Genomic DNA, 41,257 nt, shown 5'->3' with positions numbered 1-41,257 from the left:
CGAAGCTGAGGATACGTCGCAAGACGTGTGGTAGCGGAGCGTTCCGTAAGCCTGTGAAGGGATACCTGTGAGGGGTCCTGGAGGTATCGGAAGTGCGAATGTTGACATGAGTAACGATAAAGAGGGTGAGAGACCCTCTCGCCGAAAGACCAAGGGTTCCTGCTTAAAGTTAATCTGAGCAGGGTTAGCCGGCCCCTAAGACGAGGCGGACACGCGTAGTCGATGGGAACCACGTTAATATTCGTGGGCCTGGTGGTAGTGACGGATTGCTTAACTTGTACATTCTTATTGGATTGGGTGTGCAGGGACGCGGTTCCAGGAAATAGCTCCACCGTATAGACCGTACCCGAAACCGACACAGGTGGTCAGGTAGAGTATACCAAGGCGCTTGAGAGAACTATGCTGAAGGAACTCGGCAAATTGCACGCGTAACTTCGGAAGAAGCGTGACCCTTTTTGACGCAAGTCAGAAAGGGTGGCACAGACCAGGGGGTAGCGACTGTTTATCAAAAACACAGGGCTCTGCGAAGTCGCAAGACGACGTATAGGGTCTGACGCCTGCCCGGTGCTGGAAGGTTAAGAGGAGGGGTGCAAGCTCTGAATCGAAGCCCCAGTAAACGGCGGCCGTAACTATAACGGTCCTAAGGTAGCGAAATTCCTTGTCGGGTAAGTTCCGACCTGCACGAATGGCGTAACGACTTCCCCGCTGTCTCCAGCATAGACTCAGTGAAATTGAATTCCCCGTGAAGATGCGGGGTTCCTGCGGTCAGACGGAAAGACCCCGTGCACCTTTACTATAGCTTTACACTGGCATTCGTGTCGGCATGTGTAGGATAGGTGGTAGGCTTTGAAGCAGGGACGCCAGTTCTTGTGGAGCCATCCTTGAAATACCACCCTTATCGTCATGGATGTCTAACCGCGGTCCGTTATCCGGATCCGGGACAGTGTATGGTGGGTAGTTTGACTGGGGCGGTCGCCTCCGAAAGAGTAACGGAGGCGCGCGATGGTGGGCTCAGACCGGTCGGAAATCGGTCGTCGAGTGCAATGGCATAAGCCCGCCTGACTGCGAGACTGACAAGTCGAGCAGAGACGAAAGTCGGTCATAGTGATCCGGTGGTCCCGCGTGGAAGGGCCATCGCTCAACGGATAAAAGGTACGCCGGGGATAACAGGCTGATGACCCCCAAGAGTCCATATCGACGGGGTTGTTTGGCACCTCGATGTCGGCTCATCGCATCCTGGGGCTGGAGCAGGTCCCAAGGGTTTGGCTGTTCGCCAATTAAAGCGGTACGTGAGCTGGGTTCAGAACGTCGTGAGACAGTTCGGTCCCTATCTGCCGTGGGTGTAGGAATATTGACAGGATCTGTCCCTAGTACGAGAGGACCGGGATGGACATATCTCTGGTGGACCTGTTGTCCTGCCAAGGGCATAGCAGGGTAGCTATATATGGAATGGATAACCGCTGAAGGCATCTAAGCGGGAAACCAACCTGAAAACGAGTATTCCCTTGAGAACCGTGGAAGACTACCACGTTGATAGGCTGGGTGTGGAAGTGCGGCAACGCATGAAGCTTACCAGTACTAATCGTTCGATTGGCTTGATCGTTCCCATTGCTCATGCTCATCATTGATGAGCAGTCCTCACGCGCCAAAGGCGCTGCGGACGGCGCGCCGGACAACCGGCGGCTCGGCTCTGCCGGCTGCTGGAATTATCCGGATAAGCGCAAAAGACGTGTTCAAAACAAGTGAAGTGAAAACTTCAGCCAGCTTCTCATTCGGTTTGCCCCAGCTAAGGGCAAATCTTGCGCTTTGCCGACCTGGTGGTTCTGGCGGGGTGGCTGCACCCGTTCCCATTCCGAACACGGCCGTGAAACGCCCCAGCGCCGATGGTACTTCGTCTTAAGACGCGGGAGAGTAGGTCGCTGCCAGGTCTGCAAAACGCAAGATAAAAAAACCGCCGCTCCCCTTCGAGGCATAGCCGAGAAGGACAAGGCAGCGGCGAAAACAAACCGAAAATCTTCTCTGAACAAACGCTCGGCCAAGCCGAAACGCAAGGGCCGCCTACAAGCGGCCTTTTTGCTTGGTTAAACTCGCAGTAACAAACGGGATTTTGCTTCGCAAAACCCGAACCGGATTAAAGCATAACCGCTAAAGCGGTTACGCAACCGCGATAAACCGCACAGCGGTTTACGCACCGGATAAACCGCATAGCGGTTTACCGAGATGGCGCGGGGTGGAGCAGCCCGGTAGCTCGTCAGGCTCATAACCTGAAGGCCGCAGGTTCAAATCCTGCCCCCGCAACCAAATCAAACAAAAAGCCCGCGAGACTTAAACGTCCGCGGGCTTTTTGGTGTTCGGAGATAACTCAAACGCAACTAACCGCCAAACTCGCCCAAAACAAAGTCCAGGAAAACACGGACCTTCAAGGGCAAATGAAGGCGAGATGCGTAAACGATCGTGTCCCGTGAGGTGGTGTAACAGGAAGGCGGCCATCAGTGTTTTTCCGGTAGGGTCGGGTTGTTCAAGCTCAACCTGATGGAAAGATCACCGATGACCGACGAGATGATGAACCTGCGCTCGCTTGTTGAGAAGAGCGCGGATGTGGATTTGCTGCGGGAGATGATCGGCTTTGCTGCCGAGAAGCTGATGGAGCTGGAGGTCGGGGCGAAGACGGGCGCGGCCTATGGCGAGAAGAACGCCTTTCGGCTTGCCCAACGTAACGGCTACCGCGAGCGCGACTGGGAAACACGGGCCGGGACCGTGGAACTGCGCATCCCGAAGCTTCGTACCGGCACCTATTTCCCAAGCTTTCTCGAGCCGCGTCGCATGGCCGAGAAGGCTCTGACGGCCGTAATTCAGGAAGCCTATATCCAGGGCGTTTCGACCCGCTCCGTCGACGACCTGGTCAAGGCGATGGGTATGAGCGGCATCTCCAAGAGCCAGGTCTCGAGGCTGTGCGAGGAGATCGACGACAAGGTGAAGGCGTTCCTCAGCCGCCCCATTGAAGGCGACTGGCCGTATCTGTGGATCGACGCCACCTATCTGAAGGTTCGTCGCGGTGGCCGCATCGTCTCGGTTGCCGTCATCATCGCCGTCGGCGTCAACACCGACGGACGGCGCGAGGTCTTGGGCATGGAGATTGGCACGTCCGAGGCCGAGCCGATCTGGACGGATTTTCTGCGCAAACTGACGCGACGGGGTCTCAGAGGCGTCAAGCTCGTCGTCTCCGATGCCCATGAAGGGATCAAGGCCGCCGTCTCCAAGGTTCTATCGGCCACCTGGCAGAGGTGCAGGGTTCACTTCATGAGAAACGCGCTGGCCCATGCCGGAAAGAGCGGCCGACGAGTGGTCTCCGCCTTCATCGCCACGGCCTTCGCCCAGGATACGCCGGAGACCGCAAGCACTCAGTGGCGCAACGTCGCCGACCAGATCAGGCCGAAAGTGCCGAAGCTCGCCCAACTCATGGACACCGCTGAAGAAGACGTGCTCGCCTATATGACCTTTCCCAAGCAGCACTGGACCAAGCTTCACAGCACCAACCCAATCGAGCGCCTCAATGGCGAGATCAAGCGGCGCACCGAGGTCGTCGGCATCTTCCCCAACGATGACGCCATCGTCCGCCTCGTCGGCGCATTGCTGCTCGAACAGAACGACGAGTGGGCTGTCCAGCGCTCCAGATACCTGACCCTTGAGACCATCGCCGCAATGAGCGATGATCCGCTCATCAGCCTGCCCGCTGCGGCAAGCTGACCCATTCCCGGCTCCGTCCGGAAAGCACGGCGATCGCCGAAGCTACACCACTCCTTGGGACATGATCCATTTTCATTGCGAATTCGCTGGGTGTGATATTTCCGAGCGATGAGTGTGGTCTGTTTCGGTTGTAGTCCTCCTTCCACGCTGTGATGTCCGTCCGCGCCTGTGTCAGCGATGAGAAGAGGGTTTCGTTGAGGCATTCGTCGCGGAAGCTGCCATTGAAGCTTTCAACGAAACCGTTCTGCATCGGCTTGCCAGGTGCGATGTAATGCCATTCGACGTGTGTGCCCTGGCACCACTTGAGAACGGCCATGCTGGTCATTTCCGTGCCATTGTCAGAGACAATGGTCCTTGGCTTTCCGCGCCGTGCGATGATCGTATCCAACTCCCGAGCAAGCCGCAGCCCTGAGAGTGACGTGTCGGCGACTAGCGCCAAGCACTCACGGGTGAAGTCGTCGACAACGGCCAGGACGCGGAAGCGGCGACCATCGGTGAAGGCGTCGCTAACGAAGTCCAGGCTCCAGCGCTCATTGGGACGCGATGGCAATGCCAACGACCGCCTGGTTCCCAGGGCACGCTTGCGCCCGCCGCGTTTGCGGACGGTCAGCTTCTCTTCCCGATAGAGCCGCCTGAGCTTCTTCAGGTTCATGACGATACCCTGCCGATCCAACATCACGTGGATGCGCCGATAGCCGAAACGGCGGCGCTCTGACGCTACCTTCTTCATGGCATCCCGGATATGGGCGTCATCAGGCCGAATACTGCGATATCGCATGCTCGACCGGTCAATGGACAAAACCTCGCACGCCCGACGCTGGCTCACACCATGCTCCTTGCAGACATGAGCCACCGCATCTCGCTTCACATCGGGCGTCACCATTTTTTTGATGCGACGTCCTTCAGGATCGCGTTGTCCAGCATTGCTTCGGCGAGCAGTTTCTTCAGCTTGGCATTCTCATCTTCCAAAGCCTTTAGCTTCCTGGCGTCGGAAACATCCATGCCGCCATACTTCGCCTTGTATTTGTAAAAGGTTGCCTCCGATATCCCATGCCTGCGGCAGACATCGGCCGTCTTCTGGCCACTCTCCTGCTCGTTCAGTATCCCGATGATCTGCTGTTCCGTGAACCGTGCACGCTTCATTCCGTCCGTCTCCTCAATGTGACGGACTCTACCAAAATTTGGAGGAAGTTCAGGGTCTCAGGTCAGCAGCCCTAGCGTCAAAACCTAATCAAACCATTGAATATTCTTCAGCGCATCGATCGGCAGCCGGAGGAAAAGGGGGCAGATGCGCAGGCAATCGGTCGCTCGCGAGGGGGCAGATCGACAAAAATCCATGCTGTTGTCGATGGTTGCCGCCGTCCATCGCGCTTGAAGTAACTCCGGGTCGGCGGGGCGACGCCCCCGTCGCCGCTAGCCTGCTGGCAACATTGAAGCCCATGCCCTCGGTCGCTCCCGAGGCGGCTTTGGCGGCAAGATCCACGCTGTAGCCGATGCGCTCGGGCTACCCGTTCGCTTCCGCCTTGGCCCCGGACAACAGAACGACATGGCTGCGCCTGCGACCTGATGGGTGGATTGCCGGCCAAACAGGTGCTTGCCGCTTGCGCTTATGATGCAGACAGCCTGCATGACCTCATCCTCGATCAAGGCCGCGAACCGGTCATTCCGCCGCGCCGGCATCGCAAGCACAACATGCCTACGATCGCATCGCCTACGAGGGCGTCGACTTCAGGATCGGGCTCGGTGTCGCATGGTCCAAGGATGATCCGACAGCAGCGAGAGACCACATAATTGATATCGCAAGGTCGCTGGTCAGGGCGGGGAGGTGAGGGGAATGATCCGATCGATCTCGTCCCTAGGATGCTGGCGCAGATTGCCCTGTCGTTGGTGGCGAGACAAGCGAAGAGAGGCAAGAGGATCGCACGACCGACAGGGTCCACGATCGCAAAGTGCCCCGAAGCAAGCGAATCGGGCGCAATTATGCATCGGTTCGCGGCGACTTGCTGCGTCTGATGCCGCGCGTACTGTGCTGTTCGTGCGCTGGTGGGGACAGTGTGCTCGCGCGGCACTGTGGTTCGCTAGGAAGCGTGTTCACCAATTGACCATGTCCACTGACCATCGACACCGTACTCGAGGACGGCTTGATATGATGCACGATCACCTTCGGCTCTTCCGAAGTGGATGCAGGTGATCGAACGCTCGGACAGCAGATGCATTATCTTTTCGAGCAAAGCAGGCCCCAATGTCATCTCAGCTTGATCCAGGACGACGAAGCGCGGCGCTGAGAGAAGAATATTCGCAAGGCCTAAAAGCTGCTGTTCTCTCAGGGACAGTTCCTTTTCCCAATCGCGCTCGGCATCTAGCCCGCCCACTTGGTTCGCGACCCGTTCGAGCCCAAGGTGATGCAACGTGCTGAGCAAGAGGTGATCCGAGATTTCGCCTTCTTTTTCAGGGGTGATCAATACGTCACGAAGGGGACCGGATGGCAGGTATGGCCGTTGCGATAGAAAGAGGGTGCCAGCGGGGCGAACGATGCGCCCGGTACCCGGGGTCGGAATCTGAGCCATCGCCCTGAACAACGCCGCACCTGGTTCGTGGCTGGAGCCAGTTATCAATACCCGGATCCCGACCGGAATCGATACCGTCAAGTCCCTCAGAAGAGGGGACTCTGCGTCCGTCGTTGAGGCTAAAGTCAGCCCTTCGCACATCAGAGGCCCGTCCCGTTCAAAGAACTCGATTCCCGATTCTATTTCATGGGACCTTGAGATCTCCTCATGCAGAGAGCTCAGACGAGAGACCACGGCCGCAAAATTCGAGATCGAATTAAACTGTCGGACAATCAACGAGAACGCGCCAACAAGCATAGCGAACGCTGCCCCGGACTGGGTGACGACACCGAACTCAATGTCTCCTCTTATGAATGCCGGCGCGATGATTAAGTCCGGCACGATTTGAATCATCCAGTTGTAGCCGCCGGTAAAGAATCCCAGGTTGCGGTTGACGGCAGTAATGCGGCGTATGTTTGCGATCAGATCGTCAAGCCTATGCAGCACCCTTACTTTCTGTCGCTTCTCACCACGCGTTAGCATGATGGACTCAGCGTTTTCGCGAACGTGAATGAGTCCAGACCGGAAGGTGGCCTCCTTATCGAGCCGATCGTAGTTCAGAGAAATTAGGGGCCGCCCCAGGGCGATCGTCATGTACGAGCCGCACGCCGCATAAAGGACAGCCACGCCAAAAAGCAGCGGGCTGATCGTCCACAGCACGCCGGAAAAGGTCACCACGGTGAGCGTGCTGCTGAACAGCATAATGACGAAAGAGAGTGTGGTGACGGTGAACGCGCGCACGTCATCGGCTATTCGCTGGTCCGGATGAGTAAGTCTCCCGGAGACGTCCAGACGATAGTAAGTCTCGTCATCCAGATAGAGATTGACAATGCGGCGGGTAAGGAAATCGCGCCAGAGCAACGCCAGTCGTTCTTCGGCAAATCGGGCAAGGACACCGACGACGGTGAGAACGGCGAAAACAGCGATGTAAAAAATCGCCTGCCGTATGAACTCGGCCATCTGGCGTTCGGCGATGGCAGTCATGAAGTTTCGTCCGACGTAGTTGTTCACAACGTTAAGAGCGCTTAGCCCGCATAGCAGCATTATCAGGCCGCCGAACATGAGCTTTGCTTTGAGCCCGACCTCGGAGCCCACAAAAATCCTTATGGTGCGTATGAAGCTAGCTACGGTTACCTTGAACGGAATTTGCTGCTGTTCCATATCCGTCCCCTTGCCCGCTCAAACGGGCCGATACCGTCAAGAAGCTCCCGGTTGGCGACCGCAACAGCCAGGTAGCGAAAACGTCCGGCGCCAACCCGGATGATCGATGGTCATGCATTCTCTGCCTTCACGCACTCGACCTCGATGTCGTTGCACAAGCCTTGCGGACCCATTTTTCCCGTGGATCTTCAACCCACCTTCGATGACCGCCTGACACGGCATCGCTTGAGCAACGTGGCGCCGTCGTCTTGCGATGTGCCGTCAGCCCGCTTTTTTTCACCGAGGCAATAGGGCCGTCGTCATGGGTTTGGGCGCTGTCTTCGCCGAGCAGATCCAGCGGCAGCACCATCCGGATCAGCCAGCGTGTTTCGCGGTGTACAGTAGTCGCAGCGGCGCATAGCGGACGCGATATGCTGCACTCGGCGGCGAATGCCAGCCACGTCGAGGCGAGCTGCAAGTTTCAACGCGCCGACAGCGGGGCGAAGGGCGGGCCACACTTGCGCTCGGCTGTCAGAAATGCCTCGCCGAAAGCAACGGGGCGCCAACATTCTACAACCATCCTCCCGAGAAACCTGCTTTACGCAGACCCCTGACAATGGGTTGACACTGTCGCATGATATTCCAGATCAGGCCGGTCCTGAAATTTTCGATCATGAGCACGACAGGACCCTGATCGATGCCGAAGTGAAATGGACTGACCCACGGCTCGGTCGGCTTTCCCTCGATAAACGACGAATTGAAGGACGGTTTAAATCCATAGAGACGGGTCATCCCTAGTTCCATTTGCGCGAAATGTCTCACGGTAGGAACGACGATCTCGGGTGCAAATGGTAGCGAAGCCACCACTACCCAAGGACATACCGTCCCGTCGTCCGGCCCAAAGGGGGCGCCGCGCGCTATGTAGTCGTAAAATTCACGCTCAATCCCATTCACACTTTTTGTCACCCAACCTGGACCGTCGCTCGCCGTAAAACCCCAACAATGCTCTCCGTAGCCTGCATAGTTCTTCGGGTTGCGCATCGCGTATTCCTGATGGACAAAGGTGGCGCTGCGGCTGTTTAGAAAGTAGTCGCTGTTATGATCCCGCATGAAATCGTCGCGAATGCCCCGAAAATCGATCCACATGTGTGACAGCTGATGAGTGAAAAGTGGGCCTGAATAGAGTAGCTCTCGGCCGTAGATGTTTCGCCATTCATAACTCTCGGTGTAGGCGGCATAAGATTCCGAAGGTAACGGGTATGTGGGCGAGCCAAGTCCGAGGATGTAGAGCAGGAGGCCCTCGTCGTATCCGCGCCAACGATAAGGGATAAAACCGCTCTCTGGCCTCCAACCGTGCGTGAGCGTGAGCCCGTGATCGCAAGCCCAACCCCAGTCGGCTCGCTCGTAAAGCGCTTTAGCCAGGCGGCGAACTTCAACCTCGTCTGCGTCGGCGCCGTCAAAGTAGGCTCCCACAGTGAGTGCCCCGGCGAAAAGAAACGCCGAGTCGATCGTGGAGAGTTCACATTGCCACACCCGACGGCCGCTCTCGATGTCGAGAAAGTGGTAGAAGAAGCCCTTGTAACCCGAGGCGTCCGGCTCCTGGCCCTGCGGGCACGACAACAGGAATTCTAACCGACGTCGGGCGATCTTTGCAGCGAACTGGCGGATGATGATCCCGCGTTCCACCACGACTGGAATTGTCGCGAGCGCCATGCCAACCGCAGCTATGCTTGCTGGGGCGTCGGGCGCTGTCTTGTCTCGCACCAACCCGTTGTCCGGGTTAGTGCAATGCAGGTAGTAAAGGAGCGTCGTAAACTGCAGCCGACCGAGATCCTGCTCGCTCGGCATTCGGTGAAGTTCCGGATCGGTCGACAGCGGCTCGGACATATCGTTATCCAAGGGCGACTTGGACGTCGTGGACACGACCGTCGTCGACAAACGGCACCTTTCCGCCAGTGAACTGCCTGCCGTCCATCACCAGCGCGCGTACACCTCGGCCTGTGCCCGCTGCGTTATCCACCTTGAGGCGATACGTGGCCGATCCGAGCCTGAAATCAAGTTCGTAACCGGGCCAGCTCTTGGGGATGCACGGATCGATCGACAGATGCTGCCCCTCGCGTCGAATGCCCAAAAGAGCTTCGAGCCCGACACGATAGAGCCAAGCGGCGGATCCTGTGTACCAGGTCCAGCCACCGCGTCCGGTATGCGGGGCTGCGCCGTAGACATCTGCGCTGACGACATAGGGTTCGACCATGTAGCGTTGGACGTCTTCTTCCGACAGGCCATGAGTAATCGGGTTGATCAAGTTCCAAAGCCAAAAGGCGCGGTCGCCGTCGCCGCGCAATGCGGTCGCGAGCACCACCCATGCTGCGGCATGCGTATACTGGCCTCCATTTTCCCGTATTCCGGGGACGTAACCTTTTATATAACCTGGCTGCAGCTTTCCCTTGTCGAATGGCGGATCAAACAATTGGATGAGCTTGTCGTCTGCGCGAACGAGCCGATCCCAGACCGCCGACATTGCCTTTGAAGCGCGCTCTTCGTTGGCAACGCCTGAGATGACCGCCCATGCCTGCGGAATGGCATCGATCTGACACTCGTCGTTCCGGGAGGAGCCAAGTGGAGTACCGTCATCGAAATAGGCGCGTCGATACCATCCTCCGTCCCATGCATTGGCCTCCAGGGCCATTCGCAACTGTTCGGCGCTTTCCCTGCACCATGACGCGTTTACGTCGTCATCGCGTTCATCTGCAATTTCGGAGAAGGCGTTCAGCACCGTCAGGAAGAACCATCCGTTCCAGACACTCTCACCCTTGCCGTCAGAGCCGACCCGATTCATTCCGTCGTTCCAGTCGCCTGTCCCCATGAGCGGTAACCCGTGGCGACCGAGACGGAACCCATGGTGTAATGCGCGAAGACAATGATCATAGACGGTGCCCACCTTCTCGCTGACGCCGGGCTCGCCGTATGCTTCGTGTTCATCATCGTTGAGCACCGGCGATGTGATGTACGGTACCACCTCGTCCAGCACACTGGCATCGCCCGTCGTCGAAACGTAGTGATGAGCCACGAGTGGGAGGAAGTAGAGATCGTCGGTCATCCGGGTGCGCACGCCCACACCCGATGGAGGATGCCACCAATGCTGGACGTCTCCCTCCCAGAACTGACGAGAGGACGCACGCAAAATCTGCAAACGTGTTTCGCTCGGAGCAGCGTATACCAGAGCCATCACGTCTTGGAGTTGATCACGAAAGCCGTAGGCGCCTCCGGACTGATAGAATGCCGAGCGTGCCCAAACACGACAGGAAAGGACCTGATACAGCAGCCAGTGGTTCATCATTAGATCGAAACGGTTATCAGGCGTCCTGACTGCTATCGTTTCAAGAATGTCGGCCCACTTACGCGATGCGATATCCAGATCATCTTGCGCCCGTCTCGGTCGACAATAATCCCCCATGAGAGCTCGAACCTGATCGAGACTGTCGCCCTGTCCAAGAACAAAGACGACCTGCGAACTTTCATTCGGCGCGATCAAGACTTCCACCGTCAATGCGGCGCACGGATCACAGGGCGAATGGAGATCGTCTTCCTGAGTTTGGTCCGCCAGCCATGCTGGTCGGGTTATCGAGCCGAGCGCGCCAAGGAACTGCGAGCGACTGCAGGTAGCCGAACGCATTGGTCTGTTCGCACCTGCAAATGCAAGTTTGTCGGAAAACCACCCCTCCCACGCATTTCTCGCGATAATTGCCCCGGAACGAGGATCGTGTTCGCACAGGACGTGCGTGATTGCGTCTTCACGCAGCGAGCCAAGCACCCATTCCACGTAGTATGTCGCCGTCAGTCGGCGTGGTCGATCGCCGCCGTTTCGAAGTTCAAGCCGAATGATCTTGACGGGATCCTTGGAGGAGACATGCACCGTCAATTCCTGATGCAGGGACCCAATGTCGCTCTCATAGCAGCTGTACCCTGGTCCATGCCGGACCGTAGCGGTTTCCCCGGCACCCAATGGCAATGGCGTCGGCGTCCAATACTCAGCGCTGTCCTCGTCACGCAAATAGATGACTTCGCCCGGCGGGTCTGAAATCGGATCGTTTGACCACGGCGTCAGGCGATTTAGCTGGCTGTTTCCTGCCCAGGTGTAGCCAAGGCCGCTCTCGCTGGTCAGGCAGCCGAATTCCGGGTTGGCGATCACATTGCACCACGGCATCGGCGTCTGTTTTTTCGCGCCATTCACGTGGATGACGTATTCGCGTCCGTCAGCGCTGAAGCCACCGAAACCATTCCAATGCTGCAGGTTCGTGTCCGCCTCGGTGAACCGCTGGATCGATGCGCGGCGGATTATGGGTGATGCTTCGTGCGATATCGCTATTCGCCGACCGCTCTTGAGTTGGTCGCCCAGAGAGCCATTGCCGCTCGAAAGACTGACACGTGCCGCGGCGGCGAGGGTGGTTGTTTCCATTTCTGAAAGTGTGGCCGCAGGCACGAGATGTATTCCACCTGGCTTTCCAAGGAACTCTGCCTGTGGTCCGGCGAGAGCCGCCGCCAGTTCTAGACACGCTTGCGCATCACGACCATCGACAAGAACAAGATTGAACCGGAGCCCTCGACGCGAAATGAATCTGTGCGCGCGCAGCACTTCGTCCAACAACGCGCCATCGCTGTTTTCCTCAAGCGTTACGACGACGATCGGCGGATCGCTATGAATTCCCCTGGACGTCAGCGCGGTTCTGCTCATCGGCTTCGCCAGAACGGCGCCCGACGGACGGGCAGACGGGTTGGCAAACACGATGTTGTTTATCAGACTGTAAGCGACATCTATCTCACCTTCGGTCACGTCCGGATCAACAGACGTTTGATCGAGGGCCACCCCGACTTGCAAAAATGCGTTTTCGGCTTCGCTGATACTCGAGTATCGCTCGGCGATTGCCATCGCCGTAGCGGCGCTATCGGCAGCACCGGTTGTGAATGCGACGCGTACGGTGCTGCCCGGTGGGACACGGACACGCCGTCTCAAACAGAAGATCGGATCCAGCACGGGTCCCGTCGTTCCTGAGAGTTGCGCTGCCTCGTCAGACAAAGCCAACGGGTTTGCCGTCGTGCGGCCTCTCCCCAAAAATCTTCGCCGATCTGTCTCGAATTTAAGAGGGCCGAGTGCTGTCGTACTCAGGGCGGAAACGTGGACTGCCCAGAGCGGCGCGTCTTCGGGACTACGCGGGCGACGGCGCGCAAATAATGCGCCGGTTTTGGCATCGAACCGGGTCTCAATGAAGAGCTTGGCAAATGCGGGGTGGGCCGAATCCGCGCGACGATTGTTCAGGCAGATTTCCGCGTAGCTGGTCAGTTCCAGGTCTCTGGGCTTGGTACCCTGATTAGTAACATCGAACAGTCTCACCTCCGCGTTGCTGTCGGGCGCCACGCAGACTGACCATGCAACGACGATGTCTCCGGCGCAGCATCGGAACTCAGCGCGATCGCCTCGAAAAGAGTGTTCGTAGGTATTCTCCAGGCGAAAAGCCGGTTGTTTGCCTGCGGAGAAGTAGCTCTTGTCCGTGAGATCGCGAACATAACAGAACTGTCCCCAACAATCGCGCGTCCCGTCCTCTCTCCAACGAGTGACGTCAATGTCCCGCCAGGATCCATAACCCGCACCCGCGGATGTCAGCAGGACGCTGTACGCGCCGTTGGAAAGCAACGCCACGGCACGGCCATCGATCGGAGTGCCGATAGCTGCCGATGAACTCTTTCCAGTGATCGAACCCATGCCGCTATTCTCGTTTCAAGATGCGTCGGGTATTGCAGTGTTCTATCGTGGTGCGGCAAAACTCTGCCGGAACTTCCGGTCATTTCGCCGGCCCATCATAGATTGTCTCCCTCAGTCGAGGTTTTCCGGGTCACGTCAGGTTGTGGCTGCGTGCCCCATTTCCATCCGACGATCGAGGGCATGTCGTCGCCATGCTCCTGAATGTACTCACGGTGCTCAATGAGCTTCGCCTGAATGGCCTGTTTAAAGTACGCGGCGCGTGCACCCAACTGAGGAAGTCTGTCGATGACATCGCCGACGAGGTGAAAGCGATCGAGCTCGTTGAGGACAACCATATCGAACGGGGTTGTCGTCGTTCCTTCCTCCTTGTATCCGCGCACATGCAGGTTTCCATGGTTGGCCCTCCTGTAGGTGAGCCGGTGGATCAGCCATGGATAGCCGTGGAAGGCGAAGATGATCGGCTTGTCTCTGGTAAAGAGCGCGTCGAAGTCCCCGTCTGACAAGCCGTGCGGGTGTTCTTCGGGAGGCTGAAGCTTCATCAAGTTCACGACGTTGACGACACGTATCTTCAACTCGGGCAGGTGCTCGCGCATCAATTGGACTGCCGCCAGCGTCTCGAGGGTAGGAACGTCACCGCAGCAGGCCATTACGACATCGGGCTCGCTTCCCCTGTCATTGCTGGCCCAGTCCCAGATGCTCACGCCCATGCTGCAATGCCTGACCGCCTCGGGCATCGTAAGCCATTGCGGTGAAGGCTGCTTTCCAGCAATCACGACGTTGACGTAGTTGCGGCTTCGCAGGCAGTGATCTGTCACCGACAGAAGCGTGTTGGCGTCCGGCGGAAGGTAGACCCGGATCACGTCGGCCTTCTTGTTCACGACGTGGTCGATGAAACCCGGATCCTGATGGCTGAAGCCGTTGTGGTCCTGTCGCCAGACATGAGAACTCAAAAAGTAGTTCAATGAAGCGATTGGCCTGCGCCAAGGGATCTCGTTGCAGATTTTAAGCCACTTGGCATGCTGGTTGAACATCGAGTCTATTATATGGATGAAGGCTTCATAGCAGGAGAAGAAGCCATGGCGGCCGGTGAGAAGGTAGCCTTCCAGCCACCCTTGGCACTGATGTTCGCTCAGGACCTCCATGACGCGACCGTCTGGCGACAAATGATCGTCGTCCTCATAAATCTCGGCCATGTAGCAGCGATCGGTCACCTCAAGCACGTCCTGCCATCGGTTCGAATTGTTTTCGTCCGGGCTGAACAGGCGGAAGTTCTGGCTGTCCATGTTGGCCTTCATGACGTCGCGGAGGAATTTGCCCATCACCCGCGCTGATTCAACGGTCGTCGCACCGGGGCTTGGAACATCCACGGCATAATCCCTGAAGGCAGGCAGCTTCAGGCTGCGAAGCCGCAGGCCGCCATTGGCATGCGGATTGTCACTCATTCGACGGTTGCCCGCCGGAGCCAACGCAGCGATTTCGGGCAGTAACCTGCCCGTTTCATCGAACAGATCCTCAGGATGGTAGTTCTTCATCCACTGTTCGAGAATGCGGATATGTTCTGGCTTATCCATCTCGCCCATCGGCACTTGGTGTGCCCGCCAGTAATCCTCGCATTTCTTGCCATCGATTTCTTTCGGACACGTCCATCCCTTCGGCGTGCGAAAGACGATCATTGGCCAGGCCGGGCGCTTTAGATTGCCGTTGGTGCGCGCATCAGCCCAGATGTGCTTGATCCTGGCCACGATGGTGTCGAGCGTGCCGGCCAGTTGTTGGTGGACGTTCTCCGGGCTATGGCCCTCAACGAAATAGGGTTCATAGCCCATTCCTTCGAAGAATTTTCGCAGTTCATCCTCGGGAATGCGAGCTAGAAAGCATGGGTTGGCGATCTTGTACCCGTTGAGGTGAAGGATCGGCAGGACGCAGCCATCGCGCGCCGGGTTGAGAAATTTGTTGCTCTGCCACCCCGTCGCCAACGGGCCGGTCTCCGCCTCGCCGTCGCCCACGACACAGGCAACGATCAGCTCCGGATTGTCGAATGCCGCCCCGTAAGCATGGCTAAGAGCGTACCCCAGTTCGCCGCCCTCGTGGATACTGCCCGGAGTTTCAGGTGCGACGTGACTTGGAATGCCACCGGGAAAGCTGAACTGCTTGAAGAGCCGTTGCATACCCTCCCTGTCCTGGCTGATATTCGGATAGAATTCGCTGTAGGTCCCTTCCAGATAGGCGTGCGCGACCAGGGACGGCCCCCCGTGGCCAGGGCCGATCACGTAGATCATGTCGAGATTATCGCGTTTGATCACCCGGTTCAGGTGGACGTAGAGCATGTTCAGGCCGGGAGAAGTTCCCCAGTGCCCGAGCAGGCGTGGTTTGATGTGCTCGCGTTTTAGCGGTTCTCGCAGGAGCGGATTGTCGAGCAAGTATATCTGGCCTACCGACAGGTAATTGGATGCCCGCCAGTAAGCGTCGATTAGTCGAAGATCTTCCGTTGAAAGAGGTGGGTTCGTTGGTTGATTTTTTCCGGTCATTTCCGTCTCATGCGAAGCCATCGAAGTCTCCCTATGAAGTCGGATTTATTGTCGCGAAGTCGTTTTTATGCAGACAGAGCCTGCTTCAAGCCCGATTGGAAACAGGCAGTGCCTCGGTCCGGCGAAAACGCCAAATGCATTTCGCCTGACGCATACGCAACGACGACGGCGCTGTCGTCAAAAGTCGGTGCGGATCGACGATCTCAGAAACCTCACCTTGTCGGTTTAGGTGAAATGATCGACGACCCCCTGGACGCCCTGAACGCTCTCGGCAACGATACGGGCAGCGCGCCTGCATTCGGGTATCGCAACGGCGCCAGACAGATGCACGATCCCGTTGGTTACTGCGATCTTGATGTCGAACGCTTCGAGGCCAGTGTTTTCCCGGAGCCGAACCATGACACTGCGCTGAATGGCTTCATCGCCTGAAGGTGTCCCATCCAGTTTGGCTGTGACGATCGCCTGCAGCAAATCGGCTCGGCTGACAATTCCGACAAGTTCGCCATGTCTGATGACGGGTATGCGCTTGACGCCGTGCTTTTGCATCAGCCTTGCGGCCTGCAGAAGTGACGCATCTTCGTCGATTGTCACTGGAGCAGGCGTCATTGCCTCCGCAACTCTCCAGGAGCTGCGCCTCACATACGCATTGGCTCTGTCTTCGGCGGGCGCTGCCAAATCCTCAGCGGAGGCAAACATTGCTCCACCCAGTTCCGTTCTGCGTATCAGGTCACCTTCGCTGATGATGCCGAGGAGATGCCCTTCCCCGTCAATGACCGGAATGCCGCTTATATGATGGCTCAACATGGTCATGGCAGCCTGTCTGACACTGTTGTCAGGCGACACGCTTACGATCGTCGATGTCATGACATCTTTGACGAGCATTTCGGTCCCAACTCTAAGTGACTGGCGCGCATCCGCGTCTATTGCGGCGACAAAGTAAACCCATTGCAGAAACGAGACAAGCCGCTCGACACGGCTTCCCGTTGGACGTGCGTTTGCGTTTGAAACGTCTGAGGCCTCTTCCGGCTGCGGGGCCGGCGTCTGCCTCTGCAACCATCCGAGCATGCCTATCATCGCCCAGATGCGTTTCAAACCTACGCACGTTGCGACGACGATCCCAAACCCTGTCAGACAGTGCCATTTTCAAGGATGTTCGTTGCCTTGTGGGAAAGTTCGAGCCGGGGGTGTCGTTATGGTTGCTCGCGCAAGCAACCATTGCAATCACTGCAAGTAGAATCTTCACGCTGCGACTGCAGGCGGATTCCACGATGCGGGAGAGCTTGTTGCTTGGCTGAACACGAGCACGCCAACGAGGTAAGTAAGTGCAAGGCTATGGAAGAAGACGAAGCGGAGGGTCGTCCCCTTCCTGTCCGTACATCTTGGTGGCGGTGGGCGCGACCACGGTGCTCTGGGCGTCGATCATTTTGCCCATCCGAGCTATTGGCGGACGCCGTTGGGCGAGGCGTCGGAGCCCGTCAGCGCGACACCGAGCGAGCTGACGAGCGCCCCCGAAGAACGAATAAAGGACCCCGGTCTTGGCAAAGGCCAGCCCGAGTGACGCGTCGGTTCCAGAGTATCGTGTGACAAACCCAAGCGCCAGCAGGTTCTGTTGTAAACTTCTTGGCTACGGATGAGAACCCAATCAAAGCAGCGCGCTGAAGCGAAGGTCAGCGGTTCGAAACCCTTCAAGAGCAGAGTTTCTATGGTCGGGCCCTTGCGGACGTGGTCAAGGGATGCTCCGCAACATGCGTTGAAAGTCTGGCATCCGCATTTCGACGCTGCCATGAATGAGCTTTATCAAGGGAGGTATCATAATGCAGAAGAACGCGCCGGATTTCAGCCTTGACGGCAAAGTGACGTTCGTGACGGGAGCGAGCCGTGGCATCGGTCGTGCTTGCGCAATTGCCTGTGCCGCAGCAGGGTCCGATATCGTGCTGGGCGTCCGCGACATCGCGGCGTCGGCTGGCCTGGTTGGCGAACTCGAGAGCGCCGGAGGCAAAGTCCTCCCGGTTGAGCTAGACATTCCCAATAAGGCGCATATCGCACAAGCAGTGGATGCGGCCCTTACAACGTTCGGTCGGATCGACGTCCTCATCAACAATGTCGGAGTGGCTCCGGGCAATCTCGCGGAACTCGTTGAGGAAAAGGACCTTGACCAGATACTCGATGTCAACATCAAGGGCACCTTTCTGATGACGCAGGCAATAGGTCGGCACATGATCGAGCGTAAAGAGGGCCGGATCATCAACATCAGCTCGCAGGCCGGTACAGTGGCACTGCGCGGCGAGGCGATCTATTGCATGAGCAAGGCGGCGATTAATCACCTGACGCGCTGCCTTGCAGCCGAGTGGGCGCGCTACAACGTAACGGTAAATACCGTATCGCCGACCTTCATCCACACCGATGGCACCGCACCTTTTCTATCCGATCCCGACAATCGCCAAGCGACGCTCGGTCACATTCCACTCGGCCGGATCGGTGAAACCGACGATGTAGTGGGTGCCGTGGTCTTCCTTGCGTCACCAGCTGCGAGCCTAATCACCGGCGCGAACCTGCTGGTGGACGGTGGATGGTCCGTCGCCTGAGGTGGGGAGTGGGGCTGTCCTCGACGACGGCCCTCACATTGCAAGCGACTTGCGGGAGGCACACGAACAATCGGGCTCACATGGGACATCGCACCGAAGGACTGCCTGGCGCGTTCAGTAGAAGTGTTGGATGAAACGCGGGTTCCCCAGAAGCGCTGTTGAGGGCGGTCGTTTCGAGCGCCTTCGTGCGGGACGCAAGGAACTGTTTGAGCCGGAGATTGCCCGCCATCACGGCCAGATTTTCAAGCTTATGGGCGACGGGATGCGCGCCAAATTTGGCAGCGTGGTGGACGCCGTGGAATGCGCCGTCTCGCTGCAGCGTGGGCTGGCGGAACGGAATGCCGCCGTCACCGAGGACCAGCGGATCCGGGTCAAGATCGGGAGTGATGTGGAGCTGGCGGCGGCGGACCGGCTGGCGCCAGGATCAGCGGGTGAGGCCCTGGCCTCGGTCGGATCGCTCTCTATGGCGCGCAGTTCATGCGCCGGCTGGTTCTCGTTTTCGACAGGCGCTGCCATGCCCGCGGCTGCTTGATGCGATACAGCATTTCTTCGAGTGTTGGTTCGAGGCTCGTGGGGTTCATGATGCGTTCCGGGCTCGAACCGACAAGAAAGGCGCGGCGGCTCGGACCGCCACGCCACAAAGACGCCGTGTCAGTGGCGCACGTTGAGCCGTTAAGCGGGATGAGTAGCCCTGAACCCTACCTGAAGCCGATTCCAAAGATTGATCGCACCGATGGCAAGAGACAACCAGGACCGCTCTTCTGCCGTAAATGCAGCCTCAATCAGCGCCCAATCATCGTCGGGAGCGCCAGTCTGCGCGAGGTTGGTCAGCGCTTCCGTCCAGGCGAGAGCAGCACGCTCGCGCGGGGAGTAAAGCGTTGCCTCACGCCACCCCGTCAGCAAATAGAGGCGCATGGGCTCTTCCCCGTCTTTGAGGGCTTCTGTGGTGTGCAGATGAATGCAGAACACACACGAATTGATTTGTGATGCGCGCAACTTGACAAGGTGTAGCAGTTTCGGCTCCAGCGGACCGTTTTTGAGAGCGCCCTCAAGCGCGAAGAGGTGTTTGACGCCTGGTTCCGCAAGTTTGAAGTAGTCGTTTTGACGAGGTTGCATGGTCTCTTTCCTTCTCGTTGATCAGTATCGACTGTGAGATGCATCGAATGTGCAGTTGCGAGCTCGCACGTGACGAACTTGGGAAGCAGGCCGTCGTCCCATGGGGGTGATCCGCTTCGCGATATTCGCCGCGATCACTCCACTGGAATAACAGCGGGCGTGTCCTTCTTCTTGAGCAGGACTACGATGAACTTGGCCGGGCTCGTCTTGCTCGCGTTCCGGCTGACCAGGTGAATATCGGAGGGGCCCTCGTAGTAGGTTTCTCCAGGAGCAACGGTGACTTCTTCGCCGCCCTTAACCTGCATGACGATCGAGCCCTCCAGCACGTACACGAATGCGTGGGCTTCGTGTCGGTGGACGGGTGAGGAGCCGCCTGGCTGATACTCTACGGACAGCATCAGTCCCTCTTTTCCCGGATAGTCTTGCAAATCCTTGGACATCAATGGCGTGACCTTTGCGCCGTCTTCAGCCGCGACTGGCAAGATCCCGAAGCCGATAATGGCCGAAACGAGCATGGTGCGTAGGATGGACTTCATTTTGGTCTCCTTGGTGGTTCTGGCGACCGCGGCACAAAAAAAGAGATCGCCTGGGAAAGGCCGCAAGAGATCGGGACGGTATTGCGCTGCAATGCGTAATCAGATCACGCGCAACGGGCGATCGCCCCAGGGCGCTGTTCTCACGATGTTTGCTCTCGACGAAGGGGTAGGTGGTCCTAGACCTTCCGCCAGTTTGCCCTACGACGTCGACTCATAAACTTTGGCACCATATTCTTGTTGCGACGAGCTTTACGGCGGCGAGGTAGTTTTCCGGGCGCTTGTCATATCGGGTTGCGATGCCTCGGAACTGCTTGATCCTGTTGAAGAACCGTTCCACGAGATTGCGTTGCCGATAGACCCAGCGCGAAAACACGAAAGAGCCCTTGCGATTACTCTTCGGCGGGATGTTGGCCCAGGCCTTTCGCTCGGCGGCCTTGGCCCGAATCGCATTCGTGTCATAACCCTTGTCGGCCAGCAGGATGTCCCCCTCGCCAAGCTCATCCGTCAGCGCGTCGGCTTCGGCACAATCGGCGATCTGTCCACCAGTCAGACGCAGATTGACGGGGCGACCTTCGGCATCGACGAGCGCGTGGATTTTGCTCGTAAGCCCGCCGCGGGAACGTCCCATGCCACCATCGTCTCCATCCCCTTTTTTCCCGTGGCCGCGTGCTGGTGAACGCGGACACAGGTCGAGTCGATCATGACGATGTCGCCATCGTAGGCCTTGGACACCGCTTCAAGAAGCCGATCCCATACCCCGGCTTTGCGCCAGCGGACGAAGCGGTTGTAACAGGTCGTCGGCGGGCCATAGCGTTCCGGAACTTCCGCCCAAGGCGAGCCCGTTCGAAACCGCCAGAGGATGCCATTCAATACCCGCCGATCATCAACGCGGGCAACACCGCGTGGCTTGTTGGGCAACAACGGCGATATGATCGACCATTCGTGGTCAGTCAGTTCGTAGCGACGACGCGTCATCAAATGCTTCCCTATTTCGAAGCCTTGAATCACGGCGGCCGATAAATGCCAAGAAATTTTATGAGTTTACGCTGTAGCAATCCAACTAGCCGATACGAACCGTACGCAGTTCGGTAGCGAAGGCCACCAATGCTGCCTATGCATATGAACTTGAAGATCAATTTCTTCCGCATTCCTGGGATCTTGTGGCAAATGTCTTGAGACGTTGACCGCGTTTAATTGCGGCCCTGCGCATCGGCCGTCGACGGGCGAGGGAATGCGCTAAAAGCGGACGATTTCGATCGAAGCTGCGATGCCTTCGGCCAACAGATCATGTCGGCTGGCCAGATCCTGATCGTGGCGTTGGCCAGCCGGAGGCAATCTATCAGAGTCCTACCATCGGAGTTTGAGGAATTATGTAGCTAATGCCACCAACGATTGCTTCTTGCCATAAGCTGCCGTTCGCGGCCTCCGCCGCCTCAGATGGGGGAACCGCCGACGGCTGATGCTGACCCGGAGGAGTTCATGTTAAAAAGGGCATGATATCTACGCCGTCACCTGGAAACACGGTGATGTGCGGGTGGTCTTTGAACAGCCGTGCCGCAGCGTCGATGGTTTCCGCTTCGACGACAAGGTAACCGCAGAAGGGGTTCACGGCGTTGGCGACACCGTCCTTCGTTATACGCGTCGTCTTGCCGACCATGCCACCACGATCAAGGATGGATGCGGCGTTTCTGTTCTCCCACGCGGCCCACTGTTCTATGCCGACGGCGTCGATCGCGTCCTGCTCGGCTTTGGGCAGCCTCCGAAAGGAGGCGAGGTCTTCGGGCTTCATGGTGTAAACGGCAAGAAAACGGGGCATTGGCGCTCTCTCCACGTGCTCGACGGTTTGCCAGATTACACTCTACGCGTCGGAAATCACCCGTGCCGGCCCCATAAATCTTGCGAGGCATAGGACGACCGCTTGTGTGATGGGTTTCGGATGCTGGCGCTCCACGCGTTGGCCTGGCTCGGGCCGGCGTCCGAAAGCCTCCAGTGAAAGAACCCGCGGGATGGAAAGCGCGGTTGCCGGTCTATGGGGATTTGTCGTTTTCGTTGGGTGGTGTTCGGCCGAAGTGCGGCTGAGGGGTGGTAATGATCATGGTGAGGTCGGAGCGAACTTCGCCGGTGCCGCGCATGCTGCGGCCTGGTGGTTCCAGCGAGGTCGATTTGGTGTGTTTAGTTGCGACGTTCGACGCGGGCGGACGAAGTTATCCTTCCGGGGACGACGAGGTTCCTGGGCAGGAATGGTGCGTGACGGGCGGGTCGCGGTCATGGCGTTTGGGGCCTTGTTGTTGAGGCGGCGGATGGCGGTGCTTGGGCGTGGTTGTCGCGCTCGAAGGTCTCGATGATGATCATGCGCCCGCCGCAGCACGGACAGGGCGGCCGCCAGTCTGGTGGGGCAGCAGTATCGGCATCATCGGATCGGCCGATTTCAGGCTGGGGCGCGGCGAGAAGCACGCGGGCGCGGGCGACATTTGCCGCGCGGCCGGCGCTGGCAAGCAGTCCATAGTGTCGGATGCGATGGAAGCCCATGGGCAGCACGTGAAGCAGGAAGCGGCGAATGAATTCATCTGGATCGAGCGTCATGGCCCGATAACGCTCGTCACCGCTGCGACGGTAGTCCTTGTAGCGGAACGTCACACCAGAGCCATCGAGCGCGATCAGCCGGCTGTTGGAGATGGCGACGCGATGGGTGTAGCGCGACAGATACGCCAGAACGGCCTCGGGTCCGGCGAAGGGTGGCTTGGCGTAGACGAACCAGTTCTTTTTTCTGAGCGGCACCAGGAATTTAACAAAGGAGCTGCGCTCGCTTAAGCTCGCATGATCGCCGAAGAACTTCAGCTGGCCGGCGGCATGGGCCTCAGTGAGCTTCGCCAGGAAGAGGCGGCGGAACAGCCTTGAGAGCACGCGCACGGGCAGGAGGAAGCCGGGCCGGCAGGACACCCATCGCTCACCATCGAGCGCGATGCCGCCGCCGGGCACGATCATGTGGACATGCGGATGATGGGTCATCGCCGAGCCCCACGTATGCAGCACGGCGGTGATGCCGATGTGGGCGCCCAGGTGCTTGGGATCGGCCGCGATGGTGAGCATGGCCTGCGCGGCGGCATGGAACAGGAGACCATAAATGACCGCCTTGTTGTGAAAGGCGATGTCGGCGATCTCGACCGGCAGTGTGAAGACGACATGGAAGTAGCCGACGGGCAGCAGATCGGCCTGGCGCGCGGCGAGCCATTCCCTTGCCGCCGCATCCTGGCACTTGGGGCAGTGCCGATTGCGGCAACTGTTGTAGGCGATGCGGCTATGGCCGCAGTCCTCGCATGCCTCGACGTGACCGCCGAGGGCTGCGGTGCGGCAGTTCTCGATCGCCGCCATCACCTTCAACTGGCCGAGGCTCAAGTGACCGGCATGGGCCGTGCGCCAGGCGGCGCCATGGCGGTGGAAGATATCGGCGACCTCTAGTAACGGGCGGCTCACCGCCACGCGTCACGCGTCCGGTCTGGTCTCGTTCTCTGTCAGAAGTCTGATCCGGTCGAGCGGGCTCATCACGGCGCGGATGGTCTTGGTGGCGACGCGGGCATAGAGCGCGGTCGTATCAAGTTTGGCATGGCCGAGCAGGACCTGGATGACGCGGATGTCGACGTCCTGCTCCAGCAGATGCGTGGCGAAGCTGTGGCGCAGCGTGTGCGGCGTCACCCGCTTCTTGATCTTGGCGGCTTGCGCGGCGGTATGGACGACGCGGTTCATCTGCCGCGTGGAGAGTGGCGTGATCGGGTTGCGGCCCGGAAACAGCCAGCCCTGCGGCAGCATTACGCCGCGGCGCTTGCCTTCGCGCCACCAAGCCCGCAGCAACTCGAGCAGTTGCGGCGACAGCATGGCGTGGCGATCCTTGCGCCCCTTGCCCTGTTCGACGCGGATCAGCATGCGTGTCGAGTCGATATCGGTCACCTTGAGCGCCACGATCTCCGACACCCGCAATCCGGCGCCATAGGCCGTGCCGAGGGCAGCCTTGTACTTCGGCCCCGGTGCGGCGTCGAGCAGCCGTACTACCTCCGCGACGCTCAGCACCAGCGGCAGCTTGCGCGGCTGATGGATCAGGGTCAGGCGGCGAGACAGATCGGGCCGGTCGATCGTCACGGTGAAGAAGAAGCGCAGCGCCGAGACCGAACTGTTGATGCTCGGCGGATGCATGCCCATCTGGGTTTGGTGCAACTGGAACCGGCGCAGATCTTCAGCCGTCGCCGTGTCCGGGGAACGGCCGATGAAGGTGGCAAGTGCCTTCACGCAACGGATATAGTCACGGCGCGTGTCCTCGGTGAAGCCGCGCATGGACATGTCTTCGATCATGCGCTCACGAAGCGCGCTGCCGGACGGATGTGAATGGGGGACGGTCATCGGATGCTCCTCTCAAGCTGAAGGTTGACCCCTTCATGCTCGGAGGTCTTCGTCCGCCCGTCACCTCTGATCGATCAAAGCCTCACCGATGCCTTCAACGAGGCACACGCCTCAGCCCGCGCCCCTCCCGCGCGAGCGGGTTCGTTCTATGGCGCAAAGCGGCCAACGGATGCGAGCCGCAGCCATAGGGGCTGCGCACAAACCCGTCACCAGCCAGAAGCCGACGCCGTCGCGCAAGAAGGTACCAATGAGCGTCGCTACCCGCAGGACGGCGAGGGCATTCTGACACAGCAGCGCGCAGGCGCGCGGGGTGGCCTCATCCGAGGCCATGGCCATCAGCTCCAGTCGTTTTTCGGCGTCGCCTTCGAGCGGTGCAGGTCATACCAGGCGACCAGCTCTGCCTGCGACATGATGCGCTCCTGTTTTGCGTGATTGAGACGTGTCACGTGGCGGAGTCTATGTTGACGGATGTTGGCGGTCGATCGGATCAAGGGAGAGGGAAGGCTACACCCGAGGATAGGACAGCCTGTACTTGAGTGGACCGAAGCGAGGATTTGTTGGTCACGAGGCCCTTCCTCGTCGAGCACGAACTGAAACGTCTGGGCGGCCATTATGAAAAAGCTGGCGAATGGGCCGATTTTACCGTCATGGACGATCGGCTGGTTATCGGCCAGAACCCGGCTTCGTCCGGCTGTGCTACCATGACGCTGCTGACGTTTCTGCAGGCCTAGTTGCGGTCCGGCGCGCGCCACCGGGGCCGCGCCGGCGCCCACGTGCCAAGCCTGTCCGCCGGCCAATCGGATCATAACGCTGGTCGAGATCGTCGAAGACGGCCCCGTGAAGCAGTCAGACGACAGGATGTCGTCTGCTGTGTCGCGCTTGCGCTGAAAGAGTTCAAGCGAGCCGACCGCCATCCTTCGTGCCGGCGCGCTGAACGCTCCTCGTATTCGAGCCGGGCGCTGGGCGCGCGTCCTAAATTGACGGATATACGACATTTGAGACGGGCAGGCTTCGTCTTAACATCAGGGCTGGAAATTCAACCTGATGGAGATTGTCATGACTGGGAATTCGAAGGATACCGCACTGATTACCGGCGCTTCTTCTGGTATCGGCGCGATTTACGCCGATCGGCTGGCGCGCCGGGGCTATGACCTGATCCTCGTGGCCCGCAACAAGGCGCGTCTCAATGCGCTCGCCAAGCGGCTCACCGACGAGACAGGTCGCGCTGTCGAAGTGATCGGAGCGGACCTCGGCAACAAGGACGATCTCGGTCGCGTAGAGCAAGTGCTACATACCGATGCCAGCATAACCACGCTGGTCAACAATGCCGGCGTCGGTGCGACCGCCCCGCTGTTGGCGTCCGATATCGACAAGATGGAAGAGCTAATCACGCTGAACGTCAATGCGCTGACGCGGTTGACCTATGCTGCGGTGCCCGGCTTCGTGAAGCGTGGCACCGGCGCGATCATCAACATCGCCTCGATCGTCGGTATCGCACCGGAGCTGCTGAATGGTGTGTATGGCGGGAGCAAAGCCTTCGTGCTGGCCTTCACCCTGTCGCTCCAGAAGGAGCTTGCCGACAACAATATCCGCGTCCAGGCCGTTCTTCCGGGTGCCACGGCGACCGATTTCTGGGGCATCGCCGGGACGCCCCTGGAACATGTGCCGACCGAGATCGTCATGTCCGCCGAGGATATGGTGGATGCCTCGCTTGCAGGCTTTGACCTCGGCGAGTTGGTCACCATTCCGGCGCTTCCGGACGCACGCGACTGGGAGGCTTACGAAGCGGCGCGGCAAAAGCTCATGCCGAACCTTTCGCTCAGCGCGCCTGCTGTTCGATATCGAGCCGCAGGGTAATTCCGGTCTTCAGCGACCCACTGAAATGCACGCCTATGTCGGCGGCGTCTCGCCGATCCTCGAAACAAGAGAATGATCATGTCGAGATCCTATTCGATAATTGGCAAGCGCAATCGCCTTGCCGCCTATGCACTCGCTGGAACGATCGCAATTTTTCTTCCCGCGGTCGTGGCTCACGCCGAAACGAGTTCTTCTGCGCGCAGCGGCATCCAGGTTGCGCAGGCTTCCGTAAACGGTGCGTCCGATGCCCAGCCGGCTGTCGACGAAACCATTCGTCCATTCCAGTTCCGTGCAGCCGACGAGGCCCTTGCCGATCTCAAGCGGCGCATCGTCGCAACCAAGTGGCCCGATCAGGAGCTGGTCACGGACGATACTCAGGGCGTGCGACTGGCCACGATGCGGAAGCTTGCCGACTATTGGGCCAACCAGCACGACTGGCGAAAGGTGGAGGCGAGGTTGAACGCCTTGCCTCAGTTCGTGACGAGCATCGACGGCGTCGATATCCACTTCATTCAGGTGAAGTCGAAGCACCCGAACGCGCTGCCGGTTATCATTACACATGGTTGGCCCGGCTCGATCATCGAGCAGCTGAAGATCATCGATCCGTTGACCAATCCGACAGCGCACGGCGGTACCGCAGCCGATGCGTTTGATGTCATAATTCCATCAATCCCCGGGTACGGCTTTTCCGGCAAGCCCACCGAGCTCGGCTGGGATCCGCAGCGTATCGCACGGGCCTGGGCCGTTCTGATGGACCGCCTGGGTTACAAGAAATATGTCGCGCAGGGCGGCGACTGGGGTGACGCAGTTAACGAGCAGATGGCGCTACAGAAGCCTGAAGGGCTGCTTGGCATCCACACCAACATGCCCGGCACGCTTCCCGATAACATTTCCGCGGCGCTGGCCGGCGGTCCGCAGCCGACGGGCCTGACGGCCGACGAGGAGTACGCGTGGAAGCAGCTCGATTTCTTCTACAAGCATCGTGTCGGCTACGCGTTGGAAATGGGAGCCCGGCCACAGACACTCTACGGCCTGGACGATTCACCCATCGCCCTTACCGCATGGATGATTGATCATGATCCGGAGAGCCAGAAGCTGATCGGCCGCGTCTTTGACGGGGCTAGTGAAGGGCTGACGCGCGATGACATCCTCGACAACATCACGCTCTACTGGCTGACGAACACGGGGCTGTCTTCGGGCCGTCTCTTCTGGGAAAGCAAGCTCGCTTTCTTCGCGCCCAAGGGCGTGACCATCCCGGTCGCGGTGAGTGCTTTTCCTGACGAAATCTACACCGCCCCCCGCAGTTGGACTGAGAAAGCCTTTCCGAAGCTGATCCACTACAATCGTCTGCCTAAGGGCGGGCACTTTGCGGCCTGGGAACAGCCGGAAGTCTTCACTGAAGAGTTGCGAGTCTCCTTCAGGTCGCTGCGTTAGTCGATTTGAGAAAGAAGGGGCGCCATTGGCGCGCCGCCTTCCCAGCCACAAGGAAAAAGCCATGACCATTGCAACCAAAACCCTCAAACTGCAAACGGTCGACCTGAAACTTGAGGTCGTTGTTATCCCTGTTTCGGACGTTGACCGCGCAAAACGCTTTTATGACGGCCTGGGTTGGAGGCTCGACGCCGACTTCGCGGTCGGTGACACATTCCGGGTCGTACAGTTCACACCGCCGGGATCACCGAGCTCGATCCACTTCGGCACAGGGCTGACGTCGGCGGCACCCGGATCGGCACGCGGGCTGTATCTCGTCGTCTCGGATATCGAAGCTGCCCGCGCCGAACTCATCGGTCGCGGCGCCGACGTGAGCGAGATCATCCACCGCGCCGGTCCTGGGCAGCCGCCAATCAGCGGCAGGGATCCGGAACGGCGCAGCTACCGCTCCTCCGCCTCGTTCGCCGATCCGGACGGCAACGGCTGGCTGCTCCAGGAGGTCACCGAACGATTGCCTGGACGCGTCGACACGGACATCACGACATTCACCTCGTCGAGCGAACTCGCAGGCGCGCTACGGCGCGCGGCAGCCGCCCACGGCGAGCACGAAAAGCGAACCGGCGGCAAGCATGATGAGAACTGGCCGGACTGGTACGCCGACTACATCGTACAGGAGCAGGCCGGCAAGCCGCTACCGTTGTAACCCTCCGCGAGGCCGTATTCGGGTACGCAATCCACCGAAAACCGGATTGCGTACCCGTCTGCATCTTGTCGCAGGGCGTCTACGACTACGATGAGGCGGACGGCATCCGGTTCCCGACGAGGCGCCGTGCCTTCTTGCGGGGCACGGATGATAGCGTCGTCGAAGATCCGCTGCTGGCGTCCGTCAATGTATGCAACATCCACTTCGCGTGCGGACGAGGGCGCTTCTTGCGATGGCGCAAATGTGATATAAGCGGCGGTTTCAGACAAAAGGTGGTGTGCCATGCACAAGATCGGTTACGTCGTGTTTCCAGGATTCCAGCTCCTCGGTTTTGCAGCGGTCACTGCCTTCGAGATGGCCAACATTCAGCTTGGAGAGCCGGCTTACGAGATAACGTTGCTTTCCGAAGCCGGCGGAGAGATCAAGTCGTCGGCTGGGTTTGGTGTCATCACGAAAGCCTTCGACGATACGACCTACGACACCGTGATGTTTGGAGCCGGCACGACGATCGAGCCGATGACACCGGGCCTTATCGAGTTCGCGCGCCATTCCCTGCAAACTGCGCGTCGGCTGGCTGGCCCCTGTACCGCCGCCTTCATTCTTGCAGAATCCGGGCTGCTGAATGGGCGCCGTGCGACGACGCATTGGCTTTTTGCGCGCCAGCTCCGGGAGCGGTTCCCGGCCGTCAAGGTCGAGGAGGATCGCATCTTCATCGTCGATGGCTCCGTATGGACGTCGGCGGGAATGACGGCAAGCATCGACCTGGCTCTCGCCATGGTCGAGAAGGACCATGGTCAGGACGTTGCTCGCTCGGTCGCACGCAAGCTCGTGGTCTACCACCGCAGGGCCGGCGGCCAATCGCAGTTCTCGGCGTTGCTCGAACTGGACCCGAAGTCGGACCGGATCCAGAAATCGGTCAACTATGCCAAGGCCAATCTGCGCAGCGTTCTGTCGGTGGACGAACTGGCGGATGCGGCGGGCTTGAGCGCGCGCCAGTTCAGCCGCGCCTTCCGGTCAGAGACGGGGCAGTCGCCGGCCAAGGCGGTGGAGAACCTGCGCGTCGAGGCGGCGCGGCTGCTGATGGAACAAGGCCGCCACTCCATGGATGTGATCGCGGAGGAAACCGGCTTCGCCGATAGCGATCGCATGCGCCGGGCTTTTCTGCGGGCACTCGGACAGCCGCCCCAGACTATCCGGCGCAACGCCCGCGACAGTGAACTGGCACCCTGAATCGGGAGAACGAGGGTGTCGCGGCACAGAAGAACTGTGCACTGCTGGAGATGGTGATCGAGTTGTCGTGTGATTCCCTAATCTTGGGGTTCATGGACTCTGCTGGCAGGCATAGCGAGGTCGGCGGTTCGAAACCCTTCAAGGCAAGGGTTCACAGCTGGCTTTCCGAAGGGCGGCCGGCCCATCGGCCCGCCCCTTTTCGTCTGGAATGGGTGGGTGCGCCAAGAGCGGACAGGTGCTGAATCTGAGCTAGCATCCCTGTATTGCGAGCTCGCTGAACGGGCGTAGTATGATCGTGCACTGGGCTTCCGATCGCGATGAAACCGCAATGCGCGCTTCTTGTCTGCTTTGGCCTTCTGGGGGGCAGCACGCCCGCTCAGCTTTCTCAATTTGACGTTGATCTTGAGTTGGTTCTTGCCGTCGATGTCTCCTACTCAATGGAGATCGACGAACAGCGTGCGCAACGTCAAGGCTATGTGAATGCATTTCTCCAGCCCGAACTCGTCAATGCAATAGAGGACGGGCCTATCGGCAAAATCGCCGTGACATACGTTGAGTGGGGTGGCTCTGCTGTCCAGATCATGCCTTGGACGCTGATCGATGGCCCCAGCACTGCGGGCCAATTCGCCGATGCTCTGCGCCAGCAACCGATGAGGAGGATATCGTTCACCTCGATTTCCAACACGCTGGCGTTTTCACGAAACCTCTTCTTAGCTAGCCCGTTCCAGGGAATGCGACGCGTGGTCGACATATCGGGAGATGGGCCGAACAACTCCGGTGTGCCGGTACCCGTTGCCCGTAATTCGACTGTCGCCCAAGGCATCGTGATCGATGGACTGCCCATCATGTTGACGCGTCAGGATTCCGCATCGATTCCGGACCTCGACGCTTATTATGAGAATTGTGTCATCGGTGGAGATGGGGCCTTTCTGTTGAAAGTCTCAGATCCTGGCGATTTTGCGGAGGCTATTCTGAGCAAGCTCATTGTCGAGATACTTGGACCGAACGTGAGCGACCTGAAGCGGTTCGAGCCACTGTTGCAACGCGTCGACGACCGAGCAGACTACAATTGCTTTGTGGGCGAAGAAATGCAGGAGCGTCGCATTGGGCAATAGTTCAATGCGCTTTGCGTTCACGCTGAACCGCGACCTGCGGGCTTTGAGAGGCTGACCGGTGCGCCTGATCTGCGCGCGCGTTTCTGGCGGAAGACTTCGGCGGGTGGTTTGTAGCCGAGGCATTTGCGCGGTGTTGCGTTCAGATGATTGCAGATTTCGGTTAGATCGCAGTCGCTGAGCGACAGGGGATCGACCTCTCTCGAAAGCCATTTCCTGGCCCGTCTGTTGGTGTTTTCGACGGTTCCTTTCTGCCACGGGGATTGTGGATCGCAGAACCATGTTTGCGCTCCGATGGTGGCTTGCAGGCAGGGCCGCGGGCGGCAACAATGTCGTGATCGGCGAACCATGGCATCCCGGCTCCTCGCGGTCATCCACGACCTCGACACGGCGTATGGACCGGCGGCGTCATCCCATCGATGGACGCCTGACCACGGTGGCCAACGAAGCCGCGGCTGCAGGCGAATGCGGGCCTCCGGAAAGCTGAGGCCTAGCGTGCCGTCAGCCGAGACCGAAGACGACATCGCTTTCCATGAGAGCCGAGAGCGAAACATGCTCAATCAGAATGCCTTCGACATCGGAGCCGTTGAAGGCGATGAACAAGCCGTCGGTCGTATCGCTGGCGGCGGCAAGAAAATCGGCATAGCTGTGAATGCCTGTGGCGTCCTGGGCCTCTTCGGAAAAGGCGATCCGATCGCCCTGCCTGCCAACGAAATCGAGAATGTGATCGAGGCCCGCCTGGCCGGAGGTTTCCGACGACCACAGAAACGTGTCGGCGCCGCTGTCGCCCTTCAACAGGTCGGCGCCATTGCCGCCACTCAACAGGTCGTCCTGCGAGCCGCCGTCGAGAAAATCCGCACCTTCGCCGCCGAAAAGCTGGTCGTTTTCCGAGGCGCCCCTCAGCGTGTCGTCCCCACCACGCCCATCGAGGATATCGTTGCCGCTCGACGAATAGAGGGTGTCATTGTCGTCGGCGCCGCGCAGCACGTCGTCGTAGCGCCCGGATGAGACGTTGAAGTACTCCACATTGGTGAAGGCCAAGCCGGTGTGTGTTGCGCCGCGTGTCGCGTCGAAGTCGGTTACCTGCGGCAAGCCGCCATAGTTGAGGTTCAATAGATCCCGGCCTTCGCCGCCATCGACCTCTCCGAGGTAACGGGCATTGATCGTGTCGTTGCCCGCGCCGCCGCGCAGGATCGACGCGACGCCAAGGGTGCCGCTGCCGGGAAAGGTGTCCTGCAGCCAGTCATCGCCGGCGCCGCCATCGAGCATGTCGCTGCCGCCGTCATTGGCAAGCGTATCCCTGCCGTCGCCGCCAAAAGCCACGTCATCGCCAGCGCCTGTCTCTATCATGTCGTCTCCGGCGCCGGCATCGATGTAGTCGTTGCCCTCCTCGCCATCGAACCGGTCACGCCTGGCACCGCCTTCGAGATGATCGTTTCCCGCGCCGGCATCGACCACGAGATAGGTAAGATCACCCGCGATGACCCGATCGTTGCCGCTGCCAAGCGCGAGGCTTGCCTCCTCTATGCCGCGCAACACTGTGCCGGTCGAGGCCTCACCGGCAGCGAAATCGACAGTGAGGTCGCTCGTGCTCTGCGTCTCCTTGATATAGAGCCAGTCCTGGCCGGCGCCGCCATCGATCTCGGCGGAGTAGAGTGTCGAGACGATCTGGTCGCGGCCGTCGCCGCCAAAAAGACGGTTGGCACCGAGCCCGTCGGTGATCATGTCATCGCCCGCGCCGGCGTCGACGAAATCGTTGCCGCCTGCCGTCTCGATAACGTCGCCAAGTGCGCTACCCGTAATATGATCGCTTCCGCGTCCCGTCGTCAGCACAATCCACTCGACATCCTGGTACTGGATGAAGAGATGCCGCTCCTCCTGCGTCCCGTATCCGATGATGCCGTGACCATTCTCCAGGTTGAACACGACCGGAGCGGCCGATGCCGAGAGGTCGACGGCCAGCGTATCGTCTCCGGCACCGCCGAAAACGGCGCTGCCCGTCCCGACAAGCACGAAGCGGTCATTTCCATCACCGCCGTCGAGACGGTCGTGACCACCCGTATTGGTGATGATGTCCTGTCCCGCGCCCGCATTGACGACGTCGTTGCCGGCACCGGTCGAAATCCGATCGCCCCCGGCAGTTCCGGTGATCCGGTCGTCACCACTGCCGGCGAGCAGGCGCAGCCACTCGATATCGTGGAAGAAGATGTGCCGGTTTGTGGCGCTCGGGTCGCCAGCATAGCCATGGCCGCTGGCACCGTTGAAGACCATCCGGTCTGCGCTTTGCGAGAAGTCGACGACAAGGCCGTCGTAACCGCTGCCTCCGGTAACTGCGCCGCCGGTCCCGGTGAGAACGATCTGGTCATCACCGGCACCGCCGTCGAGGCGATCGTAGCCGTTCGAACTTGTCAGGGTGTCGCTTTCAGCCCCACCATCGACAAAATCGTCGCCGCCGCCCCCATCGATCGTATCGCTGCCGGGCAGGCCCCAGATGTAGTCGGTTACCTCCGAGCCTTTCAAAGCATCGTTTGAGTACGAGCCTACGATCTTTGCCATCTCGCCATCCCTTTCGATAGACTTATGCCAATACTTGCGATCACTCGAATAAGATCACCAAGCATCAAATCTATTTAACTAATTGCGTAAATCAACTCCGAATTAATCTTCCAAATGGAGGCAATTTAATTTGAAATCTATATTAGATATCGAAAGGGAACTGCGGAGAATTGCTTTGAAGTAAAGCCAAGATCTGCGGAAAGACGAAGCCATAGGTCAGGACGTGCTGTGACATGCTCGAGGACGAGAAGAGGTCCGTCATGTTTCTCCAGAGCCCCAGAGAGGATGTGGACAAGGGGTGCAATCTGCGGCCTCGGCGGCGCGGCGCGGCGTGTTGAGTTGGATCGCCCCTACCGCTTCTGACTTCTCGATCAATTCGATGGTTGAGGACCGAACGCCGATGCGTGCACCGACGAGAAGCCTGGTCCGTACGTGACCCTATGTCGTGCCGTTGGCCAGAAGCGAGATCTGCATCGAGGATCTGAAGGGCGAGAAGATCATCTCGTTCTCGCGTCAGAACCTGTCGTTCACCGAGCGCTGCTTTGCTGAAAAGTTCGAGGCGCACGATCTTGCAAAGAGCGTCGCCTATACCTGCGACGACACCTTCTCGGTGGTGTCACTGGTCTCGGCCGGTCTTGGCATCGGCTTTGCGCCGGAATGGACGCTGGATCTTCCCAACCGCAATTTCGAGCTCAGGAAGGTGAGGGGTATCGACTTCCGGATCGGTCTTGGGGTCGCCTGGAGTAAGGACGATCCAACCGCGGCCCGGGACGACATCATCGAAATTGCTCGGTCGCGGGTCAGAGCGGGGAAGTCAGGGGCGAGGTCTCGAAAACCTCGTGGTCTGCGATCCCTCAATCAAACGGAGCGGCTTGCCGGGCCTAGGCCTCCCGGATCCCGGCCGTTGGCCGTCGCGATGCTGATCCTCCGAGACGAGGCTTTTAACCGGTCAAGCCGCGCGCGAACGGGCTCTGGCAGCGCTGTTGCCGTCGCCTGGTACGCTCATTATTCTCCCAAGCTGCCGGCGGGGTCCGCGTTCGACCTCACTCAAAAGCTACAGTTCACGACTATCTGACGTTACTGCAGCTGCGATGTTCGAATCTGTCCTCCTGCACCATGACGAAATCGAATGCGGCCTGCCACGAGGTCGCGCCGTCGATGCGCTCGAAATCAGCGATCAGGGAGGATTTGACACCGAAAACGGCGTCGGAAGTGAGGAAGGGGTCGCCGCCGGTGAAGATGTGGGTGACAATCTTCTGGTGGCCCGGAGCAGTTACAAGGAAATGCATGTGGGCCGGGCGACAGGGGTGGCGATGGAGCGCCTCCAACAGGTCCCCAGCAGGCCCGTCGTCGGGAATGGAATAACTGACAGGCTTGATACCGACGAAGCTGTAGGCGCCGTCGGCGCCCGTGACGAAGCGTCCGCGGTTGTTCCATTTCGGCTGCAGGTCCGGCTGCTGAACGTCGTAGAAGCCATCGGCATTGTCTGACCAGACGTCGATCGTTGCCCCTTCTATTGCGTTGCCGTCGAGATCAATCACCCGGCCGTGGAACAGGCAGCTTTCGCCCTTACCGTCCAGACTGATGCTTTCCCCCATCGCCCGGATCGGCGCGTTGGCGACGTGGAACGGGCCGAAGACGGTGTTCTCCGTCGCGCCTTCGGGACGACGGTTGCCGATGGCGTCGACCAGCATGGAAAGCCCAAGGACGTCGCTGAGCAGGATAAACTCCTGCCGTGTGTCGGTACAGGTCTGGCCGGCGCGGGTGAGGAAATCAACGGCCAACTCCCATTCCCGCTGGGTCAACTCCACGTCCTTGATAAAATCATGCAGATGTCGAACGAGGCTCGCCATGACCTGACGCATGCGCGGTGCCACGTCTACGCCAATCCTGCCGTTCACAGTCTCGGCGGAGTGTTCCTCAGTGAAATAACGGCGCATCAATCGCTCCCTGTCAGGCGGATCGGTCGAGCCGTGCGGCGAACCAGTCGCCGACGAGTGCCGTCCGCTCGAAGCTGTGGTTGTATATCGTGTGCTCACCGTCCGGCCAGACGCGGAGGGCGGCCTCGCCCGTCGCGGCATCGAGGAAGGGTTGCTGGTCCTCCAGTGCCACCAGCGGATCGGCGCCTCCGTGCAGGACGAGAAGCGGGCAGGCGATTCTGTCCCGCGCCGGATCGAAACGCAGCTTTTCCATGACAGCCTCAATCATCGCTCGATCCTCGGTGCCGATCATTGCCGCGCTCTGCTCGAAGGCCGTGCGGAAGGGCAGGATGGCGGGGTGGGCGAAGGAGCCGTTGACGCAACAGGCGCGGATGCGGCTGTCGCTGCCCGCAGTGCGTGCCGCCCACAGGCCGCCGTAGCTGTTGCCCCAGATGCCCGGCGCGCCGAGGCTCGGATCGTCCAGGATTACATCGACCCAGCGGCTATAGGCGGCCTCGACCCCCGCCTGAAGATAAAGGCCTTGCTCGATGCGGGTCTCGCCCTGGCCGGGGCCTTCGGCGAGAAGGGTGGCAAGCCCGCGGCGCGCCAGCTCCCGGGCGATTGGCAGATAGGCGATGCCCCAGCCGCTCTGGCCGCCGAACAGGATGACGGTGCCGTTTGCACTTCCGCTTGCGGGGCGCACCAGCCAGCCGATCAGGCTTTTTCCCGAGTATCCGGTCTCGACCCGCTCGAAGGGCAGGCCGAAGACAGGGGTGAGCTTCCGACAGGCGGCGACCAGCCTGCGATACAGCGCGACCTTGCGGGGTTCGTCGAAATTGAAGGCCATCTGGGCGTAGACCAGCGCGGCGATGCCGCGCTGCCGTGCCTCGCCGGCGGTGACGATGTTTCCTTCAGCCTCGGCCCGGTCGGCCTGTTGCAGGCGCTCGGTGGCGATGGTTTCTGCCACCGCATCCCAGGGCTCGCCCTCCGAGATGCGGGCATGAAGCCGGCGCGCATCCCCCGGGTCCATGCCGCAGTCGAGAAGCCGCGTCAGTGGCATGGCCCGCTGATGGGCAAGGTTCGCCTTGATGACCGAGTCCTCGGTCATGCCCGTGCCTCCATGGTGGTCTCAAAGGTGGGTACAGGCTGATGCAGCCAGTGCAGCCTGTCGCGAAGGCCGCGCAGCAGGGTGGGGAGATCGGAGAGATCCCGGACTGCACCATACATCAGGAAATCGGGACGGCGCAGATAGGCGGCGAAACCATTTCTCTCCAGAAACGCCAGTTGCACGCCGTCAAGATCTGCGACTTGATCGGGCTCAGCATCGGTGTCGCCGACGACGATCCAGCGACCGCCGATGGCGTCGAAGAAAGCGTGGGTCGCGGGATCCAGATGGAGGCTCGGGTCGGTCCGGCTGACGATCAGGAAGCCGCGCCCCACCACGTCGTCCATCAAGCCTTCGCGGCCGCCGGCGCGCACGAGACCCTGTGGCGTTGGTGCACCGGTGGGGGTGAGGAGGTTACCATCGGGCTCCACATGCACCACGCCGGTCTCGATCTTGGGGAAGGGCGGGGGCGGCGGCATGTTTCCGGACAGGAAGAGTGCATTGCGTTCAGCCACCTTCGCCGGGTCGTCCTCGTTGGCGACCTTGCCGAGCATGGTCGAGGTCTTGGTGATCTGCGTGACATGCGGGCGCCGCTCCGCTTCATAGGTATCGAGAAGCTCCGGCTCGGCCTTGCCCCGCAACACGAGGTCCAGCTTCCATGCAAGATTGGCGCTGTCGCGAATGGCCGAACAGGCGCCCTGGCCCATATAGGGCATCATCGTGTGGGCGGCATCGCCCACCAGCATGACCCGGCCTTCCTTCCAGCTTTTTGTGATCGCGGGGTCAAATGTATAGACAACGTTGCGGATCGGCCGGATTTCGTCGAGCCCGATGCCATGCTGCTCGCTGAGCCAGGCAAGGCCATTCTTGATGTCTTCCCAGTAGCTGGTTTCCTCGCCCGGCAGCACGCGCATCTCGAAACGCACGCGGGATTTGCCGATCGGCATGTACATGTGCGCCCGTGCCGGGTCGCAATAGATCGAGGTAATGGCAAAGCGGTCGCCGAGATCCTTGACGTATTCGGAATCAAGATTGAGCCAACGTTCATGATGGCCGTACTGGTGACGCGCGATGCCGAGTGCGCGGCGCGTGAAACTGTTGGCGCCATCCGCGCCGATCACATAGTCCACCTCGATCCTGCGGACTGGATCGCCCCCGTCAGAAACCGCCTTCCACGAACCGTCCCAGGGTTGGGCTTCCAGAACGACCTTATCCGCACTCTGCTCGAGCTTGGAGACTTCCCAGCCGCGTAGGAACTCGACGTTCGGCAGAGGCTGTGCGCGGGAATAGATCGCGTCCTCGATTTCCGGCTGGAAGATCGAAATATGGGCGGGAAAACCGCATTGCTGCCCCTTCCAGTCCAGATCGATCAGAATGTTTCCCTGATCGTCGAGGTAGTGGTAGGTGTCGATCGCCTGCGCGTCGCGAAGGGCATGACCGATATCCCCGGCCGAGGCGACCAGGCGTGCCGTCTCGCCGTCGATATGGCTGAGGCGGGGCAGGCCGTAGGGTTCGGGCCAGCGCTCGATAACGATGACATTATGGCCGGCTTGTCCGAGGAGCGAGGCGGCAGTCAGGCCCGCAGGCCCGCAACCGATAACGGCCACTTGCCGGTGCACCACAGGCGGCGATGCCTTGGATTGATTCATGTTATCCTCCCGTTTTGCAGATATGTCTCGGCGCGCGCGTTCAGGGCGCGTCGCCTCGCCATGCCGCGGCGAGCAGCGCGTGAATATCGGCCCGTGTCACTTCCCGCGGGTTCCAATAGGGGTTCGCTGTGGCGATCTCCGCGGCGCGGCCGATATCTTCCTCCCGAAAACCGATCTCCCTGAGGGCTGTCGGGGCGCCGATCTTGACCGCAAAACCGTGTATTGCCGCACCGGGGGAGGTTTCCCCGAAAATCGCACTGAGCGGCCGAAGTTCGTCGGCAGCGGCGGCCGCGTTGAAGGCGATTGCGTGGGGCAGAACGATCGCATGGGTCTCCGCATGCGGCAGGTCGAAGGCCCCCCCTAACACATGGCAGAGCTTGTGATGCAACGACATGCCGACTGTGCCAAGCACAGTGCCGCACAGCCAGGCGCCGTAGAGTGCATCGCTTCTGGCCGACAGATCCCGCGGCGCCATAGCGATGCGCGGTAGGGCCTCAGCGAGGGCTCTCAGGCCTTCCGTCGCCATTAGCGAGGAAATCGGGTTACGATCGCGAGCGTAGAGTGCCTCGGCGGCGTGGGCCATGGCGTTTAGGCCGCTGGTCATCGTCATTGGGACCGGCAGGCTGAGCGTGAGTTCCGGATCATAGATCACCAGTTCCGGCAGAATCGACGCTGCACGTACCGTCTCCTTGCGCCCCGCCTGAGTCTGCCCAAGGATGGGTGTGACCTCCGAGCCGGCATAGGTTGTGGGTATGACGATCTGAGGCGTATCGAGGCGATAGGCGATCGCTTTGCCGAGCCCGGTAGTCGAGCCGCCGCCGAAAGCGACGGTGCAGTCCGCGTCGTTGTCGCGCATGGCCTTGAGCGCCTGTTCGGTGATCTCGACGGGCGTGTGCATGGTCGCCTGCGTGAACAATCCAGCGGCGCGATCCGCCAAAAGGTTGACGATGGCACCGGCATCGTTGGCTTGCTGTGGTGTGGAGAGCACGAGGGCACGCTTGCAGCCCAAGGCTTCAACAGCTTCTGCCACCCCCGCGCGGGCGCCGGCGCCGAACCTAATTCTTGCCGGGGACCCCTGATAGTCGAATTCCCTCATCGGTTCCTCCCTGAACGGGGCCGCGAAATCGCTTGCGGCTCCATCTCGAGGAAAACAGTAGCGACGGACGAAGGTGAATTCGAATAATGATATCTCCAGATAACATACCATTATGTTATGTTGTGAGCGGAACACGGAACTTGGGAGAATCTCTTCTTGCAGATTGATCCGCGCCATCTGCTACAGCTCTGGGCGATCGTCGATGCCGGCGGCATGTCCGAGGCGGCGGAAATGCTGGGAATGACGCAGCCCGGCTTGTCACGCACAGTCGCCTTTCTGGAAAAGCGGCTGGGTGAGCCATTGTTTCTGCGCAACCGCCGCCCGATGGAGCCGACTCCCTTGTGTCGGGATCTTGCCGATCTCGGTGCAGCGGTACGGCGCGCAACGGCGCGAGCGAGCGACGTGGCCCAGTCATTCAGGCGTGGCGAGCGTGGCGATATCAGGATCGGCGGCACGCCGTTTTTCATGGACGCGCTGGTCTCGGCGATGGTCGGCCAATTCCAGCGGACAAGGCCGAACGTTAGAATCGAGCAGGTCTATGGTTACACGACGAGCCTTGCCGAAAAGATCAGAGCTGGGCAGCTGGACCTCGCGATCTGTCCGGTCGAGGTCTTCGATGCAGATAGCGATCTGACCTTCGACCCGATCCTGACAGGGCGCAATGTGGTTGCCTGTCGCTCGGGACATCCGCTTCTTGCATCGGACAGGCTCCTGCCTGCCGACCTGCTGCGGTATCCCTGGATCGAGCCACCTGCCGGAAGTCCGCTGAGCGCCGATCTCAGAACTGCGCTAGTCAATCTGGGCGCCGAGCATGTGCGCATCAATTTCTCCGGCGCCTCGCTCGCCGGCATTCTCGCCCATCTCGCCCATTCTGACAGCCTCGCCGTGCTGCCCTTCGGCGTGGTCTTCGCTCGGCGGGAAACCGACAACATCACCGCGTTACCCATCCTGCCGAGCGGCGTGCCGCGCGCGCTTGGCTTCGTGCAATCAAAACTGATGCCGCCTGGGCCAGCAGCGCTGCAACTCAAGATGCACGTGCTCTCGGCTTTTGCCGGGCTGAAGCCCGAGATGGAGGCCTATGCGCAACGGTGCGGCGTTTCTGGCTAGGATAGCCACTGGTTCCGGCGGTCTAATGCTACGACAGACATTCGTAACAGACGGGCCAAGGGGCAGTGGTTCAATTCTACCCAAGGCGACCTTTACGTCGGATTGAGATTAGGCGTTCCACAGGCTGCAAGCACACGTCTCAAAAGTCCTTTTGACCCCGTCGTGTACGAGGAAGCGCAACATGGCGGCGCGAGTTCTTAAATCCCTGATCCGTCGAGCTCTCGCTCGTCTTCGCCTTCCCAGGGTGAGGGCATTGAGGTGCGATTGAGATTGGCCGAGGGCATCGGCATCCAGCACTTCAATTCGGGCTCGGCGTATTCGATGATGCGGCCGGGCGAGGAATCAGAGGCGCGCCAGCCTTCTGCACCGAACTGATCGCCATTCGACCAATATGCGAGGTCAACTTCTGCCGCCCCCTGTTCGGACGGGCGGATCGTAACGAGGATCCGACTGCCGTTTTTCGGCGCGCTTGCCATGTGGCGCCAGGGATCTGGCTCGGCCATCATTTTCCTCCTGTCTTGCTGCAGGTTGCAAGTGTCGCCTCGCCATCGGAAACGGTCAACTCAAACTTTGCACAACCCATCGTCTATCGATTGACTACCCGATCAGGATGGACGCTCCGAATTGAGGTGTACCATCGCTCCTCGGCTGGCATTTCGTAGCGTGGGTCCGCCGATGGCGCCGGCTGGAGGAGTGTCTACGACATTTTGAAGCAGGACGGCTGCACCATCAGCATCGTCCAGAACCCGACGATCTCGCCTGCCGATGACGTTGCCGCCGCCCGCACAAAGGCTGATGGCAAAGCGCGCCGGCTCAAAGTTCACCAACGTCATGTCCTTCGCACACTGGCGGCTCCGGTATCCGAACAACAGACAAATTCCAGGGGCGCAGGCATAATGAACGAACGCCAAAAACGAACGCGCCCGCTTGAAGCAAGCAGGCGCGTGAAGAGAGGTCCACTGCGGATAGGCCGAGGGGCTGGAAAATCTCAGCTTCGCGGCTTCAAGTTCTCCGGGTCGTAGAGCGGCTTGTAACCAACGCCGGCGACTTCGACGGGATAGGTTTCGGCGAAGTATTCGACGTT

Annotated in this window: 26 protein-coding genes, 1 tRNA gene, 2 rRNA genes and 9 pseudogenes (2 of these 38 cut by a window edge); 16 read left to right on the top strand and 22 right to left on the bottom strand. The window is 59.8% G+C overall.

The window, feature by feature from the left end; translation table 11 throughout:
- The 4 genes from J3R84_RS28020 to J3R84_RS28005 form a co-directional block, all read left to right on the top strand.
- A 23S ribosomal RNA gene (locus J3R84_RS28020) occupies window positions 1–1,603 on the top strand; it begins 1,193 nt to the left of the window's first position.
- Between the two features lie 210 nt (window positions 1,604–1,813).
- A 5S ribosomal RNA gene (gene rrf / locus J3R84_RS28015) occupies window positions 1,814–1,928 on the top strand.
- A 296-nt stretch (window positions 1,929–2,224) separates the two neighbouring features.
- Window positions 2,225–2,301: transfer RNA gene (locus tag J3R84_RS28010), tRNA-Met, on the top strand.
- A 246-nt stretch (window positions 2,302–2,547) separates the two neighbouring features.
- A complete protein-coding gene (locus J3R84_RS28005) occupies window positions 2,548–3,747 on the top strand; it encodes an IS256 family transposase (protein ID WP_203530186.1) in 1,200 nt (399 codons plus the stop codon).
- Here the strand turns inward: J3R84_RS28005 and J3R84_RS28000 are convergent.
- Window positions 3,722–4,890, bottom strand: a protein-coding gene (locus J3R84_RS28000; RefSeq protein ID WP_435526091.1) for an IS3 family transposase whose coding sequence is annotated in 2 segments (ribosomal slippage) — window positions 3,722–4,641 and window positions 4,641–4,890 — 1,170 coding nt in all. Because the reading frame shifts where the segments join, the coding sequence is not laid out codon by codon here. The two genes, J3R84_RS28005 and J3R84_RS28000, sit on opposite strands and share 26 nt — an antisense overlap.
- Before the next feature lie 110 nt (window positions 4,891–5,000).
- Between J3R84_RS28000 and J3R84_RS27995 the strand changes: the two are divergent.
- Window positions 5,001–5,121, top strand: a pseudogene (locus tag J3R84_RS27995) (IS5/IS1182 family transposase); the annotation flags it as partial.
- Between the two features lie 49 nt (window positions 5,122–5,170).
- Window positions 5,171–5,576 (top strand): annotated as a pseudogene (locus J3R84_RS27990) (transposase); the annotation flags it as partial.
- 249 nt (window positions 5,577–5,825) lie between these two features.
- Here J3R84_RS27990 and J3R84_RS27985 read toward each other — a convergent pair.
- From J3R84_RS27985 to J3R84_RS39110, 6 genes and pseudogenes are all read right to left on the bottom strand, one after another.
- A complete protein-coding gene (locus tag J3R84_RS27985) occupies window positions 5,826–7,514 on the bottom strand; it encodes an ABC transporter ATP-binding protein/permease (protein WP_203530099.1) in 1,689 nt (562 codons plus the stop codon).
- A 549-nt stretch (window positions 7,515–8,063) separates the two neighbouring features.
- A complete protein-coding gene (locus tag J3R84_RS27980; protein WP_203530098.1) occupies window positions 8,064–9,380 on the bottom strand; it encodes a glucoamylase family protein in 1,317 nt (438 codons plus the stop codon).
- Between the two features lie 4 nt (window positions 9,381–9,384).
- Entirely contained in the window at window positions 9,385–13,254 is a 3,870-nt protein-coding gene (locus J3R84_RS27975; protein WP_203530097.1) for a GH36-type glycosyl hydrolase domain-containing protein, read from the bottom strand.
- A gap of 95 nt (window positions 13,255–13,349) precedes the next feature.
- Complete coding sequence (locus J3R84_RS27970; protein ID WP_082571840.1) at window positions 13,350–15,800, bottom strand: phosphoketolase family protein; 2,451 nt, start codon at window positions 15,798–15,800, stop codon at window positions 13,350–13,352.
- Window positions 15,801–16,004: 204 nt separating this feature from the next.
- A complete protein-coding gene (locus tag J3R84_RS27965) occupies window positions 16,005–16,661 on the bottom strand; it encodes a CBS domain-containing protein (protein WP_203530096.1) in 657 nt (218 codons plus the stop codon).
- A gap of 357 nt (window positions 16,662–17,018) precedes the next feature.
- Window positions 17,019–17,382: pseudogene (locus J3R84_RS39110) on the bottom strand (L-lactate permease); the annotation flags it as partial.
- Between the two features lie 211 nt (window positions 17,383–17,593).
- On the opposite strand from J3R84_RS39110, the gene J3R84_RS27960 reads away from it, so the two are divergent.
- Window positions 17,594–18,364 (top strand): SDR family NAD(P)-dependent oxidoreductase, encoded by a 771-nt coding sequence (locus J3R84_RS27960; protein ID WP_025428221.1) that lies wholly within the window; start codon window positions 17,594–17,596, stop codon window positions 18,362–18,364.
- Between the two features lie 130 nt (window positions 18,365–18,494).
- Window positions 18,495–18,788: pseudogene (locus tag J3R84_RS27955) on the top strand (adenylate/guanylate cyclase domain-containing protein); the annotation flags it as partial.
- A 248-nt stretch (window positions 18,789–19,036) separates the two neighbouring features.
- On the opposite strand, the gene J3R84_RS27950 reads toward J3R84_RS27955, so the two are convergent.
- The 6 genes and pseudogenes from J3R84_RS27950 to J3R84_RS27925 form a co-directional block, all read right to left on the bottom strand.
- Window positions 19,037–19,480, bottom strand: a complete 444-nt coding sequence (locus J3R84_RS27950; RefSeq protein WP_025428223.1) for a carboxymuconolactone decarboxylase family protein — start codon at window positions 19,478–19,480, stop codon at window positions 19,037–19,039.
- A 134-nt stretch (window positions 19,481–19,614) separates the two neighbouring features.
- Window positions 19,615–20,016, bottom strand: coding sequence for a cupin domain-containing protein (locus J3R84_RS27945; protein ID WP_057225106.1), 402 nt, complete (start codon window positions 20,014–20,016; stop codon window positions 19,615–19,617).
- Between the two features lie 211 nt (window positions 20,017–20,227).
- A pseudogene (locus tag J3R84_RS27940) lies at window positions 20,228–20,991 on the bottom strand (IS5 family transposase).
- Between the two features lie 502 nt (window positions 20,992–21,493).
- The gene (locus tag J3R84_RS27935; RefSeq protein WP_025428225.1) at window positions 21,494–21,832 is read right to left on the bottom strand and encodes a hypothetical protein; all 339 of its coding nucleotides are present in this window, start codon (window positions 21,830–21,832) and stop codon (window positions 21,494–21,496) included.
- A 449-nt stretch (window positions 21,833–22,281) separates the two neighbouring features.
- Window positions 22,282–23,490: an IS91 family transposase gene (locus J3R84_RS27930; RefSeq protein WP_207932869.1), complete on the bottom strand. Its 1,209-nt coding sequence runs from the start codon at window positions 23,488–23,490 to the stop codon at window positions 22,282–22,284.
- 9 nt (window positions 23,491–23,499) lie between these two features.
- Window positions 23,500–24,408: a tyrosine-type recombinase/integrase gene (locus J3R84_RS27925; protein ID WP_207932863.1), complete on the bottom strand. Its 909-nt coding sequence runs from the start codon at window positions 24,406–24,408 to the stop codon at window positions 23,500–23,502.
- Window positions 24,409–24,977: 569 nt separating this feature from the next.
- Here J3R84_RS27925 and J3R84_RS27920 point away from each other — a divergent pair.
- The 6 genes and pseudogenes from J3R84_RS27920 to J3R84_RS27895 form a co-directional block, all read left to right on the top strand.
- Window positions 24,978–25,139 (top strand): annotated as a pseudogene (locus tag J3R84_RS27920) (type 1 glutamine amidotransferase domain-containing protein); the annotation flags it as partial.
- Window positions 25,140–25,464: 325 nt separating this feature from the next.
- Window positions 25,465–26,265 carry an SDR family NAD(P)-dependent oxidoreductase gene (locus J3R84_RS27915; protein ID WP_057220741.1) on the top strand — a complete coding sequence of 267 codons (801 nt, stop codon included), beginning with the start codon at window positions 25,465–25,467 and terminating at the stop codon, window positions 26,263–26,265.
- A gap of 78 nt (window positions 26,266–26,343) precedes the next feature.
- Complete coding sequence (locus J3R84_RS27910; RefSeq protein ID WP_207207666.1) at window positions 26,344–27,699, top strand: epoxide hydrolase family protein; 1,356 nt, start codon at window positions 26,344–26,346, stop codon at window positions 27,697–27,699.
- Between the two features lie 61 nt (window positions 27,700–27,760).
- The gene (locus tag J3R84_RS27905; protein WP_025428230.1) at window positions 27,761–28,399 is read left to right on the top strand and encodes a VOC family protein; all 639 of its coding nucleotides are present in this window, start codon (window positions 27,761–27,763) and stop codon (window positions 28,397–28,399) included.
- Window positions 28,400–28,681: 282 nt separating this feature from the next.
- Window positions 28,682–29,629, top strand: a complete 948-nt coding sequence (locus J3R84_RS27900; protein ID WP_203529003.1) for a GlxA family transcriptional regulator — start codon at window positions 28,682–28,684, stop codon at window positions 29,627–29,629.
- Window positions 29,630–29,946: 317 nt separating this feature from the next.
- Complete coding sequence (locus tag J3R84_RS27895) at window positions 29,947–30,744, top strand: DUF1194 domain-containing protein (RefSeq protein WP_057225096.1); 798 nt, start codon at window positions 29,947–29,949, stop codon at window positions 30,742–30,744.
- 80 nt (window positions 30,745–30,824) lie between these two features.
- Here J3R84_RS27895 and J3R84_RS27890 read toward each other — a convergent pair.
- The 3 genes and pseudogenes from J3R84_RS27890 to J3R84_RS27880 form a co-directional block, all read right to left on the bottom strand.
- Window positions 30,825–31,049, bottom strand: a pseudogene (locus tag J3R84_RS27890) (transposase); the annotation flags it as partial.
- Window positions 31,050–31,242: 193 nt separating this feature from the next.
- Entirely contained in the window at window positions 31,243–33,297 is a 2,055-nt protein-coding gene (locus J3R84_RS27885; protein ID WP_203529005.1) for a calcium-binding protein, read from the bottom strand.
- 297 nt (window positions 33,298–33,594) lie between these two features.
- Window positions 33,595–33,711 (bottom strand): annotated as a pseudogene (locus tag J3R84_RS27880) (mobile mystery protein A); the annotation flags it as partial.
- Between the two features lie 34 nt (window positions 33,712–33,745).
- On the opposite strand from J3R84_RS27880, the pseudogene J3R84_RS27875 reads away from it, so the two are divergent.
- Window positions 33,746–34,111 (top strand): annotated as a pseudogene (locus tag J3R84_RS27875) (LysR substrate-binding domain-containing protein); the annotation flags it as partial.
- A 253-nt stretch (window positions 34,112–34,364) separates the two neighbouring features.
- On the opposite strand, the gene J3R84_RS27870 reads toward J3R84_RS27875, so the two are convergent.
- From J3R84_RS27870 to J3R84_RS27855, 4 genes are read right to left on the bottom strand one after another with little or no spacing between them, the layout of a single operon-like run.
- The gene (locus J3R84_RS27870; RefSeq protein WP_025428235.1) at window positions 34,365–35,237 is read right to left on the bottom strand and encodes a dioxygenase family protein; all 873 of its coding nucleotides are present in this window, start codon (window positions 35,235–35,237) and stop codon (window positions 34,365–34,367) included.
- A gap of 13 nt (window positions 35,238–35,250) precedes the next feature.
- Window positions 35,251–36,324 carry an alpha/beta hydrolase family protein gene (locus tag J3R84_RS27865; RefSeq protein ID WP_057217494.1) on the bottom strand — a complete coding sequence of 358 codons (1,074 nt, stop codon included), beginning with the start codon at window positions 36,322–36,324 and terminating at the stop codon, window positions 35,251–35,253.
- Complete coding sequence (gene mhpA / locus J3R84_RS27860) at window positions 36,321–37,970, bottom strand: bifunctional 3-(3-hydroxy-phenyl)propionate/3-hydroxycinnamic acid hydroxylase MhpA (protein ID WP_203529007.1); 1,650 nt, start codon at window positions 37,968–37,970, stop codon at window positions 36,321–36,323. Before mhpA ends, J3R84_RS27865 begins: the two co-directional genes overlap by 4 nt.
- Before the next feature lie 40 nt (window positions 37,971–38,010).
- Window positions 38,011–39,066: a maleylacetate reductase gene (locus J3R84_RS27855; RefSeq protein ID WP_025428238.1), complete on the bottom strand. Its 1,056-nt coding sequence runs from the start codon at window positions 39,064–39,066 to the stop codon at window positions 38,011–38,013.
- 156 nt (window positions 39,067–39,222) lie between these two features.
- Here J3R84_RS27855 and J3R84_RS27850 point away from each other — a divergent pair, with 156 nt between their 5' ends.
- On the top strand, window positions 39,223–40,173 hold the full coding sequence (locus tag J3R84_RS27850; RefSeq protein WP_084815043.1) for a LysR family transcriptional regulator: 951 nt from the start codon (window positions 39,223–39,225) through the stop codon (window positions 40,171–40,173).
- Window positions 40,174–40,370: 197 nt separating this feature from the next.
- Here J3R84_RS27850 and J3R84_RS27845 read toward each other — a convergent pair whose 3' ends face one another.
- Together J3R84_RS27845 and J3R84_RS27835 are read right to left on the bottom strand one after the other, a co-directional pair.
- Window positions 40,371–40,676 carry a hypothetical protein gene (locus tag J3R84_RS27845; RefSeq protein ID WP_025428240.1) on the bottom strand — a complete coding sequence of 102 codons (306 nt, stop codon included), beginning with the start codon at window positions 40,674–40,676 and terminating at the stop codon, window positions 40,371–40,373.
- A 485-nt stretch (window positions 40,677–41,161) separates the two neighbouring features.
- Window positions 41,162–41,257, bottom strand: the 3' portion of a protein-coding gene (locus tag J3R84_RS27835; protein WP_203529009.1) for a GcvT family protein. Its footprint extends 2,466 nt past the window's final position; 96 of the gene's 2,562 nt are visible here — the last part of the coding sequence; its start codon lies beyond the right edge, outside the window; its stop codon occupies window positions 41,162–41,164.

The organism is Ensifer canadensis (assembly GCF_017488845.2).
GTDB lineage: Bacteria > Pseudomonadota > Alphaproteobacteria > Rhizobiales > Rhizobiaceae > Ensifer > Ensifer canadensis.
Note: the sequence above shows the minus strand (reverse complement) of the source record. Positions and strands in the feature narration are given on the sequence as shown.

Bases quoted from the DNA above. Each gene is read 5' to 3' on its own strand.
- J3R84_RS27900 (WP_203529003.1), top strand. From the start codon at position 28,682: ATGCACAAGATCGGTTACGTCGTGTTTCCAGGATTCCAGCTCCTCGGT.
- J3R84_RS27970 (WP_082571840.1), bottom strand. From the start codon at position 15,800: ATGGCTTCGCATGAGACGGAAATGACCGGAAAAAATCAACCAACGAAC.
- J3R84_RS27980 (WP_203530098.1), bottom strand. From the start codon at position 9,380: ATGTCCGAGCCGCTGTCGACCGATCCGGAACTTCACCGAATGCCGAGC.
- J3R84_RS27845 (WP_025428240.1), bottom strand. From the start codon at position 40,676: ATGGCCGAGCCAGATCCCTGGCGCCACATGGCAAGCGCGCCGAAAAAC.
- J3R84_RS28005 (WP_203530186.1), top strand. From the start codon at position 2,548: ATGACCGACGAGATGATGAACCTGCGCTCGCTTGTTGAGAAGAGCGCG.
- J3R84_RS27870 (WP_025428235.1), bottom strand. From the start codon at position 35,237: ATGCGCCGTTATTTCACTGAGGAACACTCCGCCGAGACTGTGAACGGC.
- J3R84_RS27910 (WP_207207666.1), top strand. From the start codon at position 26,344: ATGTCGAGATCCTATTCGATAATTGGCAAGCGCAATCGCCTTGCCGCC.
- J3R84_RS27855 (WP_025428238.1), bottom strand. From the start codon at position 39,066: ATGAGGGAATTCGACTATCAGGGGTCCCCGGCAAGAATTAGGTTCGGC.
- J3R84_RS27865 (WP_057217494.1), bottom strand. From the start codon at position 36,324: ATGACCGAGGACTCGGTCATCAAGGCGAACCTTGCCCATCAGCGGGCC.
- J3R84_RS27905 (WP_025428230.1), top strand. From the start codon at position 27,761: ATGACCATTGCAACCAAAACCCTCAAACTGCAAACGGTCGACCTGAAA.
- J3R84_RS27960 (WP_025428221.1), top strand. From the start codon at position 17,594: ATGCAGAAGAACGCGCCGGATTTCAGCCTTGACGGCAAAGTGACGTTC.
- J3R84_RS27975 (WP_203530097.1), bottom strand. From the start codon at position 13,254: ATGGGTTCGATCACTGGAAAGAGTTCATCGGCAGCTATCGGCACTCCG.
- J3R84_RS27925 (WP_207932863.1), bottom strand. From the start codon at position 24,408: ATGACCGTCCCCCATTCACATCCGTCCGGCAGCGCGCTTCGTGAGCGC.
- J3R84_RS27965 (WP_203530096.1), bottom strand. From the start codon at position 16,661: ATGCTCGTCAAAGATGTCATGACATCGACGATCGTAAGCGTGTCGCCT.
- J3R84_RS27945 (WP_057225106.1), bottom strand. From the start codon at position 20,016: ATGAAGTCCATCCTACGCACCATGCTCGTTTCGGCCATTATCGGCTTC.
- J3R84_RS27895 (WP_057225096.1), top strand. From the start codon at position 29,947: ATGAAACCGCAATGCGCGCTTCTTGTCTGCTTTGGCCTTCTGGGGGGC.
- J3R84_RS27950 (WP_025428223.1), bottom strand. From the start codon at position 19,480: ATGCAACCTCGTCAAAACGACTACTTCAAACTTGCGGAACCAGGCGTC.
- mhpA (WP_203529007.1), bottom strand. From the start codon at position 37,970: ATGAATCAATCCAAGGCATCGCCGCCTGTGGTGCACCGGCAAGTGGCC.
- J3R84_RS27935 (WP_025428225.1), bottom strand. From the start codon at position 21,832: ATGCCCCGTTTTCTTGCCGTTTACACCATGAAGCCCGAAGACCTCGCC.
- J3R84_RS27915 (WP_057220741.1), top strand. From the start codon at position 25,465: ATGACTGGGAATTCGAAGGATACCGCACTGATTACCGGCGCTTCTTCT.
- J3R84_RS27985 (WP_203530099.1), bottom strand. From the start codon at position 7,514: ATGGAACAGCAGCAAATTCCGTTCAAGGTAACCGTAGCTAGCTTCATA.
- J3R84_RS27885 (WP_203529005.1), bottom strand. From the start codon at position 33,297: ATGGCAAAGATCGTAGGCTCGTACTCAAACGATGCTTTGAAAGGCTCG.